The sequence below is a fragment of the Streptomyces sp. NPDC098781 genome (assembly GCF_044759995.1).
In the GTDB taxonomy this organism is placed as follows: domain Bacteria; phylum Actinomycetota; class Actinomycetes; order Streptomycetales; family Streptomycetaceae; genus Streptomyces.
In genome coordinates this window covers 1,334,693-1,376,109 of record NZ_JBIWAK010000001.1, presented here as the reverse complement: position 1 = coordinate 1,376,109, position 41,417 = coordinate 1,334,693, and the positions used below count along the sequence as shown (strand labels likewise).

At 70.3% G+C, this 41,417-nt stretch carries 37 protein-coding genes and 4 pseudogenes (1 of these 41 cut by a window edge); 24 read left to right on the top strand and 17 right to left on the bottom strand.

Annotated features, from left to right (window positions below):
• Positions 1–261: 261 nt before the first annotated feature.
• The 6 genes and pseudogenes from ACIQWG_RS05980 to ACIQWG_RS05955 form a co-directional block, all read left to right on the top strand.
• Positions 262–573, top strand: a pseudogene (locus tag ACIQWG_RS05980) (MMPL family transporter); the annotation flags it as partial.
• A gap of 304 nt (positions 574–877) precedes the next feature.
• A complete protein-coding gene (locus tag ACIQWG_RS05975; protein ID WP_404090720.1) occupies positions 878–2,377 on the top strand; it encodes a cryptochrome/photolyase family protein in 1,500 nt (499 codons plus the stop codon).
• Between the two features lie 136 nt (positions 2,378–2,513).
• Positions 2,514–3,668 (top strand): polyprenyl synthetase family protein, encoded by a 1,155-nt coding sequence (locus tag ACIQWG_RS05970; RefSeq protein WP_404090718.1) that lies wholly within the window; start codon positions 2,514–2,516, stop codon positions 3,666–3,668.
• The gene (locus tag ACIQWG_RS05965) at positions 3,665–5,236 is read left to right on the top strand and encodes a phytoene desaturase (RefSeq protein WP_404090715.1); all 1,572 of its coding nucleotides are present in this window, start codon (positions 3,665–3,667) and stop codon (positions 5,234–5,236) included. Before ACIQWG_RS05970 ends, ACIQWG_RS05965 begins: the two co-directional genes overlap by 4 nt.
• The gene (locus tag ACIQWG_RS05960; protein ID WP_404090712.1) at positions 5,236–6,231 is read left to right on the top strand and encodes a phytoene/squalene synthase family protein; all 996 of its coding nucleotides are present in this window, start codon (positions 5,236–5,238) and stop codon (positions 6,229–6,231) included. Before ACIQWG_RS05965 ends, ACIQWG_RS05960 begins: the two co-directional genes overlap by 1 nt.
• Positions 6,228–7,235, top strand: a complete 1,008-nt coding sequence (locus ACIQWG_RS05955; RefSeq protein ID WP_404090709.1) for a DUF5914 domain-containing protein — start codon at positions 6,228–6,230, stop codon at positions 7,233–7,235. Before ACIQWG_RS05960 ends, ACIQWG_RS05955 begins: the two co-directional genes overlap by 4 nt.
• A 45-nt stretch (positions 7,236–7,280) precedes the next feature.
• Here ACIQWG_RS05955 and ACIQWG_RS05950 read toward each other — a convergent pair whose 3' ends face one another.
• The 5 genes from ACIQWG_RS05950 to ACIQWG_RS05930 all read right to left on the bottom strand — a co-directional run bounded on the left by ACIQWG_RS05950 (position 7,281) and on the right by ACIQWG_RS05930 (position 12,878).
• Positions 7,281–8,774 carry an FAD-dependent oxidoreductase gene (locus tag ACIQWG_RS05950; protein ID WP_404090834.1) on the bottom strand — a complete coding sequence of 498 codons (1,494 nt, stop codon included), beginning with the start codon at positions 8,772–8,774 and terminating at the stop codon, positions 7,281–7,283.
• Between the two features lie 47 nt (positions 8,775–8,821).
• Positions 8,822–9,550 carry a class I SAM-dependent methyltransferase gene (locus ACIQWG_RS05945; protein ID WP_404090706.1) on the bottom strand — a complete coding sequence of 243 codons (729 nt, stop codon included), beginning with the start codon at positions 9,548–9,550 and terminating at the stop codon, positions 8,822–8,824.
• Positions 9,547–10,731, bottom strand: coding sequence for a lycopene cyclase family protein (locus ACIQWG_RS05940; RefSeq protein ID WP_404090832.1), 1,185 nt, complete (start codon positions 10,729–10,731; stop codon positions 9,547–9,549). The genes ACIQWG_RS05945 and ACIQWG_RS05940 overlap by 4 nt, the downstream gene beginning before the upstream one ends.
• A gap of 35 nt (positions 10,732–10,766) precedes the next feature.
• Complete coding sequence (locus ACIQWG_RS05935; RefSeq protein ID WP_404090704.1) at positions 10,767–11,477, bottom strand: SDR family NAD(P)-dependent oxidoreductase; 711 nt, start codon at positions 11,475–11,477, stop codon at positions 10,767–10,769.
• A gap of 306 nt (positions 11,478–11,783) precedes the next feature.
• On the bottom strand, positions 11,784–12,878 hold the full coding sequence (locus ACIQWG_RS05930; RefSeq protein WP_404090701.1) for a MerR family transcriptional regulator: 1,095 nt from the start codon (positions 12,876–12,878) through the stop codon (positions 11,784–11,786).
• A gap of 167 nt (positions 12,879–13,045) precedes the next feature.
• Between ACIQWG_RS05930 and ACIQWG_RS05925 the strand changes: the two genes are divergently transcribed.
• The 4 genes from ACIQWG_RS05925 to ACIQWG_RS05910 all read left to right on the top strand — a co-directional run bounded on the left by ACIQWG_RS05925 (position 13,046) and on the right by ACIQWG_RS05910 (position 15,600).
• A complete protein-coding gene (locus ACIQWG_RS05925) occupies positions 13,046–13,669 on the top strand; it encodes an RNA polymerase sigma factor (RefSeq protein WP_404090699.1) in 624 nt (207 codons plus the stop codon).
• A 110-nt stretch (positions 13,670–13,779) separates the two neighbouring features.
• Positions 13,780–14,622, top strand: coding sequence for a DUF4397 domain-containing protein (locus tag ACIQWG_RS05920; protein ID WP_404090696.1), 843 nt, complete (start codon positions 13,780–13,782; stop codon positions 14,620–14,622).
• Between the two features lie 217 nt (positions 14,623–14,839).
• Entirely contained in the window at positions 14,840–15,265 is a 426-nt protein-coding gene (locus ACIQWG_RS05915; protein WP_404090693.1) for a class F sortase, read from the top strand.
• 74 nt (positions 15,266–15,339) lie between these two features.
• The gene (locus tag ACIQWG_RS05910) at positions 15,340–15,600 is read left to right on the top strand and encodes a hypothetical protein (RefSeq protein ID WP_404090691.1); all 261 of its coding nucleotides are present in this window, start codon (positions 15,340–15,342) and stop codon (positions 15,598–15,600) included.
• A 444-nt stretch (positions 15,601–16,044) separates the two neighbouring features.
• On the opposite strand, the gene ACIQWG_RS05905 is transcribed toward ACIQWG_RS05910, so the two are convergent.
• Complete coding sequence (locus ACIQWG_RS05905; protein WP_404090688.1) at positions 16,045–16,488, bottom strand: nuclear transport factor 2 family protein; 444 nt, start codon at positions 16,486–16,488, stop codon at positions 16,045–16,047.
• Between the two features lie 304 nt (positions 16,489–16,792).
• On the bottom strand, positions 16,793–17,734 hold the full coding sequence (locus ACIQWG_RS05900) for an XRE family transcriptional regulator (RefSeq protein ID WP_404090686.1): 942 nt from the start codon (positions 17,732–17,734) through the stop codon (positions 16,793–16,795).
• 216 nt (positions 17,735–17,950) lie between these two features.
• Here ACIQWG_RS05900 and ACIQWG_RS05895 point away from each other — a divergent pair, with 216 nt between their 5' ends.
• On the top strand, positions 17,951–18,379 hold the full coding sequence (locus ACIQWG_RS05895; protein ID WP_404090683.1) for a hypothetical protein: 429 nt from the start codon (positions 17,951–17,953) through the stop codon (positions 18,377–18,379).
• A gap of 264 nt (positions 18,380–18,643) precedes the next feature.
• Here the strand turns inward: ACIQWG_RS05895 and ACIQWG_RS05890 are convergent, their stop codons facing one another.
• Complete coding sequence (locus ACIQWG_RS05890) at positions 18,644–19,003, bottom strand: hypothetical protein (RefSeq protein WP_404090680.1); 360 nt, start codon at positions 19,001–19,003, stop codon at positions 18,644–18,646.
• A 56-nt stretch (positions 19,004–19,059) separates the two neighbouring features.
• Here ACIQWG_RS05890 and ACIQWG_RS05885 point away from each other — a divergent pair.
• A pseudogene (locus ACIQWG_RS05885) lies at positions 19,060–19,265 on the top strand (IS5/IS1182 family transposase); the annotation flags it as partial.
• Between the two features lie 331 nt (positions 19,266–19,596).
• Positions 19,597–20,109 carry a hypothetical protein gene (locus ACIQWG_RS05880; protein ID WP_404090677.1) on the top strand — a complete coding sequence of 171 codons (513 nt, stop codon included), beginning with the start codon at positions 19,597–19,599 and terminating at the stop codon, positions 20,107–20,109.
• A 463-nt stretch (positions 20,110–20,572) separates the two neighbouring features.
• On the opposite strand, the gene ACIQWG_RS05875 is transcribed toward ACIQWG_RS05880, so the two are convergent.
• The gene (locus tag ACIQWG_RS05875) at positions 20,573–22,666 is read right to left on the bottom strand and encodes an NACHT domain-containing protein (RefSeq protein ID WP_404090675.1); all 2,094 of its coding nucleotides are present in this window, start codon (positions 22,664–22,666) and stop codon (positions 20,573–20,575) included.
• A 215-nt stretch (positions 22,667–22,881) separates the two neighbouring features.
• On the opposite strand from ACIQWG_RS05875, the gene ACIQWG_RS05870 reads away from it, so the two are divergent.
• Positions 22,882–24,198, top strand: coding sequence for a ThuA domain-containing protein (locus ACIQWG_RS05870; RefSeq protein ID WP_404090673.1), 1,317 nt, complete (start codon positions 22,882–22,884; stop codon positions 24,196–24,198).
• 201 nt (positions 24,199–24,399) lie between these two features.
• On the opposite strand, the gene ACIQWG_RS05865 is transcribed toward ACIQWG_RS05870, so the two are convergent.
• The gene (locus ACIQWG_RS05865) at positions 24,400–25,386 is read right to left on the bottom strand and encodes an NAD-dependent epimerase/dehydratase family protein (RefSeq protein ID WP_404090670.1); all 987 of its coding nucleotides are present in this window, start codon (positions 25,384–25,386) and stop codon (positions 24,400–24,402) included.
• Positions 25,387–25,571: 185 nt separating this feature from the next.
• Positions 25,572–26,240, bottom strand: a complete 669-nt coding sequence (locus ACIQWG_RS05860; protein WP_404090667.1) for a M36 family metallopeptidase — start codon at positions 26,238–26,240, stop codon at positions 25,572–25,574.
• Positions 26,241–26,244: 4 nt separating this feature from the next.
• On the opposite strand from ACIQWG_RS05860, the gene ACIQWG_RS05855 reads away from it, so the two are divergent.
• Positions 26,245–26,724, top strand: coding sequence for a hypothetical protein (locus tag ACIQWG_RS05855; protein ID WP_404090664.1), 480 nt, complete (start codon positions 26,245–26,247; stop codon positions 26,722–26,724).
• Positions 26,725–27,343: 619 nt separating this feature from the next.
• Here ACIQWG_RS05855 and ACIQWG_RS05850 read toward each other — a convergent pair.
• Positions 27,344–28,063, bottom strand: a complete 720-nt coding sequence (locus ACIQWG_RS05850; RefSeq protein WP_404090661.1) for a hypothetical protein — start codon at positions 28,061–28,063, stop codon at positions 27,344–27,346.
• 58 nt (positions 28,064–28,121) lie between these two features.
• A complete protein-coding gene (locus ACIQWG_RS05845; RefSeq protein WP_404090658.1) occupies positions 28,122–29,186 on the bottom strand; it encodes a hypothetical protein in 1,065 nt (354 codons plus the stop codon).
• A gap of 84 nt (positions 29,187–29,270) precedes the next feature.
• On the opposite strand from ACIQWG_RS05845, the pseudogene ACIQWG_RS05840 reads away from it, so the two are divergent.
• The 5 genes and pseudogenes from ACIQWG_RS05840 to ACIQWG_RS05820 all read left to right on the top strand — a co-directional run bounded on the left by ACIQWG_RS05840 (position 29,271) and on the right by ACIQWG_RS05820 (position 33,223).
• Positions 29,271–30,078, top strand: a pseudogene (locus tag ACIQWG_RS05840) (IS5 family transposase).
• 42 nt (positions 30,079–30,120) lie between these two features.
• Positions 30,121–30,714: a DUF4291 domain-containing protein gene (locus tag ACIQWG_RS05835; RefSeq protein WP_404090655.1), complete on the top strand. Its 594-nt coding sequence runs from the start codon at positions 30,121–30,123 to the stop codon at positions 30,712–30,714.
• 866 nt (positions 30,715–31,580) lie between these two features.
• The gene (locus ACIQWG_RS05830; protein WP_404090652.1) at positions 31,581–32,180 is read left to right on the top strand and encodes a sulfite oxidase-like oxidoreductase; all 600 of its coding nucleotides are present in this window, start codon (positions 31,581–31,583) and stop codon (positions 32,178–32,180) included.
• On the top strand, positions 32,177–32,908 hold the full coding sequence (locus ACIQWG_RS05825) for a ferredoxin reductase (protein ID WP_404090829.1): 732 nt from the start codon (positions 32,177–32,179) through the stop codon (positions 32,906–32,908). The genes ACIQWG_RS05830 and ACIQWG_RS05825 overlap by 4 nt, the downstream gene beginning before the upstream one ends.
• 42 nt (positions 32,909–32,950) lie before the next feature.
• Complete coding sequence (locus ACIQWG_RS05820; protein WP_404090650.1) at positions 32,951–33,223, top strand: DUF6510 family protein; 273 nt, start codon at positions 32,951–32,953, stop codon at positions 33,221–33,223.
• Positions 33,224–33,340: 117 nt separating this feature from the next.
• On the opposite strand, the gene ACIQWG_RS05815 is transcribed toward ACIQWG_RS05820, so the two are convergent.
• Positions 33,341–33,499: a hypothetical protein gene (locus tag ACIQWG_RS05815; RefSeq protein WP_404090648.1), complete on the bottom strand. Its 159-nt coding sequence runs from the start codon at positions 33,497–33,499 to the stop codon at positions 33,341–33,343.
• Between the two features lie 217 nt (positions 33,500–33,716).
• Between ACIQWG_RS05815 and ACIQWG_RS05810 the strand changes: the two genes are divergently transcribed.
• From ACIQWG_RS05810 to ACIQWG_RS05800, 3 genes and pseudogenes are all read left to right on the top strand, one after another.
• On the top strand, positions 33,717–34,616 hold the full coding sequence (locus ACIQWG_RS05810) for a helix-turn-helix transcriptional regulator (protein ID WP_404090645.1): 900 nt from the start codon (positions 33,717–33,719) through the stop codon (positions 34,614–34,616).
• Positions 34,617–34,807: 191 nt separating this feature from the next.
• Positions 34,808–35,730, top strand: a pseudogene (locus tag ACIQWG_RS05805) (helix-turn-helix transcriptional regulator).
• Positions 35,731–35,908: 178 nt separating this feature from the next.
• A complete protein-coding gene (locus ACIQWG_RS05800) occupies positions 35,909–36,898 on the top strand; it encodes an SMP-30/gluconolactonase/LRE family protein (protein WP_404090643.1) in 990 nt (329 codons plus the stop codon).
• Positions 36,899–36,997: 99 nt separating this feature from the next.
• On the opposite strand, the gene ACIQWG_RS05795 is transcribed toward ACIQWG_RS05800, so the two are convergent.
• Complete coding sequence (locus tag ACIQWG_RS05795; RefSeq protein WP_404090640.1) at positions 36,998–38,131, bottom strand: low temperature requirement protein A; 1,134 nt, start codon at positions 38,129–38,131, stop codon at positions 36,998–37,000.
• 260 nt (positions 38,132–38,391) lie between these two features.
• Here ACIQWG_RS05795 and ACIQWG_RS05790 point away from each other — a divergent pair, with 260 nt between their 5' ends.
• Complete coding sequence (locus ACIQWG_RS05790) at positions 38,392–39,435, top strand: NAD(P)-dependent alcohol dehydrogenase (protein ID WP_404090637.1); 1,044 nt, start codon at positions 38,392–38,394, stop codon at positions 39,433–39,435.
• 91 nt (positions 39,436–39,526) lie between these two features.
• On the opposite strand, the gene ACIQWG_RS05785 is transcribed toward ACIQWG_RS05790, so the two are convergent.
• On the bottom strand, positions 39,527–41,122 hold the full coding sequence (locus ACIQWG_RS05785) for a Na+/H+ antiporter (RefSeq protein WP_404090634.1): 1,596 nt from the start codon (positions 41,120–41,122) through the stop codon (positions 39,527–39,529).
• Positions 41,123–41,195: 73 nt separating this feature from the next.
• Positions 41,196–41,417, bottom strand: partial view of an SDR family oxidoreductase gene (locus ACIQWG_RS05780; protein ID WP_404090631.1) — the end only. Its footprint extends 570 nt past the window's final position; 222 of the gene's 792 nt are visible here — the last part of the coding sequence; its start codon lies off the right edge, out of view — the gene reads right to left on this strand; its stop codon occupies positions 41,196–41,198.

The window sequence follows — 41,417 nt, the reverse complement described above, 5'->3', positions numbered from 1 at the left end:
CCCCGCGGGGGGGCCCGGGGGGGGGCGCCCCGCCCCCCCCGCGGCTGGCAGGGGGGTCTTTTGTTTGTGGTGGTTTGTGCCGGGGGGGGGGGGGGGGGGGGGCCCCCCCCCCCCCACGACCACCGCACACCCGCTTGGCGGATCACAGGTTTCCGATCCGGGTGACGCAAATGGCCAACAGGAATGCTCCCGCACCGCATTTGGTCAAGTTGGGTAAACTTTCAACTTTCGCGCGTACAGAGGGCCTGCGTGGTGGTGTCGGCGGCCAGGTCGGCACTCGTGCACGGCGGTCGGCAGGGAGTGCTGCACGGGCTGACCACCACCGGCGGAGTGATCACCTCCGCGGGTGTGGTGCTCGCCGCCACCTTCGCGGCCCTCATGGTGATCCCCCTGGCCTTCCTGGTACAGATCGCCTTCATCGTCGCCTTCGGCGTTCTCCTGGACACCCTCGTGGTCCGCTCACTGCTGGTACCCGCGCTGGTCATCGACCTCGGTCGCTGGGCGTGGTGGCCCAGCGATGTGGCGCGACGCGTGCCCGGGCCTGATGAGGCGCTGGTGAGTGCCTCCGCGTAGGGGTGGCCGACGTGCCGTCGGCCCGGCCCGCGTTTAGCGTGGGCCGGGTCGGCGCCGCGCGAAGAGGAGTCGTTCCATGCAGGTCACCCGGAGTCCGCTGCGGAGTCGGACGGCCGCACCGGCAACCCGGTCGTCGACGCGGCCGTACTCAACCGGCACTGGGTCGCCACAACCCGGTACCGACGTGGACACCGACACCCACGAACGGTCGCAGGTGGGCCGTCCGCGGCCGCCGATCCATCTCCGCGACGGACCGGCTCGGTTCAGACGTCCGCGCGGCCGGGACTGACGGCGGGAGCGCCTCATGCACTGGCTTTTCGGCGATCAGCTCGGTCCGCACTTCCTGCGCCCGTCCGAGGACAGCGGCCTCGGCCGTGACTCGCCGCTGCTGATGATCGAGGCCCGGTCGGTGTTCCGGCGCCGGCGCTTTCACCGGGCCAAGGCCCACCTCGTCCTCTCCGCGATGCGTCACCGGGCGGCCGAACTCGGCGATCGTGTCACCTACGTCCGCTGCGACACCTACCGCGAAGGACTCACCCGAGCGGCGGGCGAGGACCCGCTGACCGTGCATCACCCCACCTCGCATGCCGCGGTGCGGCTGGTGCGCTCGCTGTCTCACGTCAGGGTGGGGCCGGCGCGGGGATTCCTGGTGCCGAGGGACGCCTTCACCGGATGGGTGGAAGCCCAAGGTGACAAGCAGCTGCGTCTGGAGAGCTTCTACCACTGGGTCCGGCGCCAACACGATCTGCTGATGGACGGCGACCAGCCTGCCGGAGGCCGGTGGAACCTCGACCACGACAACCGGCAGCCGCCGCCCCGCGACGCCACCGTCCTGCCGGTCGGCCGTCCCTACCGCCCGCGCGAGGACGACATCGACGACGAGGTCCGCCACGACCTCGACCGCTGGGAGAAGGACGGCGACGTCTCCTTCGTCGGCCGGGACGGGCCGCGCCTGTTTCCCGCGACCCGCACCGAGGCCCGGTCCGCCCTGCGCCGGTTCGTGGCACACCGGCTCGGCACGTTCGGGCCGTACGAGGACGCCATGCTCGCCGCCGACCCCGTCATGAGCCACAGCCTGCTGTCCTCCTCGCTCAACCTCGGCCTGCTCGATCCCGCCGAGTGCGTGGAGTCGGCGGAGTCGGCGTGGCGGGACGGACGGGCTCCGCTGAACAGTGTGGAGGGCTTCGTCCGGCAGGTCGCCGGCTGGCGGGAGTACGTGTGGCAGCTGTACTGGCACTTCGGCGAGGACTACCGGCACTCCAACACGCTGCGCCACACCGCCCCGTTGCCCGGCTGGTGGAACGACCTCGACGCGGACGACGTGGACGCGCACTGCCTGCGCACGGTCCTGTCCCAGGTCCGCGACACGGGCTGGACCCATCACATCCCGCGACTGATGATCCTCGGCAGTCACGCCCTCCAGCGCGGCTGGGACCCCGCCGCGGTCACCGACTGGTTCCACCGGTGCTTCGTCGACGGCTACGACTGGGTGATGGTGCCCAACGTCGTCGGCATGTCCCAGTACGCCGACGGCGGCCGTATGACCACGAAGCCGTACACGTCCGGTGGTGCCTACGTGAACCGGATGAGCGACCTGTGCGGGCCGTGCGCCTACCGTCCCGGGGACCGTACGGGCCCACACGCCTGCCCCTACACGGCGGGCTACTGGGCCTTCCTCGACCGGCACCGCTCCCGGCTGGAGCGCAATCACCGCATGGCCCAGCCCCTGCGCGGGCTGGATCGCCTGACGGACCTCGACGAGATCCGGCGTCAGGAGCGGTCACGCGGCGACACCCCGCCGTAGGGGCGCACCGCCCGTGGGCGTGGGCCCACGGGCAGGGCCGCTTCCCGCAGCGCGGAATCCGGCTCATCCGCATCCGCATCCGTCGCGACGGCAGAAGTACTCGCGTGCGGGTGACCGAGAGTGAAAGGGGCCGCGCATGCTTGGACTGAGGCCGACGGTGTCGGCCGGACCGGCCGCACGTGCCGGCTCCCCCGCGACGACCCTCGACGCGACCAACGCGATCAGAAACGTCGAAGCGCTCCTGGAGCAGGTCCTCGACACCCGGCTGTGCCAGGCCCGCGAGGTGGACCCCGTGTTCGCCGCGCATGTGGCCGACCGGGTCGCCGGGCTGATCCGGCGGGGCGGGAAGCGGCTGCGTACCGCGTTCGTGTGGTGCGGTTGGCGTGCCGCCGGTGGCTCGGGCGACACCACGGCCCTGTGGCAAACGGGGGCCGCCCTCGAACTTCTTCAGGCGTGTGCCCTCATACACGACGACGTGATGGACGGAGCACAGCTGCGTCGCGGCGGTCCGGCGGTGCACGTCGAACTGGCGGGCCTCCTCGGGACCGCGCGGACGACCGGATCCTCCGAGTCGTTCGGGGCCTGCGCCGCCGTCCTCGCCGGGGATCTCGCGCTGACCTGGGCCGACGACCTGATGACGGAAACGGCTCTGCGCTCGCCGCACGGTTCGCGCCTGTACGACGAGTGGCGGGCCATGCGCGGCGAGATGGTCGCCGGGCAGTACCGCGACCTGTATGCGCAGGCGACGGGCTCGTCCGAGGTGGGCGAGGCGCTGACCGTCGCCACGCTCAAGAGCGCCCGGTACACGGTCGAGCGGCCCCTGACCCTCGGCGCGTCACTGGCCGGCGCCGACGCGCGCGTCCTCGACGCCCTGCGTTCCGCCGGACGGTGTGCGGGGCTGGCCTTCCAGCTCCGCGACGACCTGCTCGGTGCCTTCGGAGATTCCTCGCTGACCGGCAAACCGGTCGACGACGACCTGCGGTCGCGCAAGCTCACGTATCTGCTCGCCGTCGCGGTCGAACTCGCCGAAGCCTCCGGGGACGACGCGGCAGCCGAAGCGTTCGCCCCTGGTGCGGCCCAGCGGTCGCAGCTCGTCGTCGAGCGGATGCGTGCGGCGCTGGAGCGGACCGGGGCCCGGGCCGTCACGGAGTCGAAGATCGCCGAGTTGGCGGCCATGAGTCTGCGGCACTTCGAACGGACGGGCGCGGAGGCCGCCGTACTGCGTGAGTTCGCGTCGCTGCTCGAACGGGCCACGGGCGTCGCCCTTGATCGCACCGGGGAGCACGCGTGAGGACGGTAGCGGGCCGGACCGACCATGTCGTGGTTGTGGGTGCCGGGCTGTCCGGCCTGGCCTGCGCCCTCCATCTGCTGGGCGCCGGCCGCCGGGTCACGCTCGTCGAGCGGGAGGCGGCCCCGGGCGGCCGGGCCGGCCGGACGCGCCTCGGTGGCTACGAACTGGACACCGGGCCTACGGTGTTGACGATGCCGCACCTCGCCGACGAGGCCTTCGCGGCGGTCGGCGACAGCCTCGCCCGCCGTATCGAGCTGGTGGCGCTGCATCCGGCCTATCGGGCGTGCTTCGCGGACGGGACGTCGCTGGACGTCCACACCGACGGCGAGGCCATGGAGGCGGAGGTGCGGCGCTTCGCCGGACCCACCGAGGCGGCCGGCTACCGCGACCTGCGGGACTGGCTGGAGCGGCTGCACCAGGCGCAGATGCGGCGCTTCATCGACGCCAACTTCGACTCGCCGCTCCAGCTCCTCAACGCCGACCTGGCGCGGCTGGCGGCCCTGGGCGGCTTCGGCAGGCTCGACCGCCGCATCGGCCGCTTCCTCGCCGACGCCCGGCTGCGCCGGGTCTTCTCCTTCCAGGCCCTGTACGCCGGAGTCGCCCCCGCCCGGGCGCTCGCGGCCTACGCCGTGATCGCCTACATGGACACCGTGGCCGGAGTCTGGTTCCCCAAGGGCGGCATGCACGCGCTGCCCCGCGCGATGGCCGACGCGGTCGCCGACGCGGGAGGCGACCTGCGGTGGTCGGCCGAGGTCGGGACGCTGGAACGATCGGCGGGCCGGGTGCGCGCCGTGCACCTCACCTCGGGTGAGCGGATTGCCTGCGACGCGGTGGTGCTGAGTTGTGAACTGTCCACCGCCCACCAGCTGCTGGGCCGCGCTCCCCGGCGCCCCGTGCCGCTGCGTCACTCACCGTCCGCTGTGGTCCTGCACGCCGGGACGGACCGCACCTGGCCCGGTCTGGCCCACCACACGCTCTCGTTCGGCGCGGCCTGGGAGAGCACGTTCAGGGAACTGACCCGCTCGGGAACGCTGATGAGCGACCCTTCCCTGCTCATCACCCGCCCGACGACCCACGACCCCGCCCTGGCACCGCCCGGCCGGCATCTGCACTACGTGCTCGCCCCGTGCCCGAACACCTCCGTCGGGCCGTCCGCCGCCGCCTGGCGGGACCTCGGCCCGCGCTACCGGGACAGTCTGGTCGCCGAGCTGGAGCGGCGCGGCTTGGGCGGGTTCGCGGAGAGCATCGAGGAGGAGCTGTTGGTGACTCCGCTGGACTGGACGGCTCGGGGCCACGCGGCGGGCAGCCCCTTCTCGGTCTCCCACACCTTCGCCCAGACAGGCCCTTTCCGGCCGCGCAACCTGGTACGCGGTGTGGACAACGCCGTGCTGGCCGGCTGCGGCACCACCCCCGGGGTGGGCGTGCCGACGGTGCTGATCAGCGGCAAGCTCGCCGCCGCCCGTATCACCGGCGTCACGGCCGGCCGCGCCACCCACCTCGTCCGCGCTGTCCGGCCGGCCTCGCCGGCCGTCGGCGCCCCGTCCGCCCCGACCGCGGAAGGTCCCTGATGACACGTCGTGAACTGGACGCCGGCGGGATCACCGATCCCGCACTGCGTGCCGCCTACACCCGGTGCCGGCAGCTCAACGCTCGTCACGGGCGCACCTACTTCCTCGCCACGCGTCTGCTGCCGGTGGAACGACGCTCCGCGGTGCACGCCTTGTACGGCTTCGCCCGCTGGGCGGACGACATCGTGGACGACCTCGGCCGGGGCCGGACACCCGACGAACGCGACCTGCTGCTGGCCCGCCTGGAGAGGGACCTCGCACACCAACTGCACAGCGGCGGTGCGGGCGAGCCCGTGGTCCGAGCGGTGGCCGACACCGCCGCACGCTACGGCATCGCGCACAGCCTGTTCTCGGAGTTCCTCGCCTCGATGCGGGCCGACCTGACCGTCTCGGACTATCCGACCTACAGCGATCTGCGTGCCTACATGCAGGGATCGGCGGCAGCGATCGGACTCCAGATGCTGCCGGTGCTCGGCACCGTCGTACCGCGCGAGGAGGCCGCACCGCACGCGGCGGCCCTGGGCGTCGCCTTCCAGCTCACCAACTTTCTGCGCGACGTCGGCGAGGACCTGGACCGGGGCCGTGTCTATCTGCCGGGCGACCTGCTCGCCGCGCACGGCGTGGACCGGCCCCTGCTGGAGTGGAGCCGCCGCACCGGCTGCCCGGACCCGCGGATCCGTGCCGCTCTCGTGGCCGTCGAGGTCATGACCCGCGGCGTGTACCGGGTCGCGGAACCCGGGATCGCCATGCTCGACCCGCGGGTACGGCCCTGCATCCGCACGGCGTTCACCCTGTACGGCGGCATCCTCGACGCGATCGCCGAACAGGACTACGCCGTCCTGCACACCCGCGCGGTGGTACCTCGCGGGCGCCGGGTCGCCACGGCCGCGTCCGGAGCCGCGAGCGTGATCGGGGCCCGATGGCGCGCCCGCGGCACGAGCCCCACCCTCGTACGGGGTGAGCCGGCACTACAGGGGAAAGGACAGGCAAGGTGACCGACCGAGCCCGCAAGCCCCGCTGGACGCCGCCGCTGCGGCGGCGCCGCACACCGGGCTGGGCGACGCAGGCCCCCACCTGGCGGGACGCACGGCCGGGCCTGATCGCCGAGGTCCTCAAGTCCGCCTCGGCGCGTCCCTCCGGCAATTGGTTCGTCGTCGGCGCCTCCCGAGACGTGCGGGCGGGCCAGCGCCCGCGCGGCAGGACGGTGGGCGGTGTCGAGATCGTGCTGTGGCGCTCGGACTCGGGTGTGGTGCACGCGGGTCCCGGCGCCTGCCCGCACCTCGGGGCACCTCTGCGGGACAGCCGCGTGGTGTGCGGCACGCTGGTGTGCCACTGGCACGGACTGGCCCTGGACGGCGCGGCGTTCGCCGGCTGGGAGCCCTATCCCGTCCACGACGACGGGATTCTCCTCTGGGTACGGCTGGACCAGGTCGGTGGCGAGGAACCGCTCGACATGCCGGTGGTGCCGGCGCGGCCCGCGACGGGCGACGCGCTGGACGCCGTCTTCACGACGGTGGGCCGGTGCGAGCCGCAGGACGTCGTCGCCAACCGGCTCGACCCCTGGCACGGCTCGTGGTTCCACCCGTACTCCTTCGTCGACCTCACTGTCGCCGAAACGCCGAGAGGAGGCGGTGACGACGCGTTCGTCGTCGACGTCTCCTTCCGGGTGACGGGCGCTCTGGTGGTTCCTGTGCGCGCCGAGTTCACCGCACCCGAACCGCGCACGGTCGTCATGCGCATCACCGAGGGCGAGGGGGCCACCTCCGTGGTGGAAACCCATGCCACGCCGCTGACCGCCGAGGGGCACGGGCAGCCGCGGACCGCCGTGGTCGAGGCGATCGTCGCCGCCTCCGACCGCAGAGGGTTCGCGCTCGCACGGGCCGCCGCACCGGCCCTGCGCCCGCTCATGCGCCGCGCGGCCGGCCGGTTGTGGCGGGACGATCTGGCGTACGCCGAGCGGCGCTGGGCGCTGCGAAGCACGGGCCGTTTCCCCGGCTGAACCCCGGCGGCGTTCGGCGGGCGGCGTGCGGGCTTGCCGCTGGGCTCAACGTGCTGCCAGCCCACCGAGTGCGCGCAGCACCGGGGAGCGCCCCGCCCGGGGCACGGTCCACAGCACCTGCCCCCGTACGCCCCGCCGCGCCAGCAGCGCGTTGGCCGCCAGGAAGCCGGTGGTGGCCGCTCGTTCCATCAGCGCGACGGGCAGGTCACAGCGGATCGCGTCGCCGGCCAGCGTCAGCCAGTCATGCGGCGTCCGCACCGTGGGGCGCTCCTGGTGGGAGCCGACGGGGAAGAACGGGCAGTCGGAGCGCCATTCGTGGCGGGCGTCGACGATGTGCGCCTCGCGGGTCTCCGGGTACACCTCGTGGAGTCGTTCCACCAGCCGGTCCTGTACCCGGCCCCGGTGCGCATCGGCGACGGCGTAGGCGTGCAACTCCACCACCGCTCCCCCGTTTCGGGCGGCCCAGCGGGCGGCCTCGCCCTCGTAGCGGTTCAGGACGCTGACGTTGTCCAGGCCGCCGTAGCCGCTGGTACCGAGGAATCCCGGTCGGTCCTGGCGTACGGGCCGGTCGAGCCAGAGCCGGGAGACGAGGAACGGCGGGGCGCTGCGCAGGGCGGCGATGCTGTCGCGCCAGGGGGCGGTGCCCAGGGCGGGGGACGCGGCCACGACTTGGCGCAGCCCCGCGGTGTCGAGGGCGAGGACCACCGCGTCGTGAGCGGTGGCAGCGGTGCCGGTCATCACCGTGGCTCCCCCGCCGTCGCGCGGCTGGACGGCGTCGACGGGGGTGCCGGTGCGGACGGTGGTCCCGAGGCGCAGGAGGTACTCGGCCAGCGGCTCCCAGAGCGCTTGTGGGAAGGGCTCGTTCGGCACGTCGAAGAGCAGTCCCTCGGCCGAGCCGAGGAAGTAGATGTGGAACATCAGCAGCAGTTCGGCGGCGGACAGTTCGCGCGGGTCGGCGAAGAAGCTGCGCGAGAACACCTCGAAGGCCAGGTGATGCGCGGCTCGCGGGAAGCGCACGCCCTCCAGGAACTGCGTGGCACCAACGTGGTCGAAGCGGTCGTACACCTCGGGCACGCGCACGTCGAGCAGCGGCAGAGCAGCCTTCGCGTCCATGGCGGCGAGGTCACGCCAGCCGAAGGTGGGGCTGAGCGCGACGAATCCGAGGGCGCTGAACGGAGGTGTTCGCGGGACGCGGGCGAAGCTGTCGGTCAGGCCGCCGCTGTGCCGCAGCGGGTAGTCGGGCAGCGGGGTGAGGCGCGCGAGGGCGGGATCGGTGCGCCTCAGCAGACCGCGCAGGTTGTAGTACTGACGGAAGAACGCGTGGAAGCCACGGCTCATGGTCACGACGGAACCGTCCGCGAGGCGGGTGCGGTGGCCGGCGAGACGGCCGCCGAGGGACTCCTCCCGTTCGTAGAGGGTGACGCGGGCACCCCGTTCGGCGAGCAGGGTGGCCGCGGCGAGACCGGCGATGCCTGCGCCGATCACGGCGACAGATGGCTCGTCCCCACGGTCGAACCGGTCCCGCCCGGGTACGGGCATCAGTCGCTCGGCCTTGCGGTCGCGGCCCCTGCGGGCGCCGGGGCGTGTCACGCCGGCTCCGTGTGCGCGGTACAGCTGTTGCGGGCGAGGAAGGTGTGCACGATGCCGGTCTGCCACCCGGCGACCCGAACGGCGCGCGCGTCCGTGAACCCGTTGCGGGACAGCCGGTCGGTGAAGGCGGGCGCGGTGTCGAAGGTGAGGACGCTGCGCCACAGGTGGCGGTACAGCGTGCCGTCCCCGGTGAGTGTGCCCGCCGGCAGGATCACGCCTCGGCACACGGCACTCCACACGGCGCGGTCGGCACGCGAGCCGCTGAGGCTGTACTCGTGGACGGCGAGGCGTCCGCCCGGTCGCAGCAAGGTCCTGAGGGTGTGCAGGACCTTGTCGGGATCGGTGACGTTGCGGAACAGGTAGGCCGCGAAAACCGCGTCGAAAGGCCCCTCGCCGGCCGTCTCCACGTCCTCCGCCGTCAGGTGGCGGAAGCGCACGTTCGCCGGCCACGGCTTGGCCAGCGCGCGTCGCAGCATCCCGGACGAGGCGTCGACGGCGGTGACGCGGGCCCGGGGCGCGGCACGCAGCAAGGCGCGGGTGGAGGCGCCGGTTCCGCAGCCGAGATCGAGTACGTGCAGACCGTCACCGTCGTCGGGCAGGCGAAGCCGGCGTGCGGAGCGCAGGAGTTCGGTGCGGTATCCGGGGTTGAGCGCCGTGAGCCGGTCGTAGGTGTGGGACGCGTGGTCGAAGGCGCGTGCCAGGTCGTCATCGCGCAGCGGTGTCATGAGGCGCTCTCCGCGGGTCGTGGGGTGGGACGGAAGCGGCGGGGCAGAAAGGGGAGTTCGACGGCGGTGCGCAGCATCGGTCCGACGGGGGTGCGCAGTCCGATGCCCCACTCCTCCCGCAGCGAGGTCGCCCCGTCCAGGAAACGCAGCAGCCGTTCCGCGGGGACGCGTCTGAACAGGTCCGTGAAGAAGGCGGGGCCGTCGATCCGTTCGGTGTCCAGGGCCCGCAGGAGTACCGCGTCCATGGCCAGCGCCCGTCGCCCGTGAGGCGGGGGCACGAGGGGACGCCCCGCGTCGAGGGCGGCGGCGATGGCCCGGCTCTGGCGCTGCGCGGCGGCGAAGGTGTAGCCGGTCGCGGGTCGGGTGGCACCGCCGGCCGTGCCGATCCGGAAGACGGCGGAGCCGATGCGGCGTGGGAAGCGGGCGTCGGTCATGGGGATGGCGCCTTGCTCCGCCGCTTCCACCGTGAACGCGTCCAGGCGCAGCACCTCTCGGCAGTAGGCGCCGAGCGCGCCCTCGTACGCCGCTGTGGTCAGTGGGGTGCGGGAGAACTCGGTGTACTCGACGAGTGCGCAGTTGGGGGTGAGGGGCAGGACATAGCCGAACGCAAGTCCGTGGCGAGGCTGCGGCACCCGGAAGTCCATCAGGTCGGCGACCGCCGGGTCGAACCGGTCCGCGGCCGTGCGCACGAACCAGCCGCGGAAGTGCTGCACCAGGCAGGTGCGCGCCGGCGGCAGGGCGGGCAGAGGGCGGGAGTCGAAGACGTGACGGGTACGCAGTGTCAGCGTCCGGCCGTCGGATGCCACACAGCTGACGTCCACGCCGTCGGCGGTCTCGTGTACGGCGCCGACGGTCGCCCGCAGGACCCGCGCGCCCGGATGTGCGGCCAGCCGAGCGTGCACGAGCTGTTCGAACCGCGTCGATCGCAGCATGCGGTAGCGCTGCGGAGCGGGATCGACGTTGAGCTCGCTGCCGTCGGTGCCGTGGACCCGCAGGCGCGACCAGGTGGCGCTGATCGCCTCCTCGTAGGCACTCGGTCCTTCCTCCCAGAAGCACCAGGTGCGTTCAGGAGGCCGTGAAGGTCCGTCCGGTGGCTCCACGACGGTGACGGAGCGGGAGGTGGTCGCGGTCAGCTCATGGGCGAGACAGAGGCCGGCTGCCCCGCCGCCCACGATGACCACATCCGGCCTTAGGTCGGGACGGGTGGCGTGCCCGCTCACCTGTCCCGCCGCTCGACGACGGGCGCTCCACCGGGAGCCGTGCGTACGAGTTCGGCGTCCGTCTCCATCGCGTCGACGACCGCCTCCACGAGCTGGCCGGGGTCGCCGCCCGGGGGCATGGGCGGGGCCGCCCCCGCCACGGGCCGGTCGGCGAAGCCGGTGTCCAGATGGCCGGGCCGCACGTCCAGCACCTGGACGCCGGTCCCCCGCGCCTCACGGCGTGCGGCGGCGAGCCATGCGCTCAGTGCCGCCTTCGACGCGCTGTAGTCGGCCATTCGTGGCTGTGGGCGCTCGGCGACCACTCCGGTGAAGGCAGCGATCACCGAGTGGGGCGGCAGGACCGGGAGGGCGGCACGGAAGAAGGCGGCGGGGGCGAGGAAGTTGACCGCCATCAGATGCTCGGCCACCGCGTCGCCCAACTCCTCGGAGGTACCGAAGCCCACGGCACCGAACGCGGTCATGACGGCGTCCAGGCCGCCCATCTCGGCGGCGACAGCGTGCACGGCACATGCGCAGGACGACGGGTCATAGGCGTCGAACAGCGTCGTCGGAGCCCCGGGGTAGGCGCCTGCGACCTGGGCCAGCCGTGTCGCGTCGCGCCCGGCAAGTGCGGGGTGGGCTCCCCGGGCGGCCAGTTCCGCCGTGAGGGCACCGCCGAGGACACCGGTGGCTCCGGCCACCAGCACACGTGCGCCGTTGATGTTCACGTCTCGCTCCGGACCTTGAGTGACGTCACGGAAGGTCGGTCCCGGACAGGGGCCCGGGCTTCATCCGTGTCGTGTCTTCCGTTCCCCGATCGCTGCCGGATGCACGCGGACCGCACCCGGCCGGCGCGGCGTGAACCGAGCGCAGTGCCTGCCCGCGCTGAGGCGGCTGTACGACAGGGGCCGGGGCGGCTGTACGACTGCGGCCGGGGCGGCGTACGCAGGGGCCGGGGCGCCTGTACGACAGCGGCCGAGTCGGCACCATCGCGGGCAACGCGCCCCCACACCGGCCGCCCGCCGGAGTGCACCTCACCCCGGCACAAGTGACTCCACCGCGGTGACGGCCTCCGCCAGCCCTGTCGGGCGCGGCACCAGGCCGGGCACGGTACGACCGGCCCAGCCGGGCCCGAGAGGCAGTACCGCAGGCCTCCTGCGGGCACCACGTATCCCCCACTCCATGGCGGCCACGTATTGAGCCAGTGGCCAGCTGGCCGTCGTACGCGACTGCGCCCAGAGGCACACTGCGGCCGGTCCGATCCTGCGCACCGCGGCCACCAGTGACTCGGCGGGTACGGCTCCGCCGAACATGCGCACCGGAACGCCACGCTCGGCGAGTGCCGCCGCGAGCACCTCCAACGGCAGCGTGTGAGTCTCCCCCGGCACGCAGGCCAGCAGTGTGACGGCGCCCGGCCGGTCGGCCACGTCGGGCGGTGCACTGCGCCTGAGGGCGCCGGAGACATGCCACGACAGGAAGTGTTCGACCTCGACGTATCGCTCGCCCGAGCTCTCCCATTTGCGGCCGACCGCCTGCAACGTCGGCATGATCACCTCGGTCCAGGCGGTGACGAGGCCGTGTTCCGCGATCGTGCCCGCCAGCAGCTGCTCCAGAGCGTTGGCGTCGAGGCGCAGTGCCGCACGGGCGACTCCCTTGCACTCCTGGCGCACGTCGCCCAGGCGAAGGCCGCTGCCGGCTTTGCCGCGCCCGCGGGCGGCCGCCGGTCGTGACGGCGGGGCGGGGCGCCGCCGGGCCTGGTCGCCCTTCGGGGGCTCTTCGTCGTGCGGTGGCCTTTCGTGGTGCGGCGGCTTTTCGTGCCGCGGCCTTTCGTGGATCGGCTTCTCGTGGAGCGGCGACCCTTCGTCACGCGGCGCCCCTTCGTCAAGCGCCAGCCGGGCTGCTTCGGCGGGCGGAAGCCCGGTCGCCGTCAACGCGCACATGCGCTCCAGCCGCGCCACGTCCGCGGGGCTCCAGCGGCGGTGCCTGCCGCCCATGCGGGCGTCGGGACCGAGGCCGTAACGGCGGTCCCACGAGCGGATCGTGGTGGGCGCCACCCCGAGCCGCCGGGCCACCTCGCCGGTCGTCAGTCCGGCCGCGCGCCCCGGCTCCACGTCGTCGCCACTGCTCACATCGGCAGTTTACGACGCACAAACGACGCATGTTGATTGCGTCGTTTCTGCCTCCAAGACTGGCAAGCACGCCCGCCGGGCAGCACGGCACGCGCGGCGACCGGTACGGCTCGCTGAACGGCTTGACCCATCCCCGGCACACGACGAACGGCAGGAGGAACCGGGCCATGAGCACGAAGACGCGATCAGCCACCTCCCTCGCGTCCTCCATCGGCGCGCCACCGCCGGAAGAGACCCTCTACGAGGACGAACTCGCCCGTGGCCTGCTCGGCGCCGACGAAGACGCGTTCGCCGCGATCTACCGGCGCTGGGGCTCCCTCGTCCACACCATGGCCGCCCGCTCGCTGGGCGACTCTCATGAGGCCGAGGACGTCACCCAGCAGGTCTTCATCGGCGCGTGGCGCGGGAGGGCCGGATTCCATGCGGAGCGCGGCGCCCTGGGCGCCTGGCTCGTCGGCATCACCCGCCGCAAGATCGTCGACGCCCTGGCGGCCAGGACGAGGCGCATGACCCTGATCGACGCATCAGCCCGCAAGACCGGAACGCCGTTGCCCGACGGAAGGTCCTCGGACGACGTCGTGGACCGAGTCCTGCTGGTGGACGAACTGTCACGACTCCCCCAGACCCAACGACAGGTGCTGTGTCTGGCCTTCTACGACGATCTGACCCACGCCCAGATCGCCGAGCGGACCGGCATGCCCCTGGGCACCGTGAAGAGCCACGCCCGCCGCGGCCTGCACCGTCTGCACCAGGCGCTGGAACAAGGCCGCACGGACGGACCGCCCGCATAGCGAAAACGGGGCGCCGAAACGACCCGGTCCGCATCTGTCTCGGCGCCGGCGCAGAAACCAAGGATGAGTCCTCGCACTCGGCGGACCCACTCCCCGAAGGGATGATTCCCATGACTTCCCGGCTCCCCCTCGCGATCGCCGCCACGGCCGGCACCTGCGCGCTGGCGCTCGGTGTCACCGCACCCGCCCTGGCGACCGACGCTTCCGACAACCAGGACAAGGGCATGGTGTCGGTCTTCCACGGCGTTCCCGGGTTGACGGTCGACGTCTACGCCAACGGCGACGAACTCCTCAGCGACTTCAAGCCCGGCACCGTCACCGCCCCCCAGTCCCTGGACGCCGGCACCTATGACATCCAGGTCTTCGAAGCCGGCAAGGGCCCGGACGGCACACCGGCCATCGCCAAGAAGATCGAGGTTCCCGCAGGGGCGAACGCCACCGTCGCCGCCCACCTCGCGGCCGACGGCCGGCCGGAGCTGACGGCTTTCGTCAACGACGTGTCGAACGTCCCCGCAGGCGAAGCGCGGCTGACCGTACGTCACGTCGCCGCGGCGCCGGCCGTGGACGTGCGGGCCGGCGGGCAACCGGTGTTCAAGGGACTGGAGAATCCCAAGGAGGCCACCACCGAGGTCGAAGCCGGCACTCTGTCCGCCGATGTCGTGCTCGCCGGCACGGACACCGTCGCCATCGGTCCGGCCGACCTGAACCTCAAGGAGGGCACCAGCAACGTCGTCTACGCCTGGGGCAGCGCCGACGACAAGAACCTGGCGCTGAAGACGCAGACCCTCACCGGCATGGAATCGGCCCCCAACGCCGTCCACGCCGGCGGTAACGGTGCCGCCCTCGCCGTCAACTCCTCCGACCAGTGGCTGGCCTGGGCCGCCGTCGGCGCGGTGTCACTGACGGTGGCGGGCGTACTGACGGCCCGGCAACTCGCCGGCCGACGTGGCTGACGCCGCTCGACGGCTGACCGGCCTCGCGGTGGCAGCTGCCGCGCTGACAGCAGTAGTCGCGCTTCAGCCGTCACCGACCGGTCCGGCCTCACGTCCTGCCGACTTCGGACCGGCCGCGTCCCCACCTGCCCAGGTGGCCGCATCGACGCGGTCTGCGGACCCGCCGGAGCAACGGCCCGAACGCCCCAGTCCCGACCCGCCGCCGGACCGTGTTCAGGTGCCCGGCGTCGGGATCGACGCGGCGATCCGTCCGGTCGGCGTCGACGCACGAGGCGCCCTCTCCATACCCGGCGATCCCACCGTGACCGGGTGGTATCGCTTCGGCCCCGCCCCGGGAAGCGCCCACGGATCGGCTGTGCTCGTCGGGCACGTGGACAGCGACACCGGCGCCCTCGGCGAGTTCGCGGCCCTCTCCGACGTACGGCCCGACGACCGGGTCGATGTGCGCCGAGTCGGCGCCGAGTCCGCCACATACCGTGTCGTCTCACGTTCGACGGTGCCCAAGGACGAACTCCCGTCCTCCGTGTTCCGCCGGGCCGGCCCCCCGGTCCTCACCTTGATCACCTGCGCGCCACCGTTCAGGCCCGAACTGGGCGGCTACCAGTCCAATCTCATCGTCACCGCCAAGCCTTCACCGCCCTGAGAAGGCACCCAGCGCCCCGCCGCTGCCGCGGCCGCGATCGGTGACAAGTCACAGCAAGGGAATCGGAGCGAACGGTGGCCCACCTCGAGCCCGCGCGTCTGGTGGAGTTGGCACTGGAGAGCACCACGCTCAGCGAGGACACCGACGCCCTGCGGCACCTCTCCACCTGTCGCCCCTGCCGGGAGCAACTGGAGCGGATGACACGGGTGGTGGCCCTCGCTCGCAGCGTCGACCCTGCCGATCTGCCCATCGCGCCTGCGGGTCCGGTATGGCAACGGATCACTCAAGAGCTGTCGCAGACCAACGAGCCCAGGCGCCAACCGCCGAGCGGGTGAGATGGGCCCGGCGGGACAGGGATCTCCCGGGGCTCACGCCGACGTCGGATGGACCTGCAACGTGACCTGTGGATCCTGGTGCGTGAGATGCGGGTACAGCCGCCGCGTCCCGTTGGTGAACCGCAGGCCGGCCACGCTCGACGCCGAGCTCGAACAGCCCGGCCAACCACAAGATCAAGGAACAGGTGTAGCTAGGTCGAGTAGAGCCGCTTTCTGCTGGTCGTCGGTACACCCCTGTGTCAGGGCGGCGACTTCCTGGCGGGCGACTTGAGCTTCCTGTTCGTTGAACAGCGTGTCGCCGTACGGATCCACCCAGCCGAGCTTGCCCGCGCCATGCCGGTCAAGGGAACTCAGCACCCTCGCCAACGCCTCACCATGCTCGTAAGAGCCCCGCAGCCATCAATGAGTGGGTGCGACCATCATCCTCGCGATCGGCCTGGCGCTTCACCGATCCTCAGTCTCGAATGCCTGGGCGACGGCGAGGCTGTCCTCGTAGACGTGGTGCCGGGTGACACAGCCGTCTTCAACAGTGAGGTGCAGGGCGAACCGCGCGCGATACGCGCGTCTGGTGGGCCGGGCGGTCTGGCGGATCTCTCCGAGCACGACCGCGTCGTTTCCGTCAATGAGGATGCGCTCGACCTCAGTCGCCACATGTTCCGGCAGATGGTGCTCGGCAAGCTCGCGGTAGTGTGCGGCCGCATCGGCCCGGGTCGACCGGTAACGGATCCACGGCGTGGCAGCACGACCATGCTCGGCCTCCGGCCAGTCCAGCTTCCAGTCGCCCTGCTCGGCGTACAGCTCGGCAATTCGCTCAGGTTCGCCCTCACCGATCCTGCGCAGCAGCTCTTCAACGACGGTGCGCGTGTTCATAGATGCGGCTATGGACATGGCCGCCCCCTCCGTCCTGGCCCGCGCCCTGTCGACGCGGAGAGATGGCCAATCCTGCCCACGCAAGCAAGTTGAGACCATTACCTCTGAAGTAATGCAAAACCATCACCAAGATCGACTTTCGATACACGCCCCAGGTCCGTCTTCATCAGATCCGCCAGAGCAGGAACAATCCTCCTCGACCCAGGACTGTGCGGGGCACGCGGTTCGGTTCCGTCCGCGGGAGAGCAGAGACCCGAGCGGATATCTGCCGGCCGCCCCCACGCCAACGGATCAGTATCCCGCCGAGTCGGCGAACCGGCCGTCAGCTCGTCCGAATGAGGAACCGCTGATCAGCACCACCGGAGCAGCGTTCCTCGATCGCCTCGGCGCCCACAGTGGTGTCGTTGCCTACGATGCCGATGCACCCGCCGCTGGTGGCCGGACGCAGGCGGAAGGTCCCGGCCGTGGCCTCCCAGCGAAAGAGGGTGCCCTGTGCGCAATCCTGACGGGGTTCGAGCATGCCCTTGATCTGATTGGCGCCCATGACCGTCAGACATCCCTTTCCCATCTGGGGATGGTGCCACTGGATGCGGTAGAGGCCCTCCCCCATCGGTTCGAGGTACGTGCGCGGCACCGGCGCCTGCGCACAGGGGAGTTGGACGGCCACGGCGCTGTCGTAGGCGCCGTCGCGGTCGCGTCCGTCGGTCAGGCAGAGATCGACGGTGCGGGCGGGGTGGATGGTCACCCAGCCGTCGACAGGAGCACCCTGTGTTCCGCGCTCGGCGGTGTCGCCAGGGAGCAGCACCCAGGCGGCCAGGGCCAGCATCGCGATCGCGAGCGTGAGCGCGCCGGCGAGGGTGGAGCCCTTGGTTCGGCGGAGCCGCACGAGCGCGGCGCCTTCAGGCTGCCGTGGAGCGTAGGTTTCAGCGTCGCGTGCCGGGACGGAAGCTTCCACGGTGTGAGCGGCGGCGAGCCTGTCTCTGGTGGCCAGCCAGGCGTCGAGCCGCGCGCCGTCCCCGCAGGCACGGACGAACGCGGCCAGGACCTCGGGCCGCGGCATGCTCGTCCGCCGCAATATGTCGGCGAGCGTGCTGCGTGCCAGGACGTCACCTCTGCGGGCGGCTCGCTCCTCCAGTTCTCGATACGTCAGCCCCGAACGCGCCTTGAGCCGCTTCATCGCCGCGATGAAGCCGGCGGCGTCACGGACGTCGTGCAGCGGCACGTCCTCGTCCTCGTCCAGTGATAACTCCCCGACGTTGCCCATGAGCGTCAGCTTGGTGCGTCCCCGCCGAAGGTGGCTACGGCATATTCCGTCATGTCCAGCTGTCCGGGACGAGGTTGCAGCAAGGCTCCCACCAGCCCGGACAGCTCGCGCCTGTCCGGGACACACGGTCTCCCTGGGCCGCCGCCCCAGCACCCGCAAGCCTGTCTCCGTCCAAGCGCTCGCACCACCGAGCACGACTGAAACGAGGGAGCAGCAGTGGAGAAGACCGGTTTGGCGTCACGGATCGGAAAAGCGGGTCTCGGCGTGACCCTCGCGGCCCTGGCCACCGTCGCCTTTTCTGGCACGGCGCAGGCGGCCAGTGTCTACGGCGAGAGCACCAATGGCTGCGCGGACGCCGGGGGCAACTACAGCTACAGCTGGACCGGCAGTGCCCAGGGGCGTGACACCTACAACGCCTACTTCAGCATCACAGTCCGGGACCAGTGCCCGGGCGACGGCTGGGCAGGCGGCCTCTACCTGAGCTACTGGAAGTACCAGAACGGCCAGTGGAGTTGGGTCTCCCAGCAGCGGGTCAAGGTCAACGGTACGTACAGCACGCCGCTGTCCAACGTGGACGGTGTGCAGATCAACGTGTGCAACTACTACCCGGAGAGGGCCCCTTCCGGCTGTAGCCGCGTGCGGTAATCACGGCGCCATCGGGGTGTGCGAGGCGCACACCCCGATGGCGACGGGCTCTGGCGGTGCCGGAGGACACCTCCGGCCCGTTCGCCGCCGCGCGTGGCCGCTCGCCCCCCAATGGCTGCACCAGCCGAAGTGGCACCCGCACCCAGCAGGACAGCTCCGGCTTGCGTCAAACGCGATGTGAGCGACACCGAGCAATTTCAGCGTGACCACCTATCAGGTGGCAGCTCCGGCGCCTCTGGCGTCAAGCACTTGCCGGAGAGGCAGTCAGTTGAAAGCGTCGGTCATGCAGTCCACCCGGCAGTCGGCAGCCTCGTAGCGCTGGCGGAGGGCGGCAGCTGCTTCTTCGCGCTCCACAGAGAGGTACCCGTAGTGCTGGCGCGCCACCCTGGTGACGTCTCCGACCGTGACGATGGCTGGTTCGCCGTGTGCGGCCCGTCGACGCGCTCCGGCGATGGCCATGTCCGCAGAGCGCAGCAGGTTTCTGGAGCGATCCCGGATCACGGCTGCCTGGGCGCGTTTCGCCGAGAGGGGACGCAGGACACGTCCCCTCCAGACGTAGCCGGCGGCGACAAGGATGAGACCGAGCGCTACGAACAGGAGTCCGCCAGGGGCGTGAGGTCGCATCTATCCAGTCTTCACTACTCGCGTGGGGATCGTCATGCCCGCGTCGGCGGCCAAAGCTGCTCGCAGACCGGGCTCCCGGCCTGCTGCGCGCTTTCCGCGAGACGGACCCGGACCACGTCCAGCTCGACGGCACCCTCGCCGAGTGCGACCGGGGCGACGGCAGCCGGGCCGACTACCCCCACAAGCACCGCCGACACGGGTGAACGTACAGGTGGTGACCCACCCCGCCGGGCGACCGCTGTGGATCTCGCCGACCTCACCCCGACCCAGCGAACCATCAGCCGAGCGCGGCTTCTTTCCGCCACCCCACGTAGGACGCGGTCCAATAAAGCTGTCTTCGTCATGCCGTCCCGGCGCTACAGACCGCTCACGGCGCCCCTCCTCGGATGCGTTGATCCGGGAGGGACGCATGGACTACGCCACGAGGAAAAGGAGGCAGACGCTCCGTATTTGCGCAGCTCAAGGCCAGCTCAATTCGCTGTTACAGGAGGGGCAGTTGGGATACGGTCGCACACGTATTCCAATCGGGAACATGACAAGGGGGATCTATGTTCACGCGTTCCGTCATACGTACCACGCTTGCCGCCGTAGCCTTGACCCTGACCACCGTCACCGCTACGAGCGCCAACGCCGCCGCTGACACCGGTACCAAGGAACCGAAGATCGTCGAACTCCGAGGCAACAAGGGCCTCAAGATGGTCGAAGGCGCTGACGGCAAGGCCCTTCTGGAAAGCCAAGCCACGGTGACTGCGGCTGCCGCCAACGTTTGCGGCACCGGCTACACCATCTCCGCCGGCGCCGCGCGCTACGGGAACAACGCCAGCCTCTACCTGTGGTGGAACGGCAAGTACAGCGGCTCCAACAAGCTGTACGACAAGTACATCTGCGGTGTTCTGTTCAACGACACCGGCTACACCCGCAACATGGGCATCAAGCTCTGGTCCAACTACACGGCTGACGCCGTCAAGGAGGACTTCGGGTACTACAAGACCTACGCGGGACCCGTGTACCAGAAGCGCGGCGGCTGCGGTAAGGCGTACTCCTACATGCTGGACGGCTCCGGGGTTGTCGTCGACAACTACTTCACGATGTCCGGATGTAACTGACCTTCACTCATGGCGGGCTGCGTCGTATCGCTTACGGCGCAGCCGTCGCCGCCACCATCGGTGCGGCTGGATACACCGCCAGTCAGGCCGTTCTGGACAGGGCCACGGAATACGAGTGAAGCTGCGCCTGAAACCACGCCTGATCCGACGCCGGTGATCAGTTAGCTCAGCAAGGCGCAGATCGTCACTTGGGCAATGTCGAAGCGTGGGTCGCGCCCGGCGAGTTCGGCATCCATGTGGCCTGCAACGTCAGCAATGACGCGGGAAGTGCTCTCCGGTACAAGACGCAGATCGGTGTCAGCTCCGAAGGCGCCTCGTACAGGTACGCCGATTCCGCAACCGCGTCGACGGTGAGACGCGGAATCAAGCGCCGCAGCGCTTACCAGAGCCCGCGGCCACGGTCGCCTCCGTGAAGTGAGGTGGGAGCTATTCGTGCCTGCTTCACAGGGCTTTCGGGCCTGCTTCACCGGGTCTCTGCCGGGGTGGGGTGGTCAGTGACCCATTGCTGAAGCTCTCGGTGGCGGAATTGATAGGCCTGGCCGGACATGCGCAGTATGCCGGCCCCGGTGGCCCAGTCCAGGAACGCGCGTAGCCGCAGAGGTGTCTTCAGGTAGATGCGAGAGCAGAGCACAAAGGCCAGGTAGCGTCGGCCAGGTCGGGTTCCGCTCACGGCCAGGCCCAAGGTCCCCCAGACGCCGATGATCAGTGCGGCCGCGGTCCCCGCCTCTGGGCCGTCAGACAGCCCGAGGGCCATGCCGGAGGCGGTGCCGAGAAGCAGGCCGACGGCCACGGACCACAAGAAGTCGTCACGGAGCACGTCCCCGGGCCGCGCCGCGGGAGAGGGCGGTCCGTCGACCGCTGCGTACAGTCCCATCGCGAGGCCGCAGAAGACGCCGTAGCCCAGGGTGGGAGCTATCTGTCCGCCGAGCCCGCCGACGGTCCCTCCCAGGGCTCCGCCCGCGAAGCCGCCGAGGTACTTGCCGATCACTGCGTTGATCGCGGTGACGACACTGCTCAGCGCGATCCCGAGGACGATGAAGCGGACGGTGCTCCGGCCCCTGAACTGATGCCAGTTGGGCCGGCGAGGTGGTCGTACGTCAGGTGATGCCGCGCTGAGTGCCACTTCCAGGGTCGCTGCCGCGGCAAGCCCGAGCAGCGAGGGAGGAACGCTGAGCATCATGGCAGGCACCACACAGGCCACGAGGAAGAACCCGGTGGTGAGGACAGCGTCGATGGAGCGTACGCGGCGCGCACCCGCGAGGGGCCAGAGGCGGTGAAGGATCAGGTCGGTTCCAGGCGCGCCGCTCGTTCCCGCCGCGCTGCTGCCCGGCACCGGGCGGTCGTCTTGTGCGGCAAGGTGAGTGGCGAGGTGGTGGAGCCAGCAGTGGATCTCTTCGGCACGGTACCCCCGGGAGGGGCATCGCTCGGTGGCGGCAGCGATGTAGCGAGCGAGGAGGTGCTCGTCGAGGCTGTCCGGGGAGGTGTGGGTGAGCAGTTCCGTCGGATCGCCGTCCTCGGCATAGACCGTAGCGGCGAGGCAGAGTCTCCATGGGGTGCTGAGAGTCCGGCTGAGGACTCCGTGCGGGTGGCTACGGAGGTGGTCGAAGAGTGGCTGCCACCGGCTGGGGTCAGCGGTGCGGGCAGCGAGGTAACTCTGGGCATCGTGGGCGCCGACGGGTTCGATGGCGATATGGGCGGCCTTGACCAATCGTGTGGTCTGGCCGAGGACGTCGTAGTGGCCGGTTCGGCAAGTGAGGACGAGCGGTGCGGCGTTGCGGCCGTCCTGATAGCGGTTGAGGGCTTTGAGCGCTGCTCTCGCGCGGGAGGCCTCGGGGTCGGGACTGCCGTCGGCGAGCGTGGGGTCCATCTCGTCCAGGCCGTCGATCACCGGCAGAACCAGGCGCTGGCGCACCAGTTGGACCGCCATGGCTCTGGGCCACTGGTAGGCGCGGACCAGGTGCGCGATGAGGTGGTCCGCCAACGAGACGGTGGTGTCCCATTCGCCGGCTGACAGACGCACGGGTACGGGGTCGTCGGGCTCGCGCTCCTCGATCAGCGCCAGCATCAGCTCCATGGCCAGCGTGGTCTTGCCGGCGCCCGCCTTTCCGGTGACGACCAGCCGGCGCGGCCTGGTGCTGCGGTAGTACGTGGCGATGTCCAGCAGCGAGGCGGTGACATCGCCGGACAGCAGGTGGCCCCTGTCGGCCGGCGTGTGCGCGGGACGCGGGCCGCCGACTAGTGAGTACTCGAGGTTGATGCGTTCTGTGTCATCGCCCAACTGCCTGCGCAGTTGGGGAGCTTCTGCCGCCAGGACCTGGGCGGCCAGCGTCGTGGCTGCCGCCCTTGCCTGGTCGGCCAGGTCGGCGACGACCGGCGTCCTCAAGCTCAGCACCACGCTGAGCACGCCCAGAGGAACACCGATCACCGCGGCCACATCCGCCGGCCCCAACGCGCCACGGGCAAGGTGGAGCCCGCTCCATACCAAGCTCGCCAACACGACCACGGCACCTGCCGCCACCACCGCGCGGCGTCGGCCACGCCCCCCGAAACCGGCCATTGGTCCAGTGTGAGGGGCGTGACGTCACGACAGAAGCACCCCGTCGATTGGCCTATACCAAAGGGTTGACACGGGATTTCCCTCACTCCTTAAATCATGTAGTGAAATAAACCCGGGCGGCCGTCGGCGGCCGCCCGGGCGCAAACCGACTTGTCATGCGCACGCCCCGCTCTCCACTCCCCCACACATGCCGCGTCGTCGGCGCAGGAGTACACATGCCTCGAACACCGCTGGGCGCGTCACCCGTGAGACGGCTCGTGACCCGCCTGCTGGCCGGACTCGCGCTGGTCCTGGGGCTTACGGCGGCCCCGACCCCCCTCGTGCACGACGCCTCCGCCGCTCCGCAGGCGCCCACCTTCAAGGTCATCGCCTTCTACAGCGGGACCTGGGACGCGGCACACATCGACTTCGTCAAGGAAGCCAATGAGTGGTTTCCGCGCACCGCCGCTCAGAACAACTTCACCTACACCGCCACGACCAACTGGGATCTGCTGGCGAACGGCGGCGTGAACGACTACCAGGTCGTCCTCTTCCTCGACGACGCCCCGCACTCCGCGGCCCAGCGAGCCGGCTTCGAGCGGTACATGCGGGCCGGGGGCGGCTGGATGGGCTTCCATGTCTCGGCGTTCACGACCGACGCCGGTTCCTGGCCCTGGTACTACAACACCTTCCTCGGCAGCGGAAACTTCCGCTCCAACACCTGGGGCCCGACAACCTCCGTACTGCGCACCGAAGACCGGAGCCATCCGTCCACCGCCGGGCTGCCCCAGACGTTCACCTCGTCGGTCAGCGAGTGGTACAGCTGGTCCAACGACCTGCGCACCAACCCGAATGTCAAGATCCTCGCCTCGGTCGATCCCTCGAGCTTCCCTCTGGGCACCGACCCCAACCAGTCCTGGTACAGCGGCTACTACCCCATCCTGTGGACCAACACCCAGTACCGGATGCTGTACGCGAACTTCGGCCACAACGCCATGGACTACGCCTCCAACACCCGGCTGTCGTCCACGTTCGCCAGCCCGACCCAGAACCGTTTCCTGATCGACGGGCTCAAGTGGCTCGCCGGTGCGAGCGACAGCCCCACACCCACCGACCCGATCTCCGAGACGGCCTGGTACTCGCTGGTCAACACCGCGAACGGCGCCTGCGTCGACGCCAGGGCGGCCGCCACGGCCAACGGCACCCCGATCCAGCAGTACACCTGCAACGGGACCATGGCCCAGCAGTTCCAGTTCCGTCCCACCGACAGCGGCCACAGCCGCATCGCGATCCGTGGCAACCCGCAGCAGGTCATTGATGTCACCGGCGTCTCGACCGCCGACGACGCGCCCACGCAGCTTTGGTCCTACGGGGGTGGCGCCAACCAACAATGGCTTCCCGTGCGGGAGGCGTCCGGTGCCTACCACTTCGTCGCACGGCACAGTGGCAAGTGTCTGAGCAGTACGGGTAGTTCGGCGAACGGCGTGCAACTCGTGCAGCGTCCCTGTGACAACTCGGCTGCGCAGAGCTTCCGCTTGTCCGTGCAGCCCTGACTCGGCCCGTCCGGACGAGACACGGGGGCGGCGTCACCGACCGTGTGCGGCTGCGGACGTTCGACCGTGGTTGCACGCGCAAGGGGCCGGGACTGGGATCTCGTCTCGCGTGGCCTGCGGCCACCGCGCGAACCTCAGGAGTCCACACGACCCCTGAAGGTCACGCGGTGGCCCCCCTTGTTCTCGGCAGGTCCAGCGCCGTCAGCCGAGGGCGTCGAGCAACTCGCACTCACGCCGAGCGCTGAGACCTGCGCGCCTCTCCCGGTCCAGCCCCTGCTCGCGTTCCCAACGCAGCGTGTCGGCCAGCATCTCCGCCCGGGGCCGATGCCGCAGCCCCACGGCACGCGCCATGGACCCGTCCCGGGCCGACCACCCTTCCCAGCCCGGCTCCACCAGCCACATGGCCAGCGATTCGGGCCCCATGTACTGGGCCACGCCGTTGGCGAGCAGCCACGCCGATTCGGCGGTCACCACGGGACCCGTGTGCCCGCCAATGGAACGGCACATCTCGATCCACTCTCCGAACGGAACTACCGGACCGACCGCGTCGTACGTGCCGGTGGTTCCCGTCTCCGCGGCGTCGAGCAGCCAGGTGGTGAGGTCCCTCGCATCGACGACCTGGGTCGGCATGGCCGGTGTGTCGGGGACCAGCAGGGGCCCTTGCGGATCGCGTGCGGCGCGGGCGACCCAGTAGCCGGAGCGCCCACTGTGATCGCCCGGGCCGCCGATGAGCCCGGCTCGTGCGATGAGGAGGCGGTCGCCCACAGCGTCCCTCGACGCCTGCTCGCAGGCGACCTTCGCCTCGCCGTACAAGTCGCGATCGACCTCGCTACGGTCGGTCGGGGCGAGCAGGGCTGCGGACTCGTCCGCCCCCACCGTGGCGTGGGACGCGTAGGCGTTGGCGGACGAGACGTACACCCAGTGCCCGGCCTTGCCGGCCAGCGCGTCGAGCGCCCCGCGAACGAAGCCCGGCTGCCATGACACCTCGACGACGGCATCCCAAACACGGTCGAGCAGGGGCTCGTAGGCCGTGGGATCGCGCCGGTCTGCGGCGACCAGTGTCGCGCCGTCCGCCACGTCCCCGCTCTCCCCACGCGCGAGGCAGGTCACCCGATGGCCCCGCTCGATCGCCTGCCGCGACAGTTCCCGACCCACCCATGCCGTTCCGCCCAGAACCAGAATCTCCACACCGACACACAAGCACCGAGATCACCACGCGGCCAGACGGATTCGCTGACAGCAGATGATCAGCCGCCTCATCCATCCAGGTGCGTTCCTGACCCACCGGGCCCCCGCCGCGTCAGGCTCGTCGAACCGAGGCCGAGGAGACAGCTCCAGCTCGACCTCCCGCTTGCATGGACACCTGATCCGACTCAGTCCTCATGCCCGGCCGGAGGCAGTTGGGAGCCGGCCCGGCAGCCGATGAAGGAGGCGTTGGGGCAGAAGGCGTCGAAACCCATGCCGTAGCGGGCGAAGGATCCCCAGGCCGCGTTGCGGACTTCTGGGTACTCGGCCTCGGTGAGGTCCCCGCCTTTGAGATCCTTGAGGGCACGCAGGATCGCGCCGCGGGCCGTGAGCAGCGATGGGTTCTTCGGGGTGAGTTTGAGCCCGTCGACGACGGCCTGCCAGGAGACCTGGTAGCCGCGTTCCTTGCTGCCCAGTACCGCGCTGATCCGGCGGGTCATCTCCATGAGGGCGGAACACCAGATCTCACCGACGTTGTGGATTCGGGTGTAGTTGAGTCCGCCCGTGACCTGCCCGATGTCCCCGAAGTCACCGGGGTAACGGTCGTCATACGGCCGCTGGCGGATTCCGCCAGGATCGTCCACGACCCAGTCGCCCACGACGGTGTGCTCCCGCTCCTCCGAGAAGTTGGGGATGGTGAGCGCGAAGAAGTCCGACCAGCCCTCTCCCATCGCCAGGGACTGGTCAATGTCGGCCCCGGCAAGACGGTCGGACGGCTCGCCGAGACTCAGGGCGGCGGGATCTCGACGGGTCTCAGAGTGATCCTCAGCGAAGACGCCCAGAGGAGACGGAAGCATTCCCTTGAAGATCAACTTCACGCCCGACAGCAGCAGCGACATCGGATCTGGCTTCGAGAAGGCCTGGCAGGCCGGCCGAGTAGACCTGGCGACTATCAGCGCGACCGATCTGCGTTACGCCTTCTTCGAGTACCCGGTTGACTTCGTCGTGGACGGTCACGCGTTCCTTTCGCGTGGGCAGATGCCATTGATCGACATCATGTTCACTCTGGGGCACTCGCTGGAACGCCTGCGGTTTGCTGGAGCGGCAGAGGTCGACTTCACGGAGAGCACCTACGTCATCCGGATACGACACGTGGGCGATCAGGTGCAGTTCACCTCTTCGCGCGGCGTTCCGACGCCGCATCCCAGCTGCTCGTTCGACTCATACGTGTCCGGGGTACGGTCGTTCATCACCGACGGGGTGGAGTACGTCGAGCTTCACCATCCGGCACTGGCCCGGAACCCGGCGATGAAAGCGCTGAGGGAACTGGCGAACATCTGACCACAAGGCAGTCCCGGCAGCATTGCTCGACCGCGTAGGAGACCGCAGCATCGGCGCCTCCCGGCGTGCTGCGTGCACCGGGCCACTCGTCGCCGTGCGGCCCAGGTCGACCCGGTGGTTTCCTCGCCCGCAGAGCCCGATGGCGGCTGATCTACCTGGGAACCCCGCGCCGCGGGGCCTCAGTTCGTGGTCGGGATGCACTCGCATCCTCGGGCCATGCCCGTCCCTTATGACGTGCGTGAGGCCACTGGTCGCCCACCGAGACGCCGAGCACGGCTTCGGAATGGGCACTCAACCGGGTCGTCGAGGGCCAGTTCGCCCATCTGCACTGGCTAAGCCGCCTGCGGATCCGCGGGGAGATCCGCGACGAAATCCACGAACCGTTCGCGCCCTCGGAAGTGCGCTGATCTGCCGGCGGCGCCTCAACACGCCCTGCTTCATCGTAAGGATCGTGCGGTAGTAGACCGCCACCCAGCAGCGCCAGCCGGGCAACGGCAGCCGTCTGAACCGGTCGACGCGCAGCCCAGCCCACCCCAGTGAGCGCCTCCACCAACCGCTCGGCTCGCAACTCCCCGGCCATACAACGGAAGTGCCCAGCTCACGGCCTTCTGCCACGCGCTTACACCAGCACGCCGAGCTCCTCATGACCGATCCCCGGCGCGCTGAGCGCGAGCCACCCATGCGCGCGTACCTCGGTCGTGGCGCCGATTTCCGCTGGGTCGACGGAGAGCGCGCCGCAGGCCTCCGCAGCTCCCGCGGTCCCCTCGGCATCGAGCCCGTCCCCGTCGAAATCCTCGCCCTCAGTGCCTGGTTCCTCCCAGGCCAAGGGCGCGCCGATCCATTCCGGGTCGCTTTCGGCCGCGTACCGCCGGCGGATCGTTCCCTGCTCGGCAACCACCCAGACGTCCGAACCGCCGGCGTCGTCCATGAAGAACATCTGTGCCTGGCCGCAACGCGAACTCAGGCGTTCCACCGTCCCCATCCAGTCGTCCCAGTCCACTCCCACCACGCTGTCGAGGTTGCCGAACACGAGCCGCCACCCGTCCAGTTCGGGGGTGATGAACACGGGCATCGCTCCCGGCCTGTGCCGCATGTCCTCCACGCCGGCACCCTCCGCCAACGTGCACGGGAAGCGGTCATGCAGCCCCAACACCTCGAACACGCCCTCGTACGCGTTGGCCGGTACCGCGTACCACCAGCCCCGCGGATCCACCGGTGCCGCCTTCTCACCCGCACCGGCGAGATCGGCGCGCCGCTCAAGTACCCGCTTCTCGCGGGCCGTTAGGCGGTCCATGAATCCAGTGTCGAGCAGGGCGCGAAAGCGGGAGGCGCGGGTCATGCGGCGAGCCTATCTGAGCAGGTCGGACGCGCTCAGAGTTGAACTGCCCTTCGTACGCTCACGCAGGCGGAGGCGGAGGGAAGCCGTCCGAGGCATCGGCCGGTCGCCCAAAAGCCCAGATCCGATCGAATTCAGCCTGAAAGTGCTGATACCAGTGGCCGTCACGGTCCGGGAGGACCGTGAACACGGCGTCCCCGGAGGCGGAACTGTGGGAGTAGATGTCGACATGGATGCGCCCGCCGGGCCGTTGCGGATCCAGCAGTACCAGACCGAAGGCCGGGACGAACGGCAGAAAGCGAACGGCGATCCTTCCGCCTGTCCCCGGACTCTCCACCAACTCCCGCAGCAGGTCGACGGACGGGCGCAGCCGATTCTCGAACACAGCCGGCCGGCCGGAGACCGTACTGCGACGAGCTGCCTCGGCCGGTGCTGAGGTGGCCGGGTCGATCAGTGCCACCTTGATGGTCGCTCCGGCGGCAGCGCGGCTCTGCAATTCGTCGACCAGGTTCCGAAGGGTCCGCGACAGCGTGACCCCGACGATTCTGATGTCCCGGGCGTCACGCACCTGCCCGATGAGGTCCGGTTTGTCGCGGGTCAGGAAGTCCTCCGCCGAGACCTCTCCTGCCATATGGGAGCGCACCTGCTGCGCCAAGTCCGACACCTGCCTGCGGCTCCCGAGCAGCCCACCGGCCAGCAGGGCCAGCGTGGCGAGCGTGGCCGCGTCCAGCACCTTGCCGCCGACTACATCGAAAGCTCCGAGCACCGCCAACGTCACGGAGAGCAGTGCCGTCGAGTAGATCTCCAGGTTCTCGCCGCGGGCGAGATCCCGGCGCACGCGCCGCAGGAAACGCATGCAGGTCATGGTGTGCGCCTGGCGCAGGACCGTCAACGGCGACGGCCGGCAGGAACCCGTATGACCCGGACACGGCCCGCAGGCTGCGCGGGCCGTCAAGCGTCGCCCGCCCTTCGGATCCGCGAGCCGTGCGGCCACCGAGGCCGTCACGATGCGCGCCCAAGCCTCGCCGCTGGCCCTTGCTGGGCCGCTCGACGCCGAGGTCGAGGCGTTGAGTCGCAGATCGCGAGGAAAGGCGCGCGACAAGCCGAAGTCTCCGGGCCAGGCCATTCGGACCGCTTGGTGATCACGATGCCGATCCGCTAAGAGGCCATCTCAATAGGCTTGATCGTTAGTCCTACCGTCGTGCTGACGATGGTGGAGCGTCTGGTTCCGGACGGGTTGTGGGAGTTGTTCCAGCCGGTGGTGCCCCCAGCGCCGGTGCGCCCGCAGGGCGGGGGTCGGCGGCGTCACGGTGATCGGGAGGGGCTGGCCGCGATCATGTTCGTGGCCACGACGGGGTGCACGTGGCAGCAGTTGCCGCCGGTCTTCGGCCCATCTGAGCCGACCGCGCACCGTCGGTTCACCGAGTGGAGCAGGGCCCGGGTCTGGGGCAAGCTTCACCGCCTGGTCCTGGACGAGCTCGGCGCACGCGGGGAACTGGATTGGTCGCGATGCGCCGTCGATTCGGTGAGCATGCGCGCAATGAAAGGGGGGACCTGACGGGCCCGAATCCTGTAGACCGGGGCAAGAAAGGCTCGAAGATCCACTTGATCACGAGGCGGACCGGTCTGCCCCTCTCGCTCGGCATCTCCGCTGCCAACACCCACGACAGCCAGGGGCTGGAGCCTCTCGTGCGGGGCATACCTCCCATCCGCTCCCGGCGCGGCCTTGTCTGCGACGGCCCGCCAAGCTCCACGGCGACAAAGGGTACGACTACGACCACCTGCGCCGATGGCTCCGCTCGCGAAACATCACGCCGCGCATCGCCCGCAAGGGCATCGAGTCCTCCCAGCGGTTGGGCCGTCACCGCTGGACTGTGGAGAGAACGGTGGCCTGGCTCGCCGGATGCCGCCGCTTGCACCGCCGCTACGAGCGCAAGGCCGCGCACTTCCTCGCCTTCGTCGGTATCGCCGCCACCCTCATCTGCTATCGCAGGCTCGGCGGCCTCGCACCGCAGTAATCCGATGGCGCGCGCGAAACAGGTGTGCCCACCCTAGTGCCCGTGGCAGAACCCAAATATCAGATTCGAGCCCTGCACACGGACTCTACGGTCACCGTCTACCAGGCATACGCCCCGGAGATCGGCCTGCCGGCGGCCCGGGAGGGCCGTTTCCCGGTGGTGTGGCAGCGGGACCGGATGACGTGGATCAAGCCGTCGTTCCTGTGGATGATGTACCGCTGCGGGTGGGGCACAAAGGAAGGACAGGAGACCGTACTCGCCGTCGAGATCTCCCGTGAAGGCTTCGAGTGGGCACTCGAACATGCCTGCCTGTCCCACTACGAGCATGGGCTCCATGCCGACCGCGCAACATGGAAGCGCCAGTTGAAGCGGGCTCCGGCCCGGGTGCAATGGGACCCCGAACGGGACCTGCACCTTCAGCCGCTTGCCCACCGGTCGCTCCAGCTTGGCCTCGTCGGCGAAGCCGCACGTCTCTACGCCGATGAGTGGACTGTCTCGATCACCGACGTCACATCGCTCGCCCACACCATCCACGCGCATGTGCAGGACGGAGTCCCGGACGCCGCACGGCAACTCCTGCCCCGTGAACGTCCCTACCCCGTGAACGAAGGGGTCCTGGCTCATCTACACCGATGAGCCCGTCTGCCAATTGAGATGATCTCTAAGGGACGCAGCACGTCCTCCGTGCACCCGTATGCAGGTCCGGTGACGGTCAGGAGTTCCTAGGCGCTGGCGTGGCCACGCCACGACATCCTCTGCCGGGCCGCATGGTGCACGGGTTCCCCCTGACTGGCAGCCTGCCGACGCCACAGCCACAACGACGCCATCGACGTCAGAACCGTAAAGATCACCAGCAGCACCAGCGACACCCACATCTGCCGACTTCCAGGGTCATCCCACGCCGCCAGCACGGCAGAAGCCGCCCACAAGCCGGCACCCGCGGCATAGAGGGCGCGGATCCGGCGCAGCTGCCGCAGGGCTCGAACGGACTCAGTGTGATCAGTTCCCAGTGACATGCCGACGCGGGTACCCCGAATGCCGGCCTGCCATCAGTCCCCTCCCGGCAAGCCCCCTCGGGAGAAAGCGCCGAGGCATCCCCGCACGCTGCCATGAGGCTCCCGACGCCCCGCCCCGCCGCTTCCTGACGTAGATCTGGGCCACCAGCCGCCCCTGGGACGGCCCCGGACCGCACCCCCCACCCGCCCCACCCACCCCCGGACTCTTCCAAGCAACCCGGCCAAGGGAACGGCACGACAATCCACAACCGATCAACACAGCCGCCCAGCCACCCCGACCTGTGCGGCCGAGCTCCCTCACCGTCATCACGAGAACGGCTCACCCGCAAGAACAGCCCCGAACCGCCGTGAACCGCCCCAGGCACCCGCCGCCGCACAGCTCCACCCACCCGCAACCAAGTGGTCGGCCCGCCGCCACGGTCCGACACTGGAGACGGGCCCCCGGCCCGCCCCAGCACCGCGGCCGGACGTCGCCCGGAGGTGACCTTGACTTCCTTCTCACCCGGCTTCCACGGACGGGCTCACCCGTTGACGGACCGGCTGCCGCCCGGACAGTACCCGACCGAGTCGTTCCCCGTGCTGTCGACCGGTCCCACCCCGCAGGTGCCGACCGAGACCTGGTCCTTCACCATCACGACGGAGTCCGGCGACTCCCGCAGCTGGACCTGGGGGCAGATGATGGATCTGCCCCAGCAGGAGACGGTGACGGACATCCACTGTGTGACCCGCTGGTCCAAGTTCGACACACGGTGGCGCGGAGTGTCCCTCGACGCTTTCCTCGAGGAAGTGGAGACGAGCGCCGAGTACGCAGTGGTCCACAGCCACGGCGGCTACACCACGAATCTCCCGCTCGAGGACCTCCTCGACAACAAGGCATGGATCGCCCACACCTACGACGGCTACCCCCTCTCGCCCGAGCACGGCGGACCCGCCCGGCTGCTGGTCCCCCACCTGTACCTCTGGAAGTCGGCGAAGTGGGTGCACGGACTACAGCTCACCCACGACGACGAGCCGGGCTTCTGGGAGTCCGTCGGCTACCACAACTACGGCGACCCCTGGCGCGAGCAGCGGAACTGGGGCGACTGACCGTGACGCTCGCCTGGCTGCCCGCACGGCTGGTCGAACGGACCGAGCAGACGACGACCGCCCGCACCCTGGTCTTCGCCGTGCCCGGCTGGCCCGGTCACCTGCCCGGACAGCACGTCGACGTACGACTCACCGCGGACGACGGCTACCAGGCCGTCCGCAGCTACTCCCTCGCCGCACCCGCCGACGACGACCGCCTGGAGCTCGGCGTGCAGCCCGTGCCCGACGGGGAAGTCTCGCCCTACCTCGCCGACCAGCTACCCCCGGACGCGGAGGTCGAGATGCGCGGGCCGCTCGGCAACTGGTTCGTGTGGCAGCCGGAACAGACGCAATCCGCGCTCCTGGTCGCGGGCGGCTCCGGAGTCGTACCCCTCGTCGCGATGATCCGAGCGCACCACGCGGCCGGCTCGCCCAGCCTCTTCCAGCTGATCTACTCCGTACGCACCCCTGAAGACATCTGGTACCGCGAAGACCTCACCTCCGCCGGCCCCCACTTCCACTCCCAGATCATCCACACCCGCCGCACGCCACAAGGTGACAGCACTCGGGCGCCCGGCCGGATCACCACAGCAGATCTGGAACAAGCCACAACCCGGCTGGAACCACAGAGCCCCGTCTACGTCTGCGGCCCAACCGGATTCGTCGAGACCGCGAGCGACCTGCTCACCGAGCTCCTCGACAAGCAGGGGATAGACCCCACCACCATCCGCACCGAACGCTTCGGGTAGCCCCGTTCCCGCCTCTCCCCCACAACGCCGCAGGAGACCCACATGAACGAACCCCCCACCCACCTCGACGGCAACAGCCTCGCCGGCCCGCTGTCGGAGATCCTCTCCGTGGAACCCACCGCAGCCTGGTGGCGCTGCCCGAACTGCCACCGGTCCGGGCCCCTGGCCCAACTGCACATCTACGGACCCGAACCAGGAATCACAGCCCGCTGCCCAGGCTGCACCTACATCGCGCTGCGACTCGTCCGCGAGGAAGACCACCTCTGGCTCACCCTCGGCAGCGGAACGGGCGCCTTCCGTTTCCCCACAGCCTGAAACACCCCGCCCACACGTGGCGACCAGGAGAATGCGGTGCTCCCTCTGATCACCAATGAACTGATCTCTCGGATGGCGGGTGCCATCGCGGCGCCAGAGCCTTCCTGACAGCCCTGTTCACCGGCTGAGCCTGCCGGCAGGGAGGGCGACGTTGACGATCAGGGTGTCCAAGGTCATCACGAAGAAGCCCAGCACCGCGGCTGCCAGTGCCGGGCCGGCTCCCTTCGGCACGCCCGCGGCGGCGGATCGCGGGCCGAACGCAAGGGACGATGGCACGAATGTCTCCTCTGGGATGTCGGTGAACGGTTCCGGTGCGGAGGTGCAGGGGGCGCCGACGAGCGGTTCCGCCACCGGACTCCACCCCTGCGCGCGGGTCGTGTGAGGTGGCAGGCCGCGTTGTGCCGGGGAGCGCTGTTCGGGGGTGTGACAGGGCCCCCAGGGTGCTCCCGCCCAGCTCATGGCCTCGTTGGTGCCGGGCTGACACAATGGGCACATGGCACGGGAACGGCAGAACGGCACCGGCGCAACGCCACTGGGGACCTTCCTACGCGCCCACCGGGAGGGGGTCACCCCTGAACAGGCCGGCCTGCCGACCGGTGCCGGTCTGCGGCGCACGCCCGGGCTTCGCCGGGAGGAGCTGGCGACACTCGCCGGGGTCAGCGTCGACTACTACGTCCGGCTGGAGCGCGGCAAGGAGGCCAACCCCAGCCCGTCCGTCGTCGACGCCCTCGCCCGCGCACTCCAGCTGGACCCGGCGGAGCACGAGCATCTACGTGTACTCGTCGCCCGCGCCGCGGGCGCCGCCGCACTGCACCAGCCGTCCGCCGACGGGGACCCGGTCCTGCCGGGAGCCGAGTTGCTGCTGGAGAAGTTGAGGCCCTTCCCTGCCTACGTCCTCAGTCGGACCATGGACGTCCTCGCGTGCAGCCCGGCCGGGCTGCGGCTCTTCTTCGGGCTGGCGGACTGGCCGGCGGGGCAGCGCAACGTCGTGCGCTATGTCTTCCTGCACCCGGAAGCGCCCAAGCTGTTCGACGACTGGCAGGACCAGATCCGCGCCGCCGTCGGCCGCCTGCGCTCCCTGCACAGCCTCGAACCGGATGCCCCCGGCCTGGCCCCGCTCGTCGACGAACTCCTGAGCAAAAGCCCGGAGTTCAAGGATCTGTGGGAGCGCTACGACGTACGGTTGCACACCCACGGCAGCAAGACCTTCCACCACCCCGAGGTCGGCGACCTCACCCCGGGCTACCAGAAGATGCAGATCGAGGGCACTCGGACGCAACGGCTCGCCTTCTACTACGCCGAGCCAGGTACCCCCGACCACGACAAGCTGGTCCTGCTCGACATGGCGGGCGTGGAGCAGTCCGCAGCGCATCCTGCGACGGACACGCACTGACCGCTCGTGCTGTCCAGGGCATGCCGAGGTCGGCCAGAGGTCGCTGCCACGGACGCCGAGACCTCTCCGGGCGACGGCGTAGGTCACACTGCGGGTGGCCGGCCGCATGGTGCCGGGGAATGCCGTTCAGGGGAGTGACAGGGCCCCCCAGTCGCCTCCCGCGCAGGTCATCGCACGGCAACACTGGGGGCATGACACGTGAGCAGACCGCCGGAAGCGGCACCGAGCTCGGGCGCTTCCTGCGCGCCCGTCGCGCTCGGCTGTCCCCCACCGAGGCCGGGCTCGCGGCAGGCTCCGGGCTGCGGCGCACGGCCGGGCTGCGCCGCGAGGAGGTGGCCACCCTCGCCGGAATCAGCATCGACTACTACACCCGCCTCGAACAGGGCAAGGAGACCCGGCAAGCCCGTCCGTCGTCGACTCCCTCGCTCGGGCGCTTCAGTTGGAGGACGACGAGCACCAGCATCTGCGCAGCCTCGCGACGCTCGCCGCCCGTCGCGCGCCGCAGCCGCCGACCGCGCCCTCCCGCACTCTGCGGCCAGGCGTGAAGCTGTTGCTGGAAGCCCTGCGGCCAGGGCCTGCCTACGTCGTCAGCCGCACCACCGACATCCTGGCGGCCAATCCGAGCGGCCTGCGCCTGCTACCCGGGATCGAGGAGTGGCCGGCCGCCCAGCGCAACATCATCCGTTACGTCTTCCTGCACCCGGCCGCCCGCGACCTGTTCGACGACTGGGACAACCAGGTCCGCAGCGCGGTGGCCCGGCTGCGCGCACTCGCCGGCACCGACCCCGACGCCCCCGATCTGGCTCAGCTGGCCGGTGAACTCCTGCTCAAGAGCCCCGACTTCGCCCGGCTGTGGAAGCGCTACGACGTCAAGGGCCGCTCCCACGGCCGCAAGACCTTCCGCCACCCGGAGGTCGGCACACTCACCCTCGGCTACCAGAACATGGAGCTGGAGGGCACCGCGGGACACCGCCTCACGGCGTACTACGCCGAGCCCGGATCCCCCGACCACGACGCACTGGTCCTGCTCGACCTGGCGGCGCACGAACGCGGATCCACCTCCCGCGCCACGTCGACGCCTCGCCGGGACGACACGGCATCGTCGTCGACCTGATCATCCGTCAGGAACACGGCCGAATAGGACCCCGCGCGCAGCCGACCTGGCAGCGCGCTCTGTTGAGGGCGGCCGCCCTCCGACCGCCCTCGCCCCCTCCGCCCGAACGCACGGCCTCACAGCCGCCGGGAAGGCCACAGCACAGCAAGGAACGTTCATGTCAGAAAGATCAACATCCATGAAGACCCGGCTTCGCATCGGTGCCGCCCTCACCGCGACAACGGCGGTGCTGGGATCCGCGCCCGCCGCCACGGCGGCCGCGTGCCCGCACCACCAGCAGCCCGTCATCAGCGACATCCGCACGGTCGCCGCGTTCGACTACGCCGCCGGGGAGATACCGGAGAACATCACCTTCAACCCGGACCGCTCCGTGACCCTGTCGATGATCGGTGCCCCCGCCGGCCGGCCACCCGCGCTGATGCGGATCTCCCCCGCCGGGCAGCGCACCGTCCTCGCCACGTCCGCGAAGGGCGACGGCATCACCGGCAACATCCGTGGCACGGACGGCACGGTCTACTACAACATATGGTCCTCCGACGCGGCACGCTCCGGCGTCTGGAAGATCACGCCCGGCGGCAAGCCGACCCGACTCGCCGCGCTCCCCACCGACGGCCTCCCCAACGGTATGGCCCTCGATCCCAGCGGCCGCACCATCTACGTGGCCGACAGCCTCAAGAGCACCGTCTGGTCCGTACCCGTCATAGGCGGGAAGGCGAAGGCGTGGCTGACCGACCCGGCCCTGGCCCCGGTCACGTCGGAGGACGTGCCCTTCGGCGCCAATGGCCTGCGCTTCCACAAGGGAGCGGTCTGGGTCTCCAACCTCGCCCAGGACAGCCTGCTGCGCATCCCGGTCAGGGCGGACGGCAAGCCCGGCCGCGTCCACGTCGTCACCAGGAACATCGAAGGCGTGGACGACTTCAGCTTCCTCGACGAGCGCTCCGACGTGGTCTTCGCCGCCCAGAACGCGCCCGACGAGGTGTCCGTGATCTACCCGGACGGCAAGATCAAGCCGGTCCTGAGCGCCGCCGACGGCCCGGCCTCCCCCAGCGCCACCGCGGTCCGCGACAACCGGCTGTACGTCATCGACGGCGGACTCGACGCGCCGCACAATGCCCAGTTGCAGAGCGGCAAGATCAGTATCTCGGCGCTCCTCCCCCACCAGGGGTGATGAACCGTGCCTAGTTCGTCGGGACCGGCTCATCGGCCCGGGCCCGACGAACCCCGTTCCGGCCGCGTCCTTCGCATACGCCCGCGGCGAAGGAGACGTTCAGTCGCGCACCGTCCGCCGCAGTTCCGCGAAGTGCCACGTCTCCAGGGCGGCCAGGGCTCCGAGGATCACGACCACACCCGCCAGGGCGGCGAGCGGCGGCAGCGCGGCCGCCGCCGGAGCCCAGGCGATCACCACCACGAGCGCCGCCAGCCGGAAGGGCCCCCAGACCCGCACGGCGAGCCAGCCGAACAGCAGCAGCCCGGCCAGATAGACGGCCGCCCCGCCGCACAGCACCCAGGCGTAGAACCAGCCCAGACCGTGATCGCTGTCCGCGTGCGCGACGACGCCTTCGAGGCCGAGCGCGACCAGCACGACGCCCGCGACGATCGGGAAGTGCCCGACGCCGTAGGCGCTCGACGCCAGGGCCAGCCTCGTCTCCTTGCCGGCCTCGTCCAGTCTGCGCGCCACCAGGTGGGTCACCAGGTCGAAGTACAGCCACCACAGACCCATGGCGACGCCGACCCCGAGGGCGGCCGCGACGATCAGTGCCACGCTGACCGGCAGCTCTGAGGCGCCCACGCCCAGCGCGGTGAGCGATTCGCCGATGGCGATGATGACGAACAGGTTGTACCGCTCGGCGAAGTACTCGGCGCTGTGGATACGCCAGCCGCCGTGCCGCGCGGTGGCGTACACGACGCCCCAGTCGACCACGATCGCCGCCGCGAACAGCGCGGTCTGGGCGCCGCCGCCGATGGCAGCGCCCGCGAGCAGCAGCCCGCCCCCGGCGAGCACCGGCGGCCAGGACACGGCGACCTGGCGGCGCAGTTCCCGGTCCCCGCCGGCGAGGAAGCCGTACAGGACCAGGTGCACGCACCGGACGAACAGGTACGCGCCGGCCAGCACCAGGGGGCCGTCCAGACCGCCGTCCGTGTCGTGCCACGCCTCGGGCACGGCGAGCGCGACCACGAAGATGCCGGCCATCGCCAGCCCCATGCCCGCCCGTACCACCCCGAGGTCGGCGCGTGCCTGGTTGCCGAGCCACGCGTACGCCGACCATGACCACCACAACAGCGCCAGCAGCAGCATGCCCTGGACCACGCCCATGGCACTGTGCTCGTGTGCCATGTACGCGGTGACTCGGGTGAGCGCGAAGACGTACACCAGGTCGAAGAAGAGCTCGAATGTGGTCACCCGGTGGCCTACCGTCACCTCAACGCTGTCCGAGCTGGGCCCTCCGTCCGTTCGTCTCTCGCCGGTTCCCGCCACGGTCCGCTCTCTTCGTTCGCCGTCAGCCGCTGCAACTGCAACTGCGCGTGAGCGTAATCAGCGCCCGTGCGGTTTGGGAGGACCTGTCACACCCCCGAACGGCGCTCCCCCGAACAGCCCGCCCTGGTTGGAGTCGGCGCAGGTCAGCAGCCTTGAGCGTGGAAGACCGCACCTTGGGAGAAACCATGCTCACAGTCAACGCCTACGGGGCCACGTCCGTGGCCGAACCGCTCGTCCCGATGACCATCGACCGCCGGGAGCCCGGGCCGCACGACGTGCTCATCGAGATCGCCTACTGCGGCATCTGCCACTCCGACATCCACTTCGCCCGCGGCGAGTTCGGAGACATCCCCAATCCCCTGGTTCCCGGCCACGAGGTCGTCGGCAGCGTCATCCGGGTCGGCTCCGAGGTCACCAAGCACGCCGTCGGTGACCGGGTGGGCGTGGGCTGCATGGCCGACTCCTGCCGCGAGTGCGCCAACTGCCTCAAGGGCGAGGAGCAGTACTGCCTGAAGGGCCACACCCTGGTCTTCGGCAGCGTCGGCAGGGACGGGAAGATCACCCAGGGCGGGTTCTCGACCCACATGGTGGTGACCGAGGACTTCGTCGTACGGATACCCGACGGCCTCTCCCTCGACGCCGCCGCGCCCCTGCTGTGCGCGGGCATCACCACCTACTCCCCGCTGCGGCACTGGGGCGCCGCTCCCGGCAAGAAGGTCGCCGTTGTCGGGCTCGGCGGCCTTGGCCACCTCGCGGTGAAGATGGCCAAGGCGATGGGTGCCGAGGTCACCGTCCTGTCCCAGTCGCTCAAGAAGAGGGAAGACGGCCTGCGCCTCGGCGCCGACCATTACTACGCCACCAGCGACCCGGCTACCTTCGAGAGCCTCGCGGGAAGCTTCGACATCATCCTCAACACGATCAGCGCCAAGATCGATGTCGACGCCTATCTGTCCCTGCTGGCCCTCGACGGCGCCCTCATCAGCCTCGGCGCCCCGGGCGAACCGCTGCCGGTCAACGTCCCCTCCCTGTTCGCCAACCGGCGCACGTATGCCGGTTCGCTCTTCGGCGGCATCCGCGAGACGCAGGAGATGCTCGACTTCTCCGCCGAGCACGGCATCGGCGCCGACGTCGAGGTCATAGCGGCGGACAAGATCAACGAGGCGTTCGACCGCGTCCTCGCCTCGGACGTGCGCTACCGCTTCGTGATCGACACTTCCACGCTGGCCTGAGCCGGGCCGGATCCGAGACCCGTGCGGCACCCCTGCTGACGGAGCCACACGGGTCTCGCACGGCCGGGACAGGCCGGCTTCCGGCACCGGATCACCGCACTGCCTCCCGCCGGGCCAGGCGTACTTCCTCGCTGTCGAGTTGCTGCTGGATCCGGAGCAACACGGTGTCGTCGACGCGGTGTTCGTCGCGGAGGCGGATGACGGCGGCGCGTTTGTGACGCAGGAGGGCGAGGCGCAGGTCGGTGTCCTGCCTACGGCGGCTCAGCAGCGGCTGTGTCTCCTCCCTGGCGTCGTGGGCCCGCAGGGTTTCGAGGTGCGTCTCGCACTCGCCCCGCAGTCCCTCGGCGATCTCGGGGTCGGTGCCGAGTTCGGCGGCGGTGTCGGACAGTGCCGAGAGGGCCGCCTCGGCAGCCGTGGTCCGGGCCAGGAGCATCTCGCGTTCGTCGTCCGCGTCACGAGGCAGCCGGGCCCGGCGCGCGGCGCCGGGGAGGACGAGACCCTGTACCACCAGCAGGAGCACGACGACGCCGGCGGTGACGAAGACGATCGTGTCACGGTCGGGGAACGGGCCGCCCGAGTCGACCGTGTACGGCACCGACAGCGCGAGGGCCAGGGACACCGCGCCCCGGAACCCGGCCAGGGCGCTGACCAAGCGGGCCCGGTGGCTCATGCGGCGCTCGCGTTGCTGTGGGCGCCGGTCCACGAGCCGGATCGTGTACGCCGCAAGGAACAGGAACGCGCCCCGGACCACGACCAGTGTCAAGGCGACCGCCGCCACGGCCAGGAGCGCATCGGTCAGATCCGTACCGGACAGATCCCGCACCGCCGCCTGCGCCTCAAGGCCGACGAGGACGAACAAGAAGCCGTTGAGCAGGTACATCGCGAGCGACCAGAAGGCTTCGGTCTGGATACGGGCGTCCGCCCGGCCCAAATGCGGCGCGACCTGACTCATAATCAGCCCGCTCACCACGACGGCGAGAACTCCGGACGCCTCGACCAGTTCGGCGAGCAGGTATGCGGTGAACGGGATCAGAATGATCGCGAGGTTGCTCAGGAACGTGTCGCCCAGGGGCAAGATGCGGCGGCGCAGCCGGAAGCCGAGCCACGCCGTGGCGACACCGGCCGCGATTCCGCCCCCGTACGAAAGCAGCAGCAGCCCGCCGACGTGCGGGACGCTGAGGTGTTCGGCGCCGACGGTGACGCCGACGGCCAGGCTGTAGACGACGAGTGCCGTGCCGTCGTTGATGAGGCTCTCGGCGCGCAACAGGGTGACGTTGCGCCGTGGCAGAAGCCGACTTGCCACGCCGACGGCGGTCGCGTCCGTCGGGGCGACCGCCGCGCCGAGCACCCAGGCCGGTCCCCAGGGCATCCCGAACGCGTGGGCGACGACGGCAACCGCCCAGGCCGTCACCGCGACGAGAACGGTGCCGGTCAGCACGATGCCGCGCAGATCCCGGCGGATGGCACGCAGGGAGGTCGTCACGCTCTCCCAGTACAGGAGCAGCGGCAGGAAGACGAGCAGCAGCACATCCGGCGGCAGCTCCGTCTCGCGCAGCCAGGGCACGAAGCCCAGCAGGACGCCCGCGGCCGACTGAAGGACGGGCGGCGCCACCTTCAGCCGGTGAGCGAGCACCCCGCACACCAGCAGCGCGACTCCCAGGACGACGACGAACTCCAGACCCGCCACGGGTCACCTCCTGCCGCGTGAGTCATGCGCGCCGGGAAACGGAGGCACCCTGAGCGCCAGGGGCTCCAAGACCCTAGGCGTGCGCACGGGCCCGGACGGCGTCCAGGTCGTCGCGCACACGCTGGGGCTCCTTGCCCAAGGGCATGTTGGCCTCGTCCCGGGCCGCGTCCAGGGCGCCGGGTGCGTCCGGTGCCAGGGCGGCGAAGAGCGGGCCCATGTCGCCGGGTTCGGGGCCGGCTTCCGCGACGAGCTCGAAGGTCTTGCCCTCGGCCTCCGGGGCGGTGAGGGCCTGGAC

What these genes read in the sequence shown, in the direction of transcription:
- ACIQWG_RS05975 (WP_404090720.1), top strand. Translation starts at nt 878, where the DNA reads ATGCACTGGCTTTTCGGCGATCAGCTCGGTCCGCACTTCCTGCGCCCG.
- ACIQWG_RS05970 (WP_404090718.1), top strand. Translation starts at nt 2,514, where the DNA reads ATGCTTGGACTGAGGCCGACGGTGTCGGCCGGACCGGCCGCACGTGCC.
- ACIQWG_RS05960 (WP_404090712.1), top strand. Translation starts at nt 5,236, where the DNA reads ATGACACGTCGTGAACTGGACGCCGGCGGGATCACCGATCCCGCACTG.
- ACIQWG_RS05950 (WP_404090834.1), bottom strand. Translation starts at nt 8,774, where the DNA reads ATGCCCGTACCCGGGCGGGACCGGTTCGACCGTGGGGACGAGCCATCT.
- ACIQWG_RS05945 (WP_404090706.1), bottom strand. Translation starts at nt 9,550, where the DNA reads ATGACACCGCTGCGCGATGACGACCTGGCACGCGCCTTCGACCACGCG.
- ACIQWG_RS05925 (WP_404090699.1), top strand. Translation starts at nt 13,046, where the DNA reads ATGAGCACGAAGACGCGATCAGCCACCTCCCTCGCGTCCTCCATCGGC.
- ACIQWG_RS05920 (WP_404090696.1), top strand. Translation starts at nt 13,780, where the DNA reads ATGACTTCCCGGCTCCCCCTCGCGATCGCCGCCACGGCCGGCACCTGC.
- ACIQWG_RS05905 (WP_404090688.1), bottom strand. Translation starts at nt 16,488, where the DNA reads ATGTCCATAGCCGCATCTATGAACACGCGCACCGTCGTTGAAGAGCTG.
- ACIQWG_RS05900 (WP_404090686.1), bottom strand. Translation starts at nt 17,734, where the DNA reads ATGGGCAACGTCGGGGAGTTATCACTGGACGAGGACGAGGACGTGCCG.
- ACIQWG_RS05890 (WP_404090680.1), bottom strand. Translation starts at nt 19,003, where the DNA reads ATGCGACCTCACGCCCCTGGCGGACTCCTGTTCGTAGCGCTCGGTCTC.
- ACIQWG_RS05875 (WP_404090675.1), bottom strand. Translation starts at nt 22,666, where the DNA reads ATGGCCGGTTTCGGGGGGCGTGGCCGACGCCGCGCGGTGGTGGCGGCA.
- ACIQWG_RS05870 (WP_404090673.1), top strand. Translation starts at nt 22,882, where the DNA reads ATGCCTCGAACACCGCTGGGCGCGTCACCCGTGAGACGGCTCGTGACC.
- ACIQWG_RS05860 (WP_404090667.1), bottom strand. Translation starts at nt 26,240, where the DNA reads ATGCTTCCGTCTCCTCTGGGCGTCTTCGCTGAGGATCACTCTGAGACC.
- ACIQWG_RS05850 (WP_404090661.1), bottom strand. Translation starts at nt 28,063, where the DNA reads ATGACCCGCGCCTCCCGCTTTCGCGCCCTGCTCGACACTGGATTCATG.
- ACIQWG_RS05845 (WP_404090658.1), bottom strand. Translation starts at nt 29,186, where the DNA reads ATGGCCTGGCCCGGAGACTTCGGCTTGTCGCGCGCCTTTCCTCGCGAT.
- ACIQWG_RS05820 (WP_404090650.1), top strand. Translation starts at nt 32,951, where the DNA reads ATGAACGAACCCCCCACCCACCTCGACGGCAACAGCCTCGCCGGCCCG.
- ACIQWG_RS05810 (WP_404090645.1), top strand. Translation starts at nt 33,717, where the DNA reads ATGGCACGGGAACGGCAGAACGGCACCGGCGCAACGCCACTGGGGACC.
- ACIQWG_RS05800 (WP_404090643.1), top strand. Translation starts at nt 35,909, where the DNA reads ATGAAGACCCGGCTTCGCATCGGTGCCGCCCTCACCGCGACAACGGCG.
- ACIQWG_RS05790 (WP_404090637.1), top strand. Translation starts at nt 38,392, where the DNA reads ATGCTCACAGTCAACGCCTACGGGGCCACGTCCGTGGCCGAACCGCTC.